Consider the following 55499-nt stretch of genomic DNA (forward strand, 5'->3'; position numbering starts at 1 on the left):
GGCGTGGTCTCGCGGTTGCGTGTGTGGGTTTTGTCCATGCCGGCACGGGTCACGGCCAGGACCTTGGCGCCGGTCTGCAGCCGGGAGGCGATCGCCGGGGTCGCGGCCAGCGGGGCGAGGTAGTTGTCGATGAGTTCCCCACCGTAGGGCAGTGCCGTCAGGCGAGGGGTCTCCCAGCCGGCGGCTTCAAGCAAACGCACGGCGGCGGCGTCGAGGTTGAACCGCCACGGTGAGAACAGCCGGATGTGGCGCCACTGTTCGATGGCGGATCCCGCCGTCGGCCCTGCCTCGAAGATCAGGGGCTCAAGGCCGCGTTCGAGCAGGTGGGCCGCCGTGGCGAGCCCCACGGGGCCTGCGCCGATGATGGCGACGGGAAGCTTCTTCACTGAATCCATGCTGTCCTCTGACTGGTCCGTTGCTGTGGAGCTGCGGGGTGGGTGCCTGCCGGATCCCCTGGGGTCCGGCAGGCGGGAGGGGCTAGCAGCAGTCCGGATCGTCCTCGTCGCAGCAGCCCGTGTCGGTGCAGCAGTCGGTGTCCATCCAGTTCACCCCCTCCCTTATTCGCGTTCAGGCGTGTGTTGTCTCTTCTGCCGGCGCGCTCTTCATGGAGCTGAGTTACTTGGCGGCCGGGATCAGGGACTCGATAAGTCCTTCGATGCGGGTCTTGATCTCGTCGCGGATCGGGCGGACGGCGTTTACGCCCTGCCCGGCCGGGTCCTCCAAAACCCAATCTTCGTAGCGCTTGCCGGGGAAGTACGGGCACTCATCGCCGCACCCCATGGTGATCACCACGTCGGATTCCTTCACGGCCTCGGTGGTGAGGACCTTCGGAATCTCTGCAGACATGTCGATGCCAAGTTCCGCCATCGCCTCAACGGCGGCCGGGTTGACCTTGTCCGCAGGCTGCGAGCCGGCGGACCTGACCTCGATATCACCCTTGGACAGCGTGGTGAGGAACGCCGCAGCCATTTGCGAGCGGCCGGCATTGTGGACGCATACGAACAGGACGGAGGGCTTTTTGGCGGTTTCAGTGCTCACGGTGTTTCTCCTGGAATCAGTTTGGGCGGTGGATCGGTCTGACTAAGATCGGGTGCCCGGACCGCCTGCTGACTAAATATTGATCCTTGTCGATGAATGCAGTATCGGACACTAGATTGATGATTGTCAATATTCATGAAATGCCGGTTAGGCAGCATGCAGACGGGGCGCCAGATCATGGACCCGGTGCGAAAGGTCAGCGAAGGCGCCCTCGAATGCTTCCTCCGTGTTCAGCCGCAGCGGATCCGGCACAGACCAGTGGATGCCCTTGAGGCCGGGCAGTTCCTCATGGGCGTTGTCGCACACCGTCACCACAAAGTCCTCGGCGCGCGCCACCTCGTCCAGCCGGCGCGGGGAAAGGTCTCCAAGATCGACGCCGTGGCGCCAGGCGACGTCGATCGCGCCCTGGGCGATGCGGTCTGCGGGGTGCGTGCCCGCCGAGACGGAGGGGATTTCGCTGGCCTGGTTCCAGAGCGCGACGGCGAGTTGGGACCGCGCGCTGTTGCGCGTGCAGACGAACAGCACACGACGGGTTCCGTGTTCACGCCCGGGCGCCAGCCCATCCAATGCGCCCGCAGCGAGCCGGACATAGCTCCGCCGCCTGTCCGCCTCCGAGCGCTGACGCGTCGCCAGGCCGGCGCCTTCCAGCGTGCTCAGATGGTGCGACAGCAGGTTCGACGGCATCCCGAGTTCGGCCTGCAGTTCCGTGGGGGAAAGGTCACCCAGGGTAAGCAGGTCCACGATGCGCAGCCGGGCAGGATCGGCGAGGGCAGCGTGCTTGGCAACCCGGGCCCGAAACTCGTCAACTGGCTCAGTACTCATTGTCTCAATTTTGACTGAGTTAATTTATTGCGTCAAGCTGTTTGCCATGACTTCCAACCAGCAGCCGCTGTGGCGCCGCGCCGTGGCCGAACTGCTCGGCACCAGTTTGCTCGTGATGATCGTGGTGGGCTCCGGGATCGCCGCCCAGCAACTCTCGCCCCATGACGTCGGCCTGCAACTGCTCCAGAACAGCACCGCCACGGTTCTCGGCCTGACCGTACTGATCCTCGTGCTCGGTCCCGTCAGCGGCGCGCACTTCAACCCTGTCGTTTCCTTGGTGGATTGGATCCTTGGCCGGCGCAGTGGAACCGGACTGACCCTGCCGGAGCTTGGTACGTATGTCGCGGCGCAGACGGTGGGAGCAATCAGCGGGAGCGTCATCGCGAACGCCATGTTTGAGGTGGGCACGTCCATCTCAACCAAGGACAGGGCCACCACCGGACACCTGCTGGGCGAGGTGGTGGCAACGGCCGGACTCGTGCTGCTGATCTTCTCCCTGGCCGCAACCAAGCGGGGCGTTCTTGCTGCTCCGGCCGTGGGCGCCTACATCGGGGCCGCCTACTGGTTCACGTCCTCCACATCGTTCGCGAACCCGGCCGTGACTGTCGGCCGGATCTTCAGTGACACCTTCGCCGGCATCGCACCCGCTTCCGTCCCGGGCTTCGTGGTGGCCCAACTGGTCGGCGCGGCCGCGGGCCTGGGCCTGCTCCTCATCCTGTTTCCGTCCGCCGCGAGCACCGCGGACGACGTCGTGCTTCCGCACTCCGCGGGCAAGGCCAGTTCCTAAAGGCTCGCGGAGCGGCCCCTGTCACGCGACTTATACATTGATGATGGTCAATATCCGGGCATAATGGGTACATGACAGCACTGCCCATCCTCGAACCGGCCACGGACGAGTCCTGCTGCACACCGGCCGGAGCCCCGGCACTCGGCGCGGATGAAGCCAAGCAGAAGGCACTGGTCTTCAAAGCGCTCGCTGATCCGAACCGGCTGCGGCTGCTCTCCATCATCAAGGCCGAATCCTCCGGCGAGTCCTGTGTGTGCGACCTGACAGAGCCGTTGGACCTTGGCCAGCCCACGGTCTCCCACCACCTGAAGATGCTGGTGGAGGCAGGGCTGTTGCACCGCGAAAAGCGCGGCACGTGGGCGTACTACTCCCTCGTACCCGGCGCCCTGGACGACGTCGCAGGCCTCCTGGCCGATCTCTGACTAAAGAAGTCCGCGCCAGGCACTAACGGTCGGTCTTGACCACCGTGAACAGCACCGCCGAGTCCTCTTCCGCTTCAAGGCTGTGCAGCCCGTCCGGGACGATCAGGAGGTCCCCGGCCTTGCCCTGCCAGGACTCGCCGCCCGCCTTCAGCCACACAGATCCCTTGAGCACATAGACCGTGGCCTCGCCGGGGTTCTGGTGTTCGCTGAGCTGCGTGCCGGCACGGAAGGCCATGACCGTCTGCCGCAGTTTCTTTTCGTGTCCGCCGAAGGCTGTGTCGGCAGCCCTCCCGCTGGGTGCCGCCACTGCGGCTGCGATCTGCTGACGGGCCAGGGCATCAAGCGATATCTTCTGCATGAGGCAACCGTACCCACGAATTGCCCGCTTAAGCCGGTCCGGACGCCGCGTTCCTGAGTCAGCCTCCCGAGCTCGCGGACCGCTATAGTCGCGGGGTGACTGCCACGACTTCCACCCTGACCGGCAACGTTCACCTGCGGGTGCTGCGCCCCTCCGACGCCGAGCCGATGCGGGCCGCCTACCACCGCAACCGGGACCACCTGGCTCCCTGGGAACCCGACCGGGCGGAGGAATTCTTCACCGCGGCGGGGCAGGGCAAGGTCATCGCATCCAAGCTGGACCTGCACGCGGTAGGGTCCGAGGTTCCATGGGTCCTGGTGGAGGAGGACCGGATCATCGGCGCAATCACCCTGACCGGCATTGTGCGGGGCCCTTTCCTCAGCGCCCACCTCGGCTACTGGGTGGACCGTGAAGTCAACGGCCGCGGCATCGGCTCGGCTGCCATCGCGTTCGCGGTTGATTTCGCGCGGCAGGAACTGGGACTGCACCGCCTCCAGGCCGCGACCCTGCCACACAACACCGCCTCGCAGAAAATCCTCCAGCGCGCCGGGTTCCACACAATAGGCCTGGCCCCCAGCTACCTGAAGATTGCCGGCACTTGGCAGGACCACGTCCTGTACCAGCACATCCTCTACTGAAGGGTCGGGGGCCCCGCCGCAGCGCTCTTCCTCGGGCCGGGCTCGCCACTTAGCGCGCAGGGCGGGAGCTCTGCGCAGGGAGAAAGTAATCGGTCAGGAAACCGGCCAGGACACTGGCCAGGATCACCGCGAGCCCCGGCAGGAGCGTCACGGGGCCAACGAAGTCGCGAATGTCCACCCTGAAGACAAGCGTCAGGAGGACCACGAGGAGGACGTAGGCGATCGCCAGCACCAGCCCCACCGTGGTGATGAAGGCCCCCCGCGTCCGCCTCTTCTTCTTGGGAAACTGCTTGGCGTACTCTTCGGCGGCGCCAAATTCGGCTTCCGCGGGAGTCCCGGCGGCGGCCTCATGCGCGCGTACTTCGTCGAGCGCTTCGGTGATCTCGGCTTCGGACAATCCACGCAGCCTCAGGTTGAAGGTCAAGTTCCGCTTGTAGCTCATGGCTGTTCCTGTCGGCTTGTTCGGATGTCGGTGAGGGCCTGGCTCATGCGGTGCCAGGCCGCCGTGGAGCGATCCAGTTCGTCGCGGCCTTGCCCGGTGAGGGTGAACTGCTTGCGGCCCGGACCTGCCTGCTCGTGCTGCCAGGTGTGCTCAACAAACCCCTGGTCCTCCAGTCTCTTCAACAGGGGGTACAGCGTTCCGCCCTTGAGGCGGACGAAGCCATGCTGCCGGAGGATCTCGGCGATGGCGTAGCCATGGCTTTCCCCGTGGCTGAGCACCCCGAGCACTGCCTGCTGGAGCGCCGCCCGGGTCAGGTCCGGGTTGAAGTCGATGCCTTCCATATCTAGATAGTGTAACTAACTAGATAGATGCACAATCCTTCCGTCGTCCGGGGCGCGCAGAGATTTCTAAGCAGGCGGGCCTCACACCACCAGCTTCGCCACCAGTTCCCCGCGGCTGCCCACCCCCACCTTGCCGAAGAGCGCCTTCAGGTGGTCGTGGACGGTATGCGGCGAAATGAACAGGTGCCGGCCAATGTCCACGGTGGAATTCCCGGACAGGACCTCCAGGCAGACCTCCCGCTCCCGTGCGGTGGCGCCATAAGCAGCCAGCAGCAGGCTGACCAGGTCATGGGTGGTGGCAGGCTCCACCGTCACCACCATCTGTTCAGGATCGTCGCCGGTGATGAGGCGGCTGGCCTGCAGCACCACCCAGTTGCCTCCGGAGTCGCGCATCCTGGCCCGCGCAGTCCCCGACGCCGCAGCATGTGCCTGCGCCGCCACGGCATACAGCGTCATGGTGAAGCGGCCGGGCGCCGCATCTTCCACTTCAGCGAGCCAAGCCGTCGCCGCCGCGGTGGCTGCACGCAGTTCACCATGCGGGCCGGCGATGACAATCACAGGCCCGACGGCGGGTGGCCGGGACGGGTGCGCAACCCGCACCGCGATGCGGCTCGCCGCCGCCAGCGTCGCCGCTATGGCGCCGAGGAATTCCAGCTCGCGGTCGGTAAAGTCCTGCCCGTGCTCCCGGAAGAGGCTGCCTACTCCCCAGCACGCGTCGTCCACACGGAACGCCGTGCGCAGCTCATGTTCCAGGCCCTGCGGCACCAGCAGGTCGTTGATCCGGACGCTGCGGGCCACGTCCCGGTGCGGGGCATCGGAAATCCTGGCGACGGGGTGCGGACGGCGCAGCAGCTCTGCGAAGGTGTTCGGTTCCTGGCCGGTGTATTCGGATTCCGCGAAACGGATGGCGTATTCCTCGGTCACCTGCCACGGCCGCCAGTTGGTAATTGACGTCATCACCAGCGTGTCAGGGTCCACGCCGGCCCAGCAGGCCTGTTCGAACGGCACTGTCTGCCGCACAACGGCGAGCGCCGAGGCGTAGAGGCCGGCCAAGTCGAGCCCGCTGGTGGCCAGCGCGGCAATCTCCGCCCTGGCATGCTCAGCGCGCTCCTCCCACATACCTCCAGTATCCGGCCAGACAGGCAGGCTGCAATCCCCCAAATCGGGGGTATGGGCAGTGCGCACAAACCCCCGGTGAGGGGATCGCAGGGGCGAGCACCGGCGTCGTACCCTTCCTGCATGAACACGGTCACCCAGCTTTTCGCGGTGCTCGCCGCCCTGATCCACATCGCAGTTTTTCCGCTCGAAAGCTTCTTCCTGCGGCACCCGGGCGCGCAGAAATTCCTCAGCACGCCCGCGGCCAACGTCCCAGCGGTGATGATGTGGGCCATCCCCACCGGTTTCCGAAATCTCATGATCGGGCTCGGCGCCATCGCGGGTGTTCTGGCCGTGAACGCCGGGTACATGGTGGTGGGCTACACCTTGGTGATCTACTGCTGCGTCAACATGGTGCTGACCGGAGCCACCATGGCGCTCGCGGACTGGCTGGGGCACTACCCGCGCCGGGGCGAGAGCATTCCAGGCACCCTGGGCTCCACAGTGCCGCCGCTGATCGCCCTCGCGGCGTTGCTTTTCTGACCGGCCAGCAACTGACCGGCCAGCACACGCCCTACTGTCCGGGAGCCCGGTAGGACGGCGTCTTCTTGGCCGCTTCGTCGATGTCCTCCACCGACATGAGGGGTTTCAGATGCACCTTGACGTTTCCCGTGGAGTTGATCATCAGTGAAAGGGCTGCAGCACTCGCATCGTCCGGGACCTCGAAAACGCCGAGGACGTCGGTGTCCCCGAAAGCGTAGTAGAAGCACTCGAGCGATCCGCCGACCGATTTGAGGGCGTCCGTCAGCGCGTCGCGCCGCTTCGTGCCGCCTTCGCGCATGAGCCCCTTGATTCCCTCGCCCACGTAATTCGCTTCGAACAGATACTTGGTCATCATCTTTCCTGTCCCGTGATGTCCAGGACGCGGGCAACCCAGCGTGTGCCTGGTACCCCGTGAGGGAGGGTCCTGGAGCCGGTCCCCGAGTGGGCCCGTGGGCACAGCCTAGGCCTCCATCCGGCGCGCTGACAACAGCCGCCTGAAAGTCCCGGCACGCGCCGGGCCGGATGCGTTGGCACCCGGCCCGGCAACGGCCTAGCTGAGGTATCCGTTCGGGTTGAGGACGTACTTGGTGGCCGCACCGGCGTCGAACTCGGCATAGCCCTTGGGGGCGTCATCCAGGGTGATCGCCTTCGCATTGACGTTCTTGGCGATGCTCACCTTGTCATGCAGGATGGCCATCATCAGCTGCCGGTTGTACTTCATCACCGGGCACTGTCCGGTGGTGAAGCTGAGCGACTTCGCCCAACCGGTGCCCAGGCTCAGGCTCAGCGCGCCCTTCTTGGCGGCCTCGTCCACGCCGCCGGGATCGCCGGTGACGTAGAGCCCAGGAATGCCCAGCGCACCGCCGGCTGCGGTGATCTCCATCAGCGAATTCAGCACGGTGGCAGGGGCTTCCTTGGCGTCATGGCCGTGGCCGCGGGCCTCGAAACCGACCGCGTCCACGCCGCAGTCCACCTCCGGGACGCCCAGGATCTGCTCGATCTGGTCCGCCGGGCCGCCCTCGCTGAGGTCAATCGTTTCGCACCCGAAGCTGCGCGCCTGCGCGAGGCGGTCCTTGTTCAGGTCCCCAACAATTACGACGGCGGCACCCAGCAGGTGCGCGCTGGTGGCCGCTGCGAGGCCAACAGGTCCGGCGCCGGCCACATACACGGTGGAGCCGACCCCCACCCCGGCGGTGACTGCGCCGTGGAAGCCCGTGGGGAAAATGTCGGACAGCATGGTCAGGTCCATGATTTTTTCCAGGGCCTGGTCCTTGTCCGGGAACTTCAGCAGATTCCAGTCCGCGTACGGGACCAGCACGTAGTTGGCCTGGCCGCCCACCCAGCCGCCCATGTCCACGTAGCCGTAGGCGCTGCCCGGACGGTCCGGATTAACGTTCAGACAGATGCCGGTTTTGCGTTCCTTGCAGTTCCGGCAGCGGCCGCAGGCGATATTGAAGGGCACCGAACAGATGTCCCCCACTTTGATGAACTCGACGCCGGGGCCAACCTCCACCACCTCGCCGGTGATCTCGTGCCCCAGCACCAGGTTGGGCGGTGCCGTGGTGCGTCCGCGGACCATGTGCTGGTCCGAGCCGCAGATGTTAGTGGCGACGGTTTTCAGGATGACCCCGTGCGGTACCGAACGCCCCACATTCGCGGGGTTCACGCCCGGCCCGTCTTTTAGTTCGAAGCTCGGATAGTCAATGTCGATCAGTTCAACCTTGCCCGGTTCCTTGTAGGCAACGGCTTTGTTCCCTGTCATCAGTGCTCTCCTCTGGTCAGCACGGCCCGGTGGGGCCGCCATGATTCATGAGTGTTGTGATGGATCCTCGCGTGCAGGGGCCTGCCCATGTCTTGAGCAGCCGGATGTTATTCCTGGCGTTGGAGGTCCCGCCAGTCTAGGCACGCCATCCGAAGGGGTCCATAGCCGGAACCCCCTATCTGCTCCCCTTCCAGCGGGCCTTCCGCGCTGCGCGCACGACGCAGGGCCCCACCGGTGCCAGATCTCCGTGGGACAGGACCTGGCGAGCAGATTGCAGGCAACGCGATCGAGCTCATCGTGAACCCCGGCAGGGAACCGCAGATCCGTAAATCGATGCCGTCCCTGATTCCCAGGCAGTCCAGCGGACCCCCGCGGCGGCCTGCCAGCTAGCCAGCCTTAGCCGTCACATCACCATTGCGTCCATCGCCGCCGGTGTGAGTGCCACGCCCAGCGCGATCACGGCCAGCGCTACCGAGACGGAGCGGTTGGCCAGCCGTTTCCAGGGCAGCATCTTCTCCGCGGCGATGAAGGCGCCGATCAGCGCCATCCAGCTGAGGCTCATCACGCCCAGCGCAAACAGCGCCGCCATGAGCGCCCAGCAGCACGCCACGCACCAGGCACCGTGTTCCACACCCATGCGAAGCGCACCGCCGTAGCCGGGCCGCATGCGGTGCAGGATGAAGTCCATGGGCGACCGGCACTTCATCAGGCTGACGTTCTTGGCGGGCGTGAATTGGTACACGGCCGCCAGCAGGAGGACGCCGGCCGCCACGTAGCGGCCGCCCTGGTCCGGGGCGAAGACCCCGGGAGCCAGCCACGCGACCCACTGGTACAGCGAGTAGGCCACCAACCCGAATGCCGTCCAGGCGACCAGATAGCCGGCCACGAATACTGCGGTGGATCCTGCCGGCGCGTAGCGCCCCGCCTCACGCCGGTGGCGCTGGATCCGATGGTAGGCAACCACCATGGGTGCCACGGATGGGAACATCATGGCCGCGAGCATCACCACCCAGGTAATAGTGAAGAACCCGAGGGGCCCGGGATCCGTCCAACTGCCCATGTCCATGCCATTGAGCTGCGTTGCCGTGAAGATCCAACTGGCCGCTGCCAGAACCAAAAGGACCGCGATCAGACCGGCCTCCCTCGGATCCACGCGGGAGGCCTGCGCCCCGGTCTGCACGGTCCCTCTCCTGAACAGCTTCCTATGTTCCATGAGGTCCGCCGGGCTAGCCTCTGCCCTTCGGGGCGCCCTCAGCCATTTCACTGGCGAACGTGAAGTCCGACGTTTCGCCGTAAATGCCGTCGAACTCCAGGCCGAACAGTTCCGTATGCCCGGGGCCCTTTCCGATCCGGAACTCCGGGGCAAAGCCATACATCGCGTTCTTCACCGTGGTCACACCGCCATCTGGTCCGGGCAGGGGCTCAAAAGTGAACTGGGCACGACCGGCCACCGAACCGGAAGGCCTGTCGCCGCCAGCAAACGTGACACCGCCGCGCTCGACTCCCAGCCATTCGCCGTACAGCCCGGCAAGGTCCCCGAAGGGCCCGCCGGCCTGCCCGCGAAGAATCGTTTCCAGGGCGCTCACCTGGGCATCGGTTGCGGATTCGTCGACGACGGCCCCCACCTTCCAGCCGCCCGCGGTCAGATGCGTAGGGAACCAGTTAAGGAACGCGAAGTCGACGCCGGACAGGTCAGTGTCATCGAGGTTTCCTTTCGCGATATGGAACACATTCAGTCCGCGGCACTCGCCGTCGGGCCCGGTGGGCATGCCGTCCACAGGGCACGGACAAATTAGTTGGCACGTGCAGTTACCCACGTACGTACCTGACATTTCCCAGGACACAGTTCCCTCCTCGCTGGCGCCGTCGCCAAGCAGAAGCGGCCCGGAACAGGCGCCTAAAATACGTAGGAACGGGGCGGAAGGCCACGTTAAGGCAGACGTTAATCCTGTGGCAATGGGGTGTCAATACACCGCGAGTTTTAGGGGCCAGCCACCCTGCCAAGCACCATGTTCACGGGTTCCTCTCCAGCCTGCAGCAGCCCGATTTGCTTCCGGATCAGCCGTGCCATCCGCGGCAGCATGGCGGTGCTCGCGCCGCCCACATGGGGAGTGATCAGGACGCCGGGCACAGTCCACAGCGGGTGGTCCCGCGGCAACGGTTCCGGGTCCGTCACGTCCAGGGCCGCCCGCAGCCTGCCGGTGGAGGTCTCGCGGAGCAGGGCGTCGGTGTCCGCCACAGGACCGCGCGCCACGTTCACCAGCAGCGCCCCGTCGGGCATTGCGGCAAGGAACTTGCCATCCACGAGGTGCCGGGTCTGCTCGCCCAGCGGCACGCTGACCACCACGATGTCGTGCAACTGCAACTGCTCGTAAAGGTCCTCAATCCCGTAAATCCGGCCCCGTTCATCGTCACGGCCACGGCTGGCCAGCCGGGTCACGTCGGTCTCGAACGGCAGCAGCCGGGCCTCAATCGCTTTCCCCACTCCCCCGTAGCCCACCAGGAGCACGCGCCGGTCCGCGAGGCTGGAGCGCTGCCGGTTATCCCAGGTGCCCGTCGCAGCATTCCGCACGAAGTCTTCGATCCCCCGCTGGCTCGCGATCATCATGCCCAACGCAAGTTCAGCCGTCGAGGTTTCGTGGACTCCCGCAGCGTTGGCAAAACGGCACCCCGCGGGCAGAACCGCCGCGACGCCGTCGTACCCGATCGACTGACTCTGCACCAGCCCCACGTCGAGACCGGCGAGCGCGGTCAGCGCGTCTGGTTTGCCCATGTACGGCGGCACCACCAGATCGAACGCGTCCGACGGCACCTCGCCGGTGAAGTCCCACACGAAGAGCTCGACGCCGGCGGGCGGCTCCACCGCGTCCGCCAGCTCCTGGCTGGGCAGGCTGACCCGTAGTTTCCGTGATGCGGCCAAAGCAGACATGCAGGCTCCCTCTCTTGACTCCCCTGACAGTTAACCAGCATTGGCGCACTGCGGGTAAGTGTGGCTCCCTCCGGCGGTTCTGACGGAGGGTATCCAGCTTCGTTGACACTCCTTGGCGGCGGGCATCTACTTAAATTGGCTTCTCAAGCAGAAGCCGACACCACGAAGCGGCTCACGCTTCCGTGCGGCCGCCTTAGTACAAATGGAGGTCGAAAATGGGACAGGCACGCGAGGTCATGGACCGCGCAACAGATGCCATGAATGCACACGATAAAGACGCGCTGGTGGGGTGCTACGCCGATGACGCCGTGGGCGTCACCCCGGATGAAGGCCAGCTCAGCGGGCGGGACCGGGTCACCAACTACCTTTTCCAGCTCTGGGAAGCATTCCCGGACCTCGCCTACGAGTCTGCCGCTAAGTACGAGGCCGAGAATGTGGCCATCGATGAAGGCATCGTTACCGGGACCAACACCGGGGCACTGAAGACGGCCACCGGTGAAGCACTGCAGCCCACCGGCAAGCAGATCAGGGTCAGAGGATGCGACATCGCGCATGTGGAAGGAGGGCTCATCAAAACCCACCACTTCTACTTTGACCAGCTGGAGTTCCTGGGACAGCTCGGACTACTTCCCGAATCCATGACAAGGCAAATGTCCAGCCATTGAAAGGGCGCTGATGGCGGCTGGCGGGCAACGGCGGCGTTGTCCGCCAGCCGCTACTTCGTCCAGCCGGATTTCTGCAGCCAGTCCGTCAGGACCGGCAGAACCACGGCACTGCGCATCGCACCCATATGGTCCAGGCCCGGCAGAATCCGCACGTCCCAGCCCGCCTCGGCAAGCGCACCCTGATGCCTGGCCAGCGGCTCCCCGATGGCCACGCGCACACCGCCCCACACCGGCTTGTAGTCAATGTGGTCCTCGGCGCCGGCGAACGCGAGGCCCGGCACGGTTGGCGGGAGCCTGACCGCCCCGGGCCGGTCAGCCGAAAGCACGGCGGCGGCGTCGTCAAAGTCCTGCAGTGCCTCGTAAAGGGTGACGAACTGCTGGGTCTGCGCCTCGGTGGTCTGGACCGACACCGAATCCCAATCACCTGGCTCGGGTTCAGGCGCCGGCCCGGCCGGTTCGCCCGCAGATTTCACGGACAGTGCGTGCGCTGCCCGGGTGACCGCCAGCATGCTCCGGTACGGGCCCTCTGCCGGCGGGAAGCCGCCCATGGCGAGCGCCCGGAGGCGGTCGGTGCGGAGCGCGAGCTGGAGGCCGGCCAGTGCGAGCCAGGAGTAGCCGTAATAGGCAAACGTGCCGGCGCCGCCGGCATCGGCAATGGCCAGGAGATCGGCAGCGATGTTCCCGGGAGTCAGCGTGGAGGCTGCAGGGTTGGCCATCCGGTGTGCTTCGTAGTCCGCCGCGATGACGCGGTTGGTCGGTGCCAGCCCGTTGATGAGATTCGGTCCCAGGTCAGGGTCCGCTCCCCACTGGCGCAGCGTCTCCGCCTCCGCCGCGGTGTGGGGCGCCAGGCTGACCGGCAACAGGATGGCAGGCCCGTCACCCTGGATGGTGACGGCGATAATTGAGCCATCGTGGAGGACGGCTTCGTTGTGCTCAGCCATGGGCGTTCCTTCCCTATCCGGCCTTCAGACCCTTCGCATACGCGGCCTGACCCACATGCTGAAGGCAGTCCGCGATGGTGCTGACCAGCCGCACGCCCAGGGTGACGGGCGGGTCCCAGCGCTTGTCAACCACCCGGTCCAGGTCCTGGTCGGTGAGTGTCCTGACAAACTCCACCGTCTGCCGGTGGACGGCGTCGTAGTACTCGAGCAGCAGCACCGCCGGTGCGCGCACCGCATCCACCTGCTCGGACGAATGGCCATACCCTGTGTCACGGGTGCGCAGTGGCAGGTCGAAACGGGCCACAAAGTCCTGCGCGGTCCAAACCTGCTCAAGGTCGGCGGCGGAGGCCACTTGGGCATCCTCCACCCGGCTAAGGTGCCAGACCAGCCACGCAACCGAGTTCCCCGTGCCGGCCGGCCGCCGCACCAGGGACCCGTCGTCGAGCCCTTCAAGCGTGGCCTCCACGGTTTCCCTGATCCGGCCGAACGCATCCAGCAACAGTCCGTTGGATTCCATCGGGTCCCCCTCAAGGTGTCGCCTTTTCGCTGAGCCACCATGCTTGCACGTGCGCCCCACCGGCGGATAGACCGGATCTTGCACACCCCACAGGACAAACTCTTGACGGCCTGCACAACGAAGGCCACCATGTGAATCGCGGCGGCTCCACACGCTCCCCACCGGACTGGCCGGCCTCAAAGGAAACCACCATGAGAAAAGTGACCGTCACCAACAACCTCTCGCTGGACGGTGTGATGCAGGCACCCGGCCGTCCAGATGAGGACACCCGCGGAGGCTTCCAGCGTGGCGGCTGGGCGCTGCCCTACAACGACGAGGTCATGGGCCGCGTCATGGGCGAGGGCATGGCGCAGACAGGTGCCCTTCTGCTTGGCCGGCGCACGTACCAGGACTTCGCAGGCTACTGGCCCCACCAGAAGGACAACCCCTTCACCGAGGTCCTGGACAACGTCCAAAAGTACGTGGCCTCGACCACGCTGACCGAACCGCTTCCCTGGCAGAACTCAACGCTGCTCAAGGGTGATGCGGCCGACGCCGTGGCCCGCCTCAAGGAACAGCCGGGACCGGACATCGCCATCCTGGGCAGCGGTGAGCTGATTCAATCGCTGCGGGCAAGGCACCTCATTGACGAGTACGTGCTCATCATCCACCCGCTCATTCTTGGTTCGGGCCGCCGCCTGTTCCCGGACGGTGCCCCCGCAGCGCTCCGGCTCACCAACAGCGTCACCACAACCACCGGCGTGGTTATCGCTATGTACCAGGCCGCCTGAGCGGCGCTACACACCTGGGCTGGTTTCCGCTCCAGGCACCTCCGAGGCCGTGCCACTATTCGGGAGTGTCGACGGCCAGGCTGAGGCGGTCCACCCCGTGCATGGCATCGGCGGCCCTGACCAGGGTCAGGTGGGAGAAGGCCTGGGGAAAGTTCCCGGCCATCCGGTCCTCGTCCGTTGCGTATTCCTCGCTGAGCAGGCCGAGCTCGTTGGCAAACCCCACGAGCCTGTCCATCAGGATCTTGGCCTCGGCCTGCCGGCCGGTGCGCGCATACTGCTCCACGAGCCAGAAGGAGCAGGCGAGGAATGGATGTTCGCCCGGTTCCAGGCCGTCCACACCGCTCTCTGTCCGGTAGCGCAGCAACAGGCCCTCGCCGGTCAGGAGCTCCTGCTCCAGCCGTCTGACCGTGCCGAGCATGTGCTCATCGTTGTAGGGGAGAAAACCGACCTGGGGCATGACCAGCAGCGCCGCGTCCGTTTGCGTACCGCCATAGGTCTGCGTAAAGGAATCGATGCTCCGGTTGAATCCCTCGCGCATGATCTCCTCCCGCAGCCGGTCACGGAGCTGCTCCCACTTGGCCGCATCTCCCGCCAGTCCGTGGATCCGGACCGCCCGGACCCCGCTGTTGAAGGCGGCCCACATCATCACCCGCGAATGGGTGAAGTACTGTGCCTCACCGCGCATCTCCCACAGGCCAAAGTCCTTGTCATCGAAGTGTTTTTCGACGAATCCCAGGAGTGCCTGCTGCAGGGCCCAGGAGAAATGGTCCTCCTTGCCTCCCGCCATCCGCAGCCGTTCCAAGGCCACCATCACTTCGCCAACAACATCGGCCTGGAACTGGGATACGGCCGCGTTTCCAATCCTGACAGGCTTGGAGTCTTCGTAGCCGGGGAGTTGGGCGAGTTCGCGTTCCGGGAGCTCCCGTTCTCCCCCCACCCCATACATGATCTGCATCTGCTCGGGATCCCCGGCCAGGGCCCGAAGCAGCCAGTTCCGCCACTGCAGTGCCTCCGTCTCATAGCCATGGGTCAGCATCGACTCCAGCGTCAGCGCCGCATCCCGCAACCAGCAGTACCGGTAGTCCCAGTTCCGCGGCCCACCAAAATCCTCGGGGAGGGACGTGGTGGGCGCTGCCACAATGCCGCCCGTATCAAAATGCGTCAGGGCCCGCAGCACCAACAACGAACGCTTCACCGCACCCCCATACGCGCCGTCCTGCCGGCAGTGACTTCCCCAGCGGCTCCAATAATCAGCCGCCTCGTCAAGGGCGGCATCAACGTCCGTCGCCGCGGGCAAGGGCCGGTGCGAGGGAAACCATGCCAGTTCAAAATCCACCTGCTCACCCTCCGCAACCAGGAATACCCCCTCGTGCCCGTGCGCATGGGCCTGCGGAAGATGAGGCCCCCGCAGCGCGAAAGCATCCGGACCGGCCATCGCCAACAGCACCGGCGCCGCCGCCTGCGCATTATCGCGCACCCGGCTCACCCACGGCAGGACCGTTGAATACCCCGGCCGGATTCGAAGCTCCTGGCGCATCTCGACGCTGCCTTCCAACCCGGTAACCCGGCGGACAAGGGATGATCCGCTGTCCCCCAGCGGCATGAAATCCGTCACCAGCACGGACCCGCCACCGGTCCGCCAAACGGTTTGCAGCACAAACGTCGAGTCAACATAGCGCCGATCCGCAACCACAGCGTCCGCCTCACTGGGCGCCAACAGCCAACGGCCATGCTCGTCCGTGCCCAGGATCCGGCTAAACACCGACGGAGAATCGAAACGCGGGAAACAAAGCCAATCCACGCTGCCATCCCGGGAAATAAGAGGCCCGGTCTGAAGATCCGACAGCAACGCATAATCCTCGATGGGAGCAGCCATGCACCCCACTCAACCACAAATTTTCCAACCCGGTTAGGCCCCTTCGTCTGTCCAACCTGACCGTCACGGAACCAACAAACCGACAGCTTCCTATCAAAAAGGGTGGGTTAAACCATCCCGAATCAGCGTTACCCCTACCCGCGAATGACAGGACGATAGAAGCCAAGCCCACCCCATCGGCGGCTACCAGTCCCAGCAGTCCACTACCTAGCGAGAAAGACCGATCGACATGACACGAGAAGAAGCCTACGCAGGGTGCCCCTCGGATTCGTACGTGGAATTCTATGGCGGCCAGTGGCTCGTAGTCCCATTTGCTCCCGTCCAGCAGCCTGCCTTTTTCACGTGTCTGCCAGGCGACGGCCGTGTCACTCGCCATTGAGCGCTGGGCGACCAGCCGCGACATGTACTGAGCGTTCACGGCCCGTACCGGCCTTCTCTTTCCGCCCATTCTTTTGACGCCTGCGAACCCTTAGAGTTTCGACAGGCTCAACCTCCGGAATGGCAGGAAAACTCGCCACCGGAACGGCGAGGAAGGAACGGTGTTGTGGAGAAAGCAATCCCCCTGGAACGCATGGTGTTCTTCAGCGATGCAGTCTTCGCCATCGCCTTGACGCTTTTGGCGCTCGACCTCAAACTCCCCCTCGGAATTCCACCAGACCGCCTGAATGCCGAGCTCATTGACGGCCTTCCGGAATTATTTGCCTTCGCCTTGTCGTTCGTCATCATCGCCCGCGTATGGATGTCCCACCACACTGACTTCTTCCGCATCCGGGACTTCAGCCCCGGGCTCGCCTGGCTGAACATGCTGCTGTTGTTTTTCATTGTGATGCTGCCCGCCACTACGTCGGTGCTCAGCGATTACGGCGGCAATCCGAGCCCATGGCCAAGCGTCCTTTACGCCGCGACCATTTCCGGCGTCTACCTTTCGCTCGCCGGCATGTGGAGCTACGCCTGGCGCAAAGGACTGACGGATGACAGCGTGGACGCACAGGAACACCGGCGGATCTTCCGGGGCAGGATGACTGCCCCTGCGGTCTTTCTCGTGAGCATCCCGGCCGCATTCATCCTGGGCAGCAACACCCCATATGTATGGTTCCTTATCCTGCCCGCCGCCCTCATCTCCCGACGGTTGTCCGGCCGCAAGGCAGGCGTACGCTGAAGGCTGCCGGGCCCTGAGGCCCGGCAGCCAATGCCTGTCAGCAAAAACCTCTCAGTAGGAGCGGGGCAGGCCCAGGACCTTGGTGGCCACGAAGCTCTTGATCATGTTGTTGTTGACCGGGGCGACCTGGAACATACGGGTTTCGCGGAACTTGCGTTCGACGTCGTACTCATCCACGAAGCCGTACCCGCCGTGGGTGTCGAGGCAGGCGTTGGCGGCGGCCCAGCTGGCTTCGGAGGCGAGGTGCTTGGCCATGTTGGCCTCTGCGCCGCAGGGCTCGCCGGCGTCGAAGAGCCGGGCGGCTTCGTAGCGCATCATGTCCGCGGCGCGGACCTTCATGTACGCGTCGGTGATGGGGAACTGCACGCCCTGGTTGGTGCTGATTTTGCGGCCGAACACTTCGCGGCTGTTGGCGTAGTCCACGCCGCGCTTGGTGAACCAGTAGCCGTCGCCGATTGCCTCGGAGGCGAGCAGGATGCGTTCGGCGTTCCAGCCGTCGATGACGTAGCGGAAGCCGTTGCCCACCTCGCCTATGACGGCTGATGCCGGGACGCGCATGCCGTGGTAGTGGATCTGGTTGGTGGCGTAGTTGAACATGGTGCGGACCTTGACCACTTCGAGGGTGTCCGGCTGTTCGGCCCGGACCTGGCGCAGGTCTACAAGGAAAAGGGTCAGGCCGTGGGTCTTGTCGGTGCCTTTGCCTGCGGGCTTTTCGGAGGTGCGGGCGAGGACGAAGAGGAGGTCGGATTCGTCGATGCGGCTGGTCCAGCTCTTGTGGCCGGTGATGACGAAATCGTCGCCGTCGCGCACGGCCGCGGTTTCGATGCTGGTGGTGTCTGAGCCTGCCTTGTCTTCGGTGATGGAGAAGGCCTGCAGCCGCAGCGTGCCGGCGGCGATCTGCGGCAGGTACTCGTTCTTCTGGGCCGCGTTGCCGTGCCGGAGCAAGGCACCCATGGTGTACATCTGCGCGTGGCATGCCGCCGAGTGGCCGCCGGACTTGTTGATTTCCTCCATGATGACACTGGCCTCGGTCAGGCCCAGACCCAGGCCGCCGTACTCAGCGGGGATGAGGGCGGAGAGCAGGCCCGCCTCGGTGAGCGTGTCCACGAACTCCTGCGGGTAGCGCCGGTTGCGGTCCGTCTCGCGCCAGTACTCGTCCGGGAAGCCTTCGCAGAGAATGCGGGTCTGCTCACGCAGCTGGTCCAGTCCGGCGGTGAGGGTTTGCATCGGTGCTCCTTCGAAACGTTGCTGGCGACCTTCCGTCACCTCTGGAACATGACGATACGCCAATATATTAGGAATTGGCAAGAGTCGCTTTATGCCTTGGTCTGCATGCAGAATCCTTGACAATGCGAGGTATCCGACGGGAGACTTGGCAGGGAGAAGTAATATATTGAAGCAAGGAGAGATCAATAATGACCGACGAAGCAACCCAGTCTGCAACAACCGAAGACCGCGTAGTGGAGGGCTGGACAGGCCGCCTGTTTGAAGACTTCGCCCCCGGCGACATCTACTACCACCCCTTCGGCAAGACGGTGACGGAGGCGGACAACCAGTCCTTCACGCTCATGACGCAGAACGTGGCCAAGACCCACGTGGACCGCAATTTTGCCAAGGCCACCGAGTTCGGATTGCCGCTGGTCAACTCCACCTTCACGCTGGCGCTGGTCACCGGCCAGTCCACCATCGACCTCTCCATGAACGTTTTCGCGAACATGGGCTGGGACGAGGTGCGCATGCCGAACCCCGTCTATGAAGGCGACACCATCTACTCGCGCTCCAAGGTCCTCTCCGTTCGGGAATCGAAGTCCCGCCCCTACCTCGGCCTGGTCACCGTCGCCACCGAGGGCTTCAACCAGGACAGCAAGATCGTGATCAGCTACCGCCGCACGTTCATGGTGTACCGGCAGGGCCACCTCCCGGGCGTCGAATCCGCCCGCCCGGATGAGTCCTCGCTGCCCTCGATCGGGGACTTCCAGTGACGGCGCCCGCAGGCCTCACGGCAGCCGGCCTCACCGCCACGGAAACTGTCGCCGCAGCCGTCACCGCCTTGTTCGTCCCCGGTGACCGCCCCGAACGGTTCGCCAAGGCAGCCGCCACGGGCGCCGGCGTCGTGATCATCGATCTCGAGGACGCCGTCGCCGCGGAGGCGAAGTCCGCTGCGCTGGCCGCTGCGGTGGAGGCTGTGGCACCATCCGACGGCGGCGCAGGAGTGCGTGCGCTGGTGCGGGTGAACCCGCAGGGTTCCGGGCATTACGACGCCGACATCACGTTGCTGCTCTCCGCCGCCCAGGCGCCGGGGTCGGGTCTGCTGGGCATCGTGGTGCCGAAGGCCGAAGATCCCGGCGCCCTGCGGCAGCTGCGCGCGGACATGCCAAAACACCTTGCCCTCGTCCCCCTGGTCGAATCCGCGCTCGGCGTGGTGAACGCAGTGGAGCTGGCCCGGGTGCCGGGCGTGACCCGGCTGGCGTTCGGCGCCATCGACTTCGCCCTGGACATCGACGCCGACGGCGGGGACCGGTTCCTGGACCATGCCCGGGCCCAGCTGGTCCTGGCCTCCCGCGCTGCCGGCATCGCCGCGCCGCTGGATTCACCCTCCACCGATATCAAGGACACCACCCGCGTGGCGGAGTCAGCCCGGCTGGCCCGGAACTTCGGCTTCGGCGGCAAGCTCTGCATCCACCCCGCCCAGCTGGCCACCGTGCACGGGGCGTTCGCGCCCACGGAGGCAGACGTAAAGTGGGCGCTGTCCGTGATCGGCGCCGAAGGCGGCGCCGCCCAGGTCGATGGCCAGATGATCGACCGCCCCGTAACCGAGCGGGCCAAACGGATCCTGCAGCGCGCAGGGAAGGAACAGTAAATGGGACGCCTACCCCTGGCGGGCATCACCGTCATCTCCCTGGAACAGGCCGTCGCGGCCCCGTTCGCCACCCGGCAACTCGCCGACCTGGGCGCCCGGGTCATCAAGGTGGAACGCGACACCGGGGACTTCGCCCGCGGATACGACACCAAGGTCCACGGCATGGCCAGCTACTTCGTGTGGCTGAACAGGTCCAAGGAGAGCATCGTCCTGGACCTCAAATCCGACGAAGGCATGGCCGTGCTGCGCAAGCTCATCTCCACCGCTGACGTGCTGGTCCAAAACCTCGCACCCGGCGCCATCGAACGCCTGGGCCTGGGCCCGGACGAGGCCTTGGCCCTGAACCCGCGGCTGATCCACGCCTCGATCTCGGGCTACGGCCGCGGCGGGTCCTACGAGCAGAAGAAGGCCTACGATCTGCTGGTCCAGTGTGAAGCAGGCCTGCTCAGCGTCACCGGCACCCCGGACTCGCCCGCCAAGGTGGGCGTGTCTATCGCCGACGTCTCCGCCGGCATGTACGCCTACTCGGGCATCCTGACCTCACTGCTGCAGCGGGCCACCACCGGCCGCGGCGACGTCCTGGAGGTCTCCATGCTCGAAGCACTGGGCGAATGGATGGCCCAGCCGTACTTCTACGCCCAATACGGCGGGGCCCCGCCCGCCCGCGCCGGCGCCCAGCACGCCAGCATCGCACCCTACGGACCGTTCGGCGCCGCCGACGGCACCGTGTTCTTCGGCATCCAGAACGAGCGCGAATGGGCCAAGTTCTGCGCCGACGTGCTGCAGCAGCCCGGCCTGGCAAGCGATGCACGCTTCGCCGGCAACGCGCTGCGCGTGGACAACCGCCCGGCGCTGCATGAGGCCATCAACGCGGTCCTCGGCACGCTGCCGGCGGCCGAGGTCCTGGCAAGGCTCGACGCCGCAGGAATTGCCAACGCCCAACTGCGGGACATGCACGAGTTCTCCGCGCACCCCCAGCTGGCCGAGCGCAACCGCTGGCGGGACGTTGACTCCCCCGTGGGACCGCTGCGCAGCCTGCTCCCACCGGTCACGTCCCGGGAAGTGGACGTCAGGATGGATCCGGTGCCGGAGATCGGCGAGCACACCGGGAAAATCCTGGCCGAACTGGGACTCGGCGCGCCCGGCCTGGCTGCGCTCGAAACCCCCAACTGAATCTCTCCTGGTTGCGCATCAGCCACGGCAGGCCTGTCCCCCAGGCCGGCCGGGGCTGATGCCGTATGTTAGGTGGGGAAATTGATCAGAAAGAGTCCGCAGCCCATGACCAGCCGCAGCCCCCGCAGCAGCGCCCGCCCGCAACTGAGCGAGAAGGCCACCGCCCATATCCGGGGCCTCATCATGTCCGGTGAACTGCGGCCCGGGACGCTGGTCCGGCCCGAAACCATCGGCGAGGACCTGGGCATTTCCTCCACGCCGGCCCGGGAGGCGCTGCAGGCCCTGCGGGTGGAAGGCTTCCTGGAACTCGTGCCACGGCACGGATTTGTGGTGGCACCGCTGACCGGACAGGACATCCGTGACCTTTTCCAGGTCCAGGCCCTCATCGGCGGCGAACTGGCCGCCCGGGCCGCCGCCAACGCCAGCGCGCAGGATGTAGCCGAACTCGAAGCACTGCATCACGAGCTGAGCGCTGCCGCCGCCCGGAACAACCACGAACTCCTGGAAGAGAAGAACCACGCCTTCCACCGCGAGATCAACCTGATGGCCAATTCCCGGAAAACCGTCTGGGTCCTGGGCCTGGTCACCCGCTACGTCCCCCGGCAGTTCTACTCCTCCATCCCCGGCTGGCCCCAGGCCACCATGAATGACCACGCCGAGCTCCTCAAAGGCATCCAGGCCCATGACCCGGAGGCGACCCGGGCTGCCATGCAGCAGCACATCGTTCACTCAGGCGAGCTCCTGGCCTCCCACTTCGACGCGCGCATGGCCGCCGCCGAGGACACCGAAGACACCACCGATAAAACCGCCGCAGAGGCCGCCGCAGCCGGGTGACGCCGTCGTCCCCTGCACCACCCTCAGCCTCTTTCTTAAGGCACGGTTAAGTTTCCCCGTTCCGCCTCCCCAATTCCTGTGAGCTGACCCACATTGGTATCAGCACTAGACACGGCCCCACCCCGGGGCGCAGGAAACAAGGGAGTTTCAATGGCACGGAACAAGGCAGCGGCGCCGCAGAAATCGCGGGTCGTCAGCAACGTCATCAAGGGTTGCCTGGGCAACTTCATTGAATGGTTCGACTGGTTCATCTACGCCTCATTCAGCATCTACTTCGCAGCATCGTTCTTCCCGGCGGGGAACCTCACCGCCCAGCTGCTGTCCACCGGCGTTGTGTTCGCCGTCGGCTTCCTGATGCGGCCGCTCGGCGGCTGGATCCTGGGCATGTACGCCGACCGCTACGGACGCCGGAACGCGCTGGCGCTCTCGGTCCTCCTCATGAGCGGCGGCTCCCTGGTCATCGCCCTGACGCCGTCCTTCGCCACCATCGGCATCCTGGCCCCCATCCTCCTCGTGCTGGCCCGGCTCCTCCAGGGCCTCAGCGTCGGCGGGGAATTCGGCTCCAGCGCCACGTACCTGTCAGAGATCGCGACGCCGGGCAAGCGCGGCTTCTACTCCAGCTTCCAGTACGTGTCGATCATCCTGGGCCAGCTGGCCGCCCTCCTGGTCATGATCGTGCTGCAGCAGCTGCTCTCCCCTGAGCAGATGAGCGAATGGGGTTGGCGCGTGCCGTTTATCGTCGGCGCCGTCGCAGGCCTGGGCGTCATGATCCTGCGGCGCGGCATGGACGAGTCCGAGCACTACCTGATTGAAAAAGCCGGCCGCGAGTCCAGCACCGCCAAGCCCACCGGTTCGCTCCGCGCCCTGATGCAGTACCCGCGCCAGCTCCTCGCCGTGTTCGGGCTGGCCCTCGGCGGCACCGTGGCGTTCTACGTTTACACCACGTACATGCAGAAATACATGGTCAACACCTCAGGGATCGCCAAGGAAGACGCCTCGATCATCAGCTTTGTGGCGCTCCTGATCTTCGTCTGCCTGCAGCCTATTGCGGGTGCACTCTCGGACCGCTACGGCCGCCGTAAGGTGATGCTCTTCTTCTCCGTCGGCGGCACTGTGGCCACCGTCCCCATCCTGACGCTGCTCTCGACCACAACGAACGTCTTCGCAGCCTTCGGCCTGATGATGCTGGGCCTGGTCTTCGTCACCGGTTACACCGCTCTGAGCGCCATCGTGAAGGCGGAAATGTTCCCCACCAAGGTGCGTGCGTTGGGCGTCGGCCTCCCTCACGCCATCGTTGCGGCGGTCTTTGGCGGAACCGCCGAGCCCATCGCCTTGGCACTGAAGCAGGCCGGCAACGAGTCCGTCTTCTTCTGGTACGTCACCGGCTGCATCGCCCTGACCCTGGTGGCGGCCATCATGGTCAAGGACCCCGCCAAGTCCTCGCAGCTGGAAGCGGACCTGCAGAAGCCCGAGTCCGCCCCGGATCCGCGGGTGTCGGTAAACGCCTAGGTCCGCCTACCCTTAGGTGGAATGCACGTCGGCGGCGCAGCCCAGGCTGCGCCGCCGACTTCTATGAGCAGGAGATGCCTTGATACACGTAGGGATCGTCGAAGACGACGACGGGGTGGCCGGCGCACTGGTGGACGGCCTCGCCATGCACCAGATCGGGGCTTCCCGGATGAGCCACGGCATGGACATCCTGACCCGGCATCCCGAATTCGACGTTGTCCTGCTGGACCTCGGCCTGCCGGACCTGGACGGCATCGACGTGCTGCGGCGCCTGCGGCAGGTGAGCCTGGTACCGGTCCTGATCCTGACGGCCAGGGCCGATGAACGCTCGGTGGTCCGCGGCCTGCGCAGCGGGGCGGATGACTACCTGGTCAAGCCCGTCCGGATGGCTGAACTGCTGGCACGGATCGAGGCGATTGGCCGGCGCGCCTCCAAAAGGACCGTGCCGGAACAGCGCGAGCATCTGCGGACCTTCGGCGACATTGAGGTGGACCTGGCCTCGCGGACCGTGGCTGTTGGCGGGCGCCAGATCCCGCTGACCGCCAAGGAGTTCGACCTGTTGGCCCTCCTGGTGGAGAATCCGGGCAGTGCCGTGAGCCGGCAGTTCCTCATGGACCGGATCTGGGGTGACGCGTTTGTGTCCGTCTCGCGCTCCCTGGACGTCCATATGAACGCCCTGCGGGCCAAGCTGGAACGCGACGGACTGATCGAGACCATGCGCGGTTTCGGCTACCGTTGGACGGCCTGACCCGTGCGGAACCGGCTGTTGTGGGTGCTGGCCGCACTGACCGCGCTCGCAGTCACCGGCTTCGGGTTTCCCTTGGCCTCGTCCATCGCCGACGCCCGGACACAGCAGTTTGTGCTCAGCCGTGACTCCGACCTCCAGCGGTTCGTGGGGCTGGCGTCCGGCTATGTGACCACGGGAAGCTCTGGCTCTTTGTTCGATGAAATGCGGATCTACCACCAGCTGTACGGTGACAAGCTGGCCGTGGTCTCCACCAAGGGAATGCCATCCCACGGCGAAGGAATCAGCCCGGATGCGCCCGCCCTCTCGGAGTCTGTGTCCCGGGCTCTGCGCAACCAGGCCGCCGCCGACCTCGGCGCACTGACCCCGTGGGGTCCGGATGAGGTGGTGTTCGCCAAACCCGTGGGCACGGACGGCCAGCTGGACGGGGCCGTCCTGATCGTTTCCTCCACCCGCGCCGCGAAGGCCGACATCGGCCAGCAGTGGCTGTACATATTCCTCGGCATGATCGCTGCCCTGCTGGCGTTCGGCGTCCTGGCAGTTGCGGTCAGCCGCTGGGTCCTGCGCCCGCTGGAACTGCTCAGCCGCCGGCTGCGGCGCCTGACCGCCAGCCTGCCGTTTGGCGTTCCTGCAAAGGAGCCCCACCCCGCGCCGGATACTGAACTTGCCCGGCAGGGGCCGCCGGAACTCCGCGCCCTGGCACAGTCCTTCGAACAGATGGCTGCCGCCGTCGAGCGTTCCAGCCTCTCGCAGCGGCGCCTGGTGGCGGACGCCGCGCACCAGCTCCGGAACCCGCTCGCGGCCCTGCAGCTGCGCCTGGACTTTCTCGAACCGCATGTCTCGTCGGCCGGCCACACCAACTACGAGCGGGCGACGGCTGAGTCGCTGCGGTTCACCGCCATTCTTGATGACCTGCTCGCCCTGGCAACGGCCGAGGCACCACTGGAGGGTGGCGAAAAACAGGGGGCCCGGTGCGTGCCGTTCAGCGTGGCGGCGGACCGGACAGGGTTTTGGCAGGGTCCGGCGGCCGTGCGCGGTGTGCAGTTAACGTTCGACGGCGGCGCCTCCTACGCGGAGTCCGCGCCCAGCGGCCCGGCAACAGCCGCCGCGATAACGGAAGCCGCGCTCGGCCAGGTCCTGGACGTTTTGATCGACAACGCATGCAAATACGCAGGGGCCGGTGCCCACGTCCGGGTGTCATGTGCCAGCGCGCCGGCGTCTGACGGCATGATGGCCATCTCCGTGGCGGACAACGGTCCCGGCGTCAGCGCCGACCAGCGCGCACGGCTCACCGAGCGCTTCTACCGCGGGGCATCATCGGCCGACCGCACAGGTTCCGGGCGGCCGGGAACCGGCCTCGGCCTGGCCATCGCGGACGCCCTGCTGGCATCGTTCGGCGGCAGCCTCGAGTTCTCGGCCACCCCCGGTGGCGGCGGGCTGACCGCCGTCGTCCGCCTGCCCGCGGCACCCCGGCGCGACGCACAGCACCACCCGGCGGAATCCGGGCCCGGGGATGGTGCCCCATGAATCGTTTAGTGGACCGCCGCCTGTTTCTCGGCGCCGGAGCCGCCGCCGTCGGACTCTTGATGACCGCCTGCACGGACACGAAGCGTCCCGAATATTCTTTGGGAGCCGGGGAGCCAGGAGGCTTCTTCAGCGAATTCACCGCGCTGCTCGCCCATACCGTGGACACCGCAGGCGCCGATTTCCGCCTTAGCCCGCGGCCTTCGGCAGGGACCGCGGAGAACCTGGATCTGCTGCGGAGTGGAGCGGTGGACCTGGCCCTCGCGCTGGGCGATGCCGCAGTGGTTGCGCCGGAAGGCGTGCAGTCCATCGGCCGGCTTTACCAGAACTACTTTCAACTGGCCGTCCCGGCAGAATCGCCCATCCGCAGCATGGCAGAGCTGAAAGGCAAAGTGGTGAGCCTCGGCCCGGACAACTCAGGCACGCAGTTCACCGGGCTGCGCATCCTCGAAGCGAGCGGACTGACCACCGGCAATATCACCATGCGCCCCGTGGCTCTCACCGATGTGACCTCCGCGATGGCGCGCGGCGAGATTCAGGCCGCACTGTTCGCCGGCGGGATACCCGTCCTGGCGGTGGATCCGCAGGCGAGTGCGCAGGGATCCACGGCGATCCGGTTGATCGACCTTTCGGCAGAACAGCGAGTGCTGAGTGAGCGCTTTGGCGGAGTCTATGCTGCGGCCGACATACCCGCGGGTATCTACGGCTCAAGCGCCGGCGTGGGAACCATTGGCGTGGCCAGCCTGCTGCTCGCCCGGCCGGACATCCCCGCGGCAGTAGCCGGCAGGATCGTCGAGATCCTGGTGACGCGGGCAGCGGACCTCATCCCTGCCGGGGCCCTTGGTGCCCAGTACCTTGACGCCCGCTCCCTGATCTCAACATCGGGCATTCCGCTGCACCCGGGGGCGGCCGAGGCCTACCGGCGTTTGCACGGCTAGACCTCTCGGACTGATTGTCACCGGGCCGCCGTCTTGGGATACTGCCAGCATGTCTCCCTTCATCAAGGACTGAAGCCATGGACTACGTCAAAGACGCCCGGGTTGACCACTACATCGAAGCCCTCCCGGACTGGCAGCAAGCCATCTGCCAGCAGGTCCGCGACCTGGTGCATGCGGCCGATCCGGACGTCCAGGAAACCATCAAACGCACCGTCCAGCCCTACTTTGTGCTGTCAGGCAACGTCTGCGCCCTCCTCGCGGCGAAGAACCACGTCAACGTATTCCTGTACGACGGCGGCATCGTCCCGGATCCGCAGAACATCATCACGGCCGGCCACAACAACAAGACCGGCCGCACGGTGGCGTTCCACCGAGACGACCCTGTGAACGACGAGGCGCTGGTGGAGATCTTCCGGGCCATCATTGCCAACAACCGTGCCGGCGGCTGGCGGAAAATCAAGGACAGCCAGTAGCCCGCAGCGTAGGCCGCGCTTGCCCTGGCGGCAAGTGCGGCCTGTTGCGGCATGCCGTCAGGTGGCTGGTCAGGTCCGCTGGGAGATGTTGAGAATGTTCCCCTCGCTGTCGAGGAACCAGGCCGCCTTCCCCCAGTCGTTCGTGGCCACGCCGTTCTCCGTCTTCAGCCCGGGAAAATCGTAGTCCTCAAACACAACGCCGCGGCCCTTCAGTTCCTCCATCTCACTTTCAAGATTGTCCGTTTCCCAGCCCATCTGGGTGTTTTTGGCCGACCCGGCATTCTCTGTCTGGTAGATCAGGAACGACGTTCCGTTACCCCCGGTGTAAATCAGGCTGTCCTCCTCCATGGAATCGGACGGTTCAAGTCCCAGCTTGTCGCGATAGAAATCCTTCGCCCTGTTGATGTCCTTCGCGGCGAGGACAGCCATGACGGTTCGATCCTTGAGCATGATGATTTCCTTCGTGCCTTTTCGTGATGGTGGCGGTGCTCTCCCCCGGGGTTCAGTCCCGGAACACCTTTGTCCGGGGCCGCGTGGCCGTCCGCTGCGCCAACTGCCGGGGCGGCCACCTGGGACTCTGCAACGCCCCGCCAGCCATCATCGGCGCGAGGGTCCCCGAAGCTTATGTGGCCATTATGGAACCGAATTGGTGCCCGCGGATATAGGGGATTTCAACTGCTTTTACCCGCCGCCCGGGTCGCCCTTGGCTGGGGAGAATGGGTGTGGCGTTCGGCGCCGCATTTGTCGGCGACACTTAGCAGGTGCGTACTTTCGGTGTTGAAGAAGAATTCCTGATCGTTGATCCCTCCACCGGCAGTCCCCTGCCTTTGGCCGCGGACCTGCTGCGCCTCCACGACCCCGGTGATCCGGCCGCCGCTGGCGCGCACTCGATGCTCGCCGTTGAACTGCATCAGGAACAGCTCGAAGTGATCACCCGCCCGCACAGCAGCCTGGGCGAACTCGCCGCCGAGATCATGGCTGGACGCGCCTACGCAGACTCGCTCGCCCGGAAATCGGGCGCCAGGATCGCGGCCCTGGCCACATCTCCGCTGGCTGTCACACCCCATGCCACCAGCAACAGCCGCTACGACGCTCTGCTGGACAAGTTTGCCGTGACAGCGCGCGAGCAACTGACCTGCGGATGCCATATTCACGTCTCTGTCGGCTCCGACGAGGAGGGCGTCGCGATCCTGGACCGCATCAGGTCCTGGCTGCCGCCTCTGATGGCGTTAAGCTCAAACTCCCCGTTCTGGAGCGGGGCGGACACCGGTTACGCCAGCTTCCGCACCCAGGCCTGGAACCGGTGGTCCTCGGCCGGGCCCACCGAAGTCTTCGGCTCGGCTCAGGCTTACCACCAGCGCGTGGCCGACTTGTCTGCCACCGGTGTGGTCAACAACCCGGACTTTGCTGCCCGCCTCTCCGCCCGCCACCCTACCGTGGAAATCCGCGTCTCCGATGTCTGCCTTGATCCCCGCGACACTGTCCTGCTCGCCGCCTTGGTGCGCGGCCTGGTGGAGACGGCTGGCCGGGAATGGAAGGCCGGGCAGGAAGCGGACATGGTTCCCGCCGTCATTCTGCGCCAGGCTGACTGGCTGGCGAGCCGGTGGGGCATGGAGGGCCAGCTGCTCCACCCTCTGACGCACAAGCCGGACACCGCACGCAACGTCATCGCCGCTCTCCATGCCCATGTCCGCGATGCCCTCGACGACGCGGGGGACGCAGCGTACGTTGAGGAGTCCCTGCACCGGATCTTCAGCGACGGAACCGGTGCCAGGCTGCAGCGTCAGGCATACTCGCGGCACGGCCGGCTGGCTGATGTGGTGAGCGACGCCGTCGTACTTACCCACCAGGAACCCGATTTGTACCAGCAGTCAGTGTCCCCGAGCCGGACTCAGGCGCCGCTCGTTCCGGCGGTGACGTAGCCGCCGTCGTGCCCTGGAGCGTAACCTCTTCCGCCTCCTCCACGCAGCCTCACGGGCGAAGACCCCGGGTCCTCCTGGAACCCTGAACCGGTCATCGAAACAGTGCCTGCCACGTCTTCCTGATGAGCAGATCTGGTGGGACTATTCCTGTAGGGAACGGCAACCTCGCGGGCCAACAAAGTTGATCGGCCGCAAAGATAGCACGGGGTTGCCTTTTTAGAACCGCAAGCACACGGCAATGAGGATGGGGCAGATGGCCTTCAGAACCGGAAACACCAAGGACGCGGCCGACCAGAAAGCAGCGGTGACAGCTGGCCTCGCAGAGCAACTCAGCGACCTTGCCAGGGATCTTCAGGAGGAAGACGATACTGATGCCCTCCTGGCTGACATAGTGCACGCTGCCTTGGACCTGATACCGCACGTTGCCGCGGCCTCCATCAGCCTTGTAATGGGCAGGAGGACCGTCCTTTCTCAGGCAGCCTCCGGCGAGGTCCCCCGGCTGGTGGATGCATTGCAGAGTGCTACGGGCCAGGGACCGTGTATTGATGCGGCTTACGAGGAACGGATTGTCAGGGTCCCGGATATGGGCCATGAGGAACGCTGGCCGGACTTTGCGGCGGCAGCCTACGATGCCGGCGCACGGAGCATGCTGTCCTTCCAGCTCTTCGTCAAAGGGGACAATTTGGGGGCCCTCAACCTGTACGGCGACGACGCAAACGTTTTCGACGAGGAATCAGAACAGGTGGGTCTCCTGGTCGCGTCCCACGCAGCGGTCGCCTTCTCCGATGCGCAGGAGATCAGCCAACTGAACCAGGCCCTGGACACGCGTGACGTCATCGGCCAGGCGAAAGGGATACTGATGGAAAGGTTCAAGATCACTGCCCAGCAGGCCTTCCAGGTATTGATCAGGGCCAGCTCGGAAACAAACACCAAACTCAGGGACGTCGCCGAGCATCTCACCGGCAGCGGAGAGATCCCCACTCGTAACCGCACGGGAGCGTGAATCTGCCTCGGCCGACCTGACCGGGGTGGCGCGGCGGGATAATGGAGTTATGACCAATCCCGAAGCGGACCCCTGGGAGGAGTTCGACAGGCTCAGGCCGGCGGCCCCCGACCGGGTGCCCGGCTACCCCGGCGGCGAACCGGTGGGCTTCGGCTTCCGGACGGGCGTGCGCAGCGCGAAGGTGGCCCTCGGATTCGCTTTGTACGCGCTGGGCCTCGGCACCACGCTTGTTGTCACCGGGGCGGTCGTTTTCATCGCCCAGGGCCAGTGGCTGTTGCTGGGCCTGTTGCTGCTGATCGAGGCCGTTTTCGTCTACGCCTTCATCCGGCTGGCAAGGCAAGCCCGGAACCGGCGGGCTTAGCGCCGAGGCGGCGGTCCTGGCGCGGACGGATTCCTCAGCGGCGGGACGTGTTGCTCAAGGGTTGTTGCAACGCAGTTTCGCGTAACAGCTGCAGGCGCAGGGTGCGGGCTGTTTCCATGTGCTGCCGGGAAATCTTCCCCGCTTCATCGCTGTCCTGCTGCTCGATGGCGTGTATCAATGCCTCGTGCTCGTCCAGCGCCGCCGTCCAGCGGTTAGCCGTGGAGAGCGTGGAACGCGGTGCGTGGATGAGGTGCGTTGACAACCTGTCCAGCAGATCCTGGAGGACAGGGTTGTGGGCGCAGTTCCACACGGCGGCGTGGAACTCCAGGTTGGTGATGATCCTGGTGTGGTCATCCGGTTCCTGAAGTTCCCGGTCCCGCTGCAGCAACGCCTCAAGCCGCATCAGGTCGGGGAACTGCCTGGCGCGGGCTGCCTGGCGCGCGGCCTCCTCCTCGAGGAGAATCCGCATGTCATAGATCTGGATGACCTGCTGGGGGTCCACTTGGGGGACCTGCAGGCCCCTGGCCACACGCTCGAGAAGCCGTTCCTGCTGCAGACGCGAGAGCGCCTCCCGGACAGGAGTCCGGGAGACGCCGAAGCGGGTGGCAAGCGATGTTTCGCGAATCGCGGCGCCAGGCTGATGCACTCCGGACAGGATCTCGCTGCGCAGGGTCTGGAAGATGCTTTCTCCATCAATACGTGGAGTTGCTGGGTCCGTCACGTGGCAGGTCCTTGAGGCGTTGGAGTGGGAATTGCTGTTCGCTTCTTCGAAAGGAACTTTACGCCAGAACGCCGGCCCTCCGGCCAAAGACGCAGCCTGCAGCAAGTCCGGTGCCGCCCGGGTAGTTGGTGCTGAAGAGACCACCGAGCATTTCGCCGGCCACGAAGAGGCCTTCGATGTGCTGGCCGTCTGCGTCCAGGACGCGGCCGTGCGTGTCTGACTTGATGCCGCCGAACGTGAACGTAATCCCGCAGGTGACGCCGTAGGCGTAGAAGGGGCCGGTTTCGATGGGGGCGGCCCAGTTGCTCTTGACCGGTTCCGTCGCAGCCTTCCGGCCGTCCTTGATCGTGGGATCGAACGGGACGGAGCGGTCGATCGAATTGTTGAAGTCCGTCACGGTCTTGGCCAGGCTCTCCGGGTCCAGGCCGATTTTGGCGGCCAGGTCCTCGATGGTGTCCGCGACCTCCACCGAGATGCCGGGCATGTCGTATTCCTCGCTGCGCAGCATCGGCCGCAGGGTGGCGTCGAAGATCTGGTAAGCCACGGATCCGGGCTGCTTGAGGATTTCCTTGCCGTATTTGGCATAGGTGTAGTTCCGGAAGTCCGCGCCCTCGTCCAGGAAACGCTTGCCGTCGGTGTTCACGATGATGCCAAACGGGTAGCTCTGCCGGGTCAGCCGGTTGGTGAGTTCGCGGTTGCTCTCGTTGGTGGCCGTGAAGGCATCCCACTGGACGCTGTGGCAGGTGCTCCAGTCCCCGCCCTTGGTCGCACCGATCGCCAAGGCTGCGGCGATCATGTCACCGGTGTTGTACGGAGTACCCCGTACCTTGGCGTTCTGCCAGCCCTCGCCCAGGTGCTCCCGCCGCCACTGGGGGTCGGACTCAAATCCGCCGGCGGTGAGGATCACGGATTCGGCCATGAGGCGCTGCTCCCCTTCAGCGGTTTTGACTACGACGCCGGCAACGCGGCCGTTCTCGACGATGAGGCTTTGCGCCGCGTGGCCATAGCGGACATCGATGCCGAGCTCGGCAGCTACCCGCGTGTGGTCCTCGATCAGGCCCTCGCCGCCTCCCACGTTACCCACATGCAGGCCACCCCAGAAGAGGTAGGAACCGTCTGGGCGCTCATAGGCCTGGCGCTCGTACATCAGCCGGTACTTCAGGCCAAGCCCGTTGAGCCACCGAAGGGTGGACTGGCTTTCCGCGATGAGAACCTCCGTCAGTGCGGGGTCGTTCCGGCCCTCGGTGACCTTTTCCAGGTCCGACGCGTATTCCTCAGCACTGTAGGGGGGAACAACGGTGCGGCCGTGCCGCTCATCCGGTTCCACCAGGCCCTGCAAATCATCGAGCCCGTTATGCACTATCCGGGTGGCGCCGGCGGTGTAGAAGCTGTTGCCGCCGGCCATGTCTTTCTCGCCTTTTTCAAGCAGTACAACGCGCCGTCCGCGCTCCGCTGCAGCGTGCGCCGCCGTAAAACCGGCGTTTCCGCCGCCCACCACAATCACGTCAACGCTGTCCGCAGTCCGCGGTCCGGCTCCATTACCGATCGACATTGGCTGTCCTTTCACTGGGTTGATGGATTCCACTGTATACAATTGTATGCAATTGCCGCAAGATGGATTTGAGCAGTTCTAAGTTGCCGGTGATGGCCATCACATGTATAACTGTATTTCATTGTGTACAGCAGTATCCGAACAGATCCTTGTACTTTCGCACCGCCCAACAACGTCGTTACGGAACGAGAACCATGAAAAAACCCCTACTCAATGCCGTGTTCGGCCTGGTTGTGGCCCTGGTGGCCGTGCTGGCGTTCGTGAATGCCGGCACCGCGGGTGGAACCAGCACCGCCCGGAACAAACTGACGCTCATTGCCCCGGCCGCCCCGGGCGGCGGCTGGGACGGATTTGCCCGTGAGGGCCAGCAGGCGCTCAAGAGCGGTGGCGTGGTGAACAACGCGCAGGTGGTCAACGTGCCGGGAGCCGGCGGGACCATCGGCCTGAGCCAATTCGTCCAGATGCCGGGGCGCGAAGACGCCCTTCTGGCGACCGGGGGCGTGATGGTGGGGGCCATCGAACTCGGAGACAACCCGGAGTCCATGGCGGACGTTGTTCCCATTGCCCGGCTGGCCGATGACTACGCAGCCCTCGTGGTTCCTGCCGATTCTGAGTTCAAGACCCTCGACGATTTCCTGGCAGCCTGGAAGCAAAATCCCGGCGGAACGTCCATCGGCGGCGGTTCCTTGGGCTCAATCGACCATCTTCTGAGCGCACGGGTTGCCAAGACGGTCGGCATCGATCCCCGGGACGTCAACTACATCGCCTACTCCGGTGGCGGTGAGGCACTAACTTCACTGCTGTCCCACACCACGTCCGCCGGCATGTCCGGCTACAACGAAGTCAGTGACCAGATCGAAGCGGGCACGCTGCGCGCCCTGGCCATCTCGTCGGCGGAGAGGCTGGAGGGAGTGGACGTTCCCACCTTCAAGGAGCAGGGCGTGGACGCTGCGATGTCCAACTGGCGGGGATTTGTGGCGGCGCCCGGCATCACGGACGAGACGGAGGCGGAATTGATCCGGATCGTCACCGAGATGCACAGCAGTGACCACTGGCAGGAAGCCTTGAAGCGCAACAACTGGACGGACACCTTCACCACCGGCGAAGAATTCGAACAGTTCATCAACAACGAAGTTGCAACGGCCCAAGAAATCGTAAAGGACCTCGGCCTATGAGCCTCACCCAGAACCAGCCAGAAGCAGTTCCCGCGGTAGAGCCGCAGGCCAAGGCCAAGCCCGGCTTTGGAACAGGCCGCAGCGAATTCGTTGTCGTCGCCGTGCTCTACGCAGTGGCCATTTTCCTCACCATCGGCACAGCGACCATGCACGTGCAGGGCAAATCATCCCCCGGACCGCAGTTCTTCCCCATCATCGTGTGCATCGTCCTCTACCTCGTGGCTACCCTCCTGGCCATCCAGGTCCTTCGCTCACCGAAGGTCCCGGACAACTCCATCCACCCCGGACGCGGGCAGTTCTCCGCGGACATGCTGCATGACCTCGGCCACCTGGGCAAGGAAGAAGACGAGGTCGGCGACGATGAAGCGGCCCAAGCGCCGGCCAAGACTTGGAAGACCTACTCAGACTGGCGCACCGTGGGCATGCTGTTGGCCGGCGTCGTGGCCTTCGTCGCGCTGCTGGAACCGCTGGGCTGGATCATTAGCGCGACGATGCTGTTCTGGATCGTCGCCTACGCCCTCGGCAGCCGCCGACGATTCTTCGACATCGGCGTGGGTCTGCTCTTTTCTTCAATTATTCAACTGGCCTTCGGCGCGGGGCTGGGCCTCAGCCTGCCCTCCGGCCTCATAGGAGGGATCCTCTAATGGAACAACTCGAACTCCTCATGGGCGGCTTCGCCAGCGCCCTGACCCCCGTCAACCTCCTCTGGGTGCTGATCGGCGCCCTGCTGGGCACCGCCGTCGGCGTTCTTCCGGGGCTTGGCTCCGCCATGGCGGTGGCGCTCCTGCTGCCCGTGACCTTTTCACTCGAACCGACGGCGGCATTCATCATGTTCGCCGGTATCTACTTCGGCGGCCTCTTCGGCGACTCCACGTCAGGAATCCTGCTCAACACCCCGGGCCACTCATCGGCCATCGCGTCCACGTTCGAAGGACACCGGATGGCCAAGAGCGGACAGGCGGCCAAAGCGCTTGCCACCTGCGCCATCGGAGCCTTCATCGGCGGCCTGCTCGCCACCACCCTGGTGGTCTTCTTTGCCCCCACGCTGGTTAAAATGGCCACGATTTTCGGCCCGGCCGAGTACTTCGCCCTGGCGGTGTTCGCCTTCCTGGCCATTTCCGCCGTCGTCTCCGAATCCGTGATCCGCGGCATCGCGGCACTTGGCATCGGACTCGCTTTGGCCCTCGTCGGCATTGATGGCCCCAGCGGCACCGCCAGGTTCACCCTGGGCATGCCCCAGCTCTTCGACGGAATCTCGGTCATCGTCATCACCGTCGGCCTCCTGGCACTCGGCGAGGTCTTCCATATTGCTTCCCGCATCCATCGCGACCCGATCGCCACCCGGATCGAAACGAAGGGCCGGGCGCGACTGAACCTCGCAGACTTCAAGAAGGCCCTGCCCGCTTGGCTGCGCGGCACCGCCTTTGGCGCACCCTTCGGGCTGATCCCCGCCGGCGGCGCGGAGGTGCCCACCTTCCTGGCCTACGGAACCGAGAAGCAACTGGCTAAGAGGCGAAACGATCCGGACTTCGGCACCACCGGCTCAATCCGCGGCCTCGCTGCTCCAGAAGCCGCAGCCAACGCCACCGCCGGCACCGCTATGGGTGCGCTGCTCGCGCTGGGGCTGCCGACGTCGGCCACGGCAGCAATCATGCTTGCAGCGTTTCAGCAGTACGGCATGCAGCCGGGCCCTCTGCTCTTCGAGCGAAGCGGTGACATGGTCTGGGCGCTGCTGGCGTCGCTGTTTATCGGCCTGGTCATCCTGGTGATGATCAACATCCCGTTCGCCTCGGTCTGGGCAAAGCTGCTCAGCATCCCCAAGCACTACCTCTATGCCGGTATCACGGTCTTCTCCATGCTCGGCGTCTACGCGGTGAGCTCCGCAGTGCTTGACCTGTGGCTGCTGATCGCCATCGGGCTCGTTGGATTCCTGATGCGCCGCTACAACATCCCGCTTGCACCCGTTCTGATCGCAGTGATCCTAGGGCCGATGGCCGAGACTGAACTGCGCCGTGCGCTGGCGGTTTCCGAGGGCAACCTGGGCATTTTGGTGGACAGCCCCATCACCGTGACGCTTTACTTGGTCCTGGCCGCGGCTCTTGCCGTCAGCGGCATCCAGCACCTCCGTCACCGCGCCAGCAGGAAGGTTTAAGTCAGGACCTCGCGGCGCGGATGGCACCTCGCACGGCGGCGCCGATCACGGCGATCACCGGGACGAGGCACACCAGGGTGACAACGGTGTTGGGACGGAACTCCGCGCGGCCGCCGGAGCTTCCGTACACACCCAACGGCAGCACCATGCCACCCCCGCCACCGCCGGAGGCGCCCTCGCCGCCTTCTCCGCCGCCACCGAACCCGAACGTCACCAGGGCAACGGGCACGATCTCCTCATCACCTACCTTGACCGGCGGGCCGTACGCCTTGGCGACGCCAACGTTCTTGGCCAACGTTCTTGAAGGTTTCCACAAAGGACGCAAAAGTATCAGCCATGGCTCCACGATAGGCGCGCGGCACACCGATCACCATGGGTGAGAGCGCCCGACGCCGGTACCTGCCAGCGAGCGTGCGCTCACCCTGGTGCGGCTCAGGTCAGGAGTGGTCAGGCTTTTTTCGCCGTCGCGGCGGTGGACAGTGCGGCCAGGCCGCGTTCGAAGTCGGCCCCGATGAACTTGTCCATGTTCATGAACAGACCGAAGACCTTCGCGAGGCCTTTGTTCTCACCGGTCATCCGCCACGTGACCAGTGTGCCGCCGTCGGACGGTGCGAACGTGAACGACGTGGGGTTCACGGCCTTGAACGGTTTGGTGAATTCGAGGCGCACGTTGATGCTCTTGGGGTAGTCGGACTCGACGATTTCCATGTTGCCACTGCCGGCCTTGCGGTTGCCGCTCCAGGCGTAGCGTGCGCCGACGCCGGCATCGTTCCCGGAGTACGAACGGTCCAGTTCCGGATCAACGTTCTCCCACGGCGACCATTTGGTCCACTCAAGAAAGCTGTCGACGAGTGGAAAAACCTCTTCCGGCGAGGCAGGGATGAGGGCGCTGCGAGTGACTTCGTAAGGTGACATGCCGCCATCATAAGCGGGCGGGCACGGCATTCCGCCAGACCTCGGCCAGTCAACTCATGTTGTGTTCACCACCTGTTCACACAGCCCACCATCTGGCCTGAATCCTTGCAGTTGCTAGTCTTGCCGCTCCCGCCAGAGCAGCGTCACGCCGAAGGCCACCGCGCTGAGGATCAGCATGGTGATGGTCATCAGCCCCCAGCTCTCTTGGTTTACGCCGTCGGCGGCGAATACGCCGATCAGCACGGTCGCCGTGATGGCACCCACATAACGGCACGTCTGGAAAATTCCGGCCGCGACCCCGCGTTCCTGTGGCCGCGTGGAGACGAACATGCCCTGGTTCGACGCGATGCTCACCGCCCCAAACGGAACACCCATGAGGGCCGTTAACGCCAGGACCAGTGGTATAGCCAGCGAGCCGGTCAGGAGCCACATGAGGGCGGCCACCGCTCCGAGAAGTACGACGCCGGCAATCATCACCCGCCGCACGCCGAACTTTCCCATCGCCCGGACTGCCCACGGTGTGGCCAGCACGGAGGTTGCGGCCAGCGGCAGCATCAGCAGCCCCACGAGGCCGGGCTCGTAGCCGCCCGTCTCCTGCAGCAGTTGGGGCAGGCCGAAGAAGGCAAAGTAGTAAATGCTGTTGAACACCGCGAAGCCCACGTACACCAGCATCAGCGGACGGTTCCTGCCCAGGAGCCGCAGGTCCAGGAACGGCGGGCTGAAGCGCAGCTCGCGCCAGGCAAACAGCGCCGCGATCAGGGTTCCAGCCACGAGAAGCCACCAGCGGTAGCCTGGCACCGCATCAAGCAGCGCCATCATCACCAGCAGAAGCGAACCGACGAAACCTAGGATGCCCGGGATATCCGAGTCGCGCACCAACGCGGCAAAGCTTCCACGTTCCCTCGCCGCATCCGCCGGGGCCGCCTGCCGCACAATCAGCAGCGCCGCCAACGCCAACGGAACGTTGATGAGGAACAGCGCCTCCCAGCCCACAAATCCCACCAGCAGGCCGCCGATGACCGGACCGACGGCCGCCGCCGATGTGTTGGCCATCTGGATGTGTCCCAGCGGACGGGACGATCTGATGTTGCTCCGCTGCCCAGTGTGGGACTGCTGGACGATGGCACCCACCATCACCACCGCACTCGGGTAGGCCGCGGCCGTGCCCAGCGCCATCACGGCGCGGGCCACACAGAGCAGGGCGAAGTTCGGCGAGAAGGGCGCGAGCGCACACGTCACTGCCACCAGTCCCATGCCGAGCATAAACATCCGGCGCGGCCCGAACCTGTCCGCGAGCTTGCCCATCAGCGGCTGGCCCGCAGCGGAGCTGAGGTAGAAGGAGGTAATCACCCACGTGACCGTTGCGACGTCCAGCCCGAAGTCCGCGCGCAGCACCACCAGGGCCACGGCGATCATGGACGAGTTCAGCGGGTTCAGGGCCGTGCCCAGGCTGAGGCCGGCGACCACAAGTCCGGTCCGGGGTTTGTTGCTCACGGAAACAGTCTGGGGCACGCGCTCCCGGATCGGCGAGTTCATGAATCCCCGTGCAGACCCCGCAGCCCACGGGCCCTGCCGCTTAAGCCTGCCGAAACAGACGAATATTGCCCGGGATCAGGCCCGGGCTGCCAGGGCCGTGTTGAGGAATTCCAGGTGGGCGGGGGTGATCGGCACGGTGGCCGCGGCATACTTCGGATGTTTGCCAATGTACTTCTTGATATACGGGCAGACCGGGACGATGGCCAGGCCCGCTTCCACCGTTTCGGTGAGCGCTACCTTGGCGAGCTTGCCCGCGAGCCCCTGGCCGCCGTATTCCTCGTTGATGACCGTGTGATAGAAGATCCGCTGCGGTGCGCTGCCGCCGTCGTACTCCTTGTACACGGCTTTACCAATGACGTTCCCGCTGGTGATGACTTCGAAGCGGTGCCGCTCCGGGTTGTGGCGGATGGTCACATCATTCACGAAGATCTCCTCGATTCGGTTTCTGTAAAGCCTAACCGCGGAACGCCTGCCTCTATTTCGCCTCGCTTAACATGCCATGTTGAGCGCTTCCACCGCCGCTTTGGACATCTCCAGGGACTGCGGGTCATCGAAGCCAACGAGGTCCTCGGAGGGAGCGCGGGCCACCGCCATGGCCACCTGGCGGGACCCGTCCACGCTGATCAGCGCCAGCGCTGCGTACCCGCGCACCACGCCGATATGGCCAAAGTAGGCATTGTTGGAGCATTCGTCATAGCGTCTGACCACCCCCAGGCCGAATTCCTCGTACTTTGGATGATGCATATCCTCCACGCTCTGGCGCGTCAGCAGGGCCCCTTTTTGCAGGGCGGCGAAGTAGGTGTTGAGTTCGGGGACCGTGGAAATCATCCCGGTATCAGGGGAACCCGCGTGGAAAGGAGCCAGCGTGTTATCCAACACCTCGCCGTTTTCCTCGGTATAGCCGTGGACCATGCGCTGCGGAGGGTTCCCACCCGACATAAGCGTGTCCTTCAACCCCAACGGCTCCACGTTGTCAGCGTGGATGACTGCACCGATGTCCTTGCCGCGCAGCTTTTCGACGAGGAGGGCAAGCGCTGAATAGTTGGTGTTCGAGTAGTTGTACCGTGGGATCTGCCGCTGGCGCCATCGCATGGCCCCGGCGAAGCGCAGCCGTTCCTCATGGCTAAAGCGCCTGTTGCCGATGTCGATCGGGGTGTCCCAGTAGTGCGGCATGCCGGACCGGTGGCTGAGCAGGCTGCGGATGGAGACGTTTCCGGGCGGCGGCTTGATGAGGCTCTCGAAGTTCGGCAGGTACTCCGTGATGGGGTCGTCCAGCTCGATCTTCCCTTCCTCCACGAGCTTCATGACCGAAACCGCCACCATGGTCATGGTGATGTCGCCGATATGGGTCTGGTCCGTAAGCTGTACAGGCTCTTTGCCCTCCAGGCTGCGGACGCCTTCGGCCGAGGACCACTCCCCTACTCTCGACTTCATCTGGATAATGACGGCAGTGGCTCCCCCGGCCAGCTGGTCCGCGCTGTATCTTTTCAGCACGGCCACGAACGCCGGAGCTGGCCGGGCTGTGGAGGTGGACTGAACAGTGGGTGGCTGCTGGTCAGTGGGATCCGGCGCGCTGGTGCAGCCGCCGAGCGAGGGCATCAGCGCAACCGCGGCCATCGCGGCCGCAACACGGGAGGAGATGAGCCCACGAAAAACCGCCCGCATCCCAACTCCCTTCAGGGCGCCGGTCAGCAGCTGAACTTCACGAAGACTGCCAGTTGCACCGGCACTTTCGATGTTCCTCAGGGCGGGAAGGAGTGTCAAGGACGCGGAGCACCAGTCGGCTTACCCGCCAGTTCCTGTTTCTTTAGGAAAGCTGTAGCTTATGAGCGTTGGCGGCGCTTGTTGTCCTGCCTGGCACGCCTCTTCCTCTCGCGGGCGCGCGAAGCCCCCTGTTTACGGGCTCTTTCCCCGGCGGTTGGCCGACCCTGCCGCCGGGTCTCGGGCACCGGCTTGGCCGCTCCGCTGGTTTTGGGCAGCTGCAAGGGAATCCAGGCGGCGAGGACGCACAGCCCCACCAGGGGCAGGAAGCCCACACCCCACCAGATCGCCGTGGCAACGGCAGCGGCGCCCAGCACGCCGGTCAGCCAGTGGCCCAGAACCCCATGGTGAAAGTCAGTGATCCAGCCGGTCTCGACGCCGATCGCATAGAACCACGCCACGGACGCCGCCAGGAGGGTATAGGCAGCAATCTCCCAGGCGTTCTCGCCGGTCAGGGCGTAGGCGCAGATGGCACCGAATCCGCAGGCAGCCAACAGTGCGGCCGGAACGCCCTTCCAGCCGGCGATGATCGCCGCCCCTGCCACTGCCGAAATCAGGATCGCCAGGAAGAACAACGCCGCGAACGCGCCGACAAACCAGTCCCCGGCCCTGTCCCAGCTCCCGGGCAGAAAGTCTTCGAACGGGGCCAGCCCCGCCATGCACGCGGCCAGGCCCACCAGGCCAAATGCCAGCGAGATACTCATCCGGTAGGCAAACTCTGTCCCGGCAGGACGGAACCAGTCCCCCTTCCCGTCAAGCCAGTACCTGCCGGCACGGGCAAACATGTACAGCGAGAACGGAATCAGCAGCCCGGGCGCCACGATGTACAGGATGGAGGCGGCCCAGGGATTTCCCGGAGCGAAGCCGCGCGTTGGAATGGTGAGCAGGCACGCAATCGTGGCCAGCACCGCCACCCCCGCAATAATCCACGCGGCCGTGAACACGCCCCCGAGCATGGATGTTCCGCGCCCGACGATGGTCGTTTGGCTGGTCGTTGGGCTGCCTGCTTGGCTGCTCATAGTGCGGTCAGTGCGACCATCGCCACGATTCCGTTGTTGACGGCGTGGAGCACCACAGGTGCCCAAAGATTCCGGTGGAACCTGCGGAGGAGGGCCAGCGCGATGCCAAGGGAGAAGAGATACGGAAAGGTAAGCAAAGCCAGGTGCACTGAGGCAAAGACAGCAGCGGACAGCACGATCGCCAAGAAGGGCCCGAAACGCAGCAGGAAGCCGCTCAGGAGAGCACCTCTGAACAGCACTTCCTCCCACAGGGGTGTCAGCACAACAGCCAGAACGATGGCAAGCAGCATGTACGGCGCGGGCATGCCGGCCACCGCTGCCAAAGGGCTGTTGGAGGCGCCAGCCTCGGACGTATCCATGCCGAACTGTCCAAAAGCAGCAAGTGCCAGTCCCTGAACGCAGGCCGAAGCGATGATGGCGACGGGAACCTGCCAGAGCAGATGGAACATCCTGGGCGAGAGGCGCCGGAAGCCCACATCCCGGAAGCTGAGCCCATACTTTCGGATCAGGTGGACGTACAGTGCCAGGATGGCTGCTGTGGTGGCGCCGACAAGCACCGCCAGGATCAATGAAGTCGCTGTGAAGTCAACAAGGCGCAGGAGCCCCACAGCCAGGAGTCCGCCGCCGAGGACCGCGAAGTACAGTCCAAGGAACACCAGTGCCCTGAAGCCTTGCTTGAGCGTGATGTCCTTGGCGTGCGGGCCGGCCGCCACAGGTGCGTGGTCCGGCCCAGCCTCGACGCCCCGGTCCGTGTCCTGGCCCATGCCCCGGTCGGTGTGGTCAATGGTGTTCATGCGGTTTCCCCCGTTGCGCACTGATGTACAGGGACAGTTGCCCCGTTCTTTGAGCCTATAGGCGCACGCCCTCGCCTCCCAAAGACATGGCACATAGGCTGATGGTCTCTACAGGATCGACCACCAGCGACAAAGGAGAACCCCATGCCCGTTGACGAGAACGAAGCGCAGGTCCTGGACCAGTGGACCCACCGGCTGGCCCAGGCACTGCAGATCCTGGACCTGGAGGTGGACCAGGACGTCCTCCTCGATCTGGCCAGGAAATCGGCCGACTCCGTGATCCACGCGGCCGCGCCGGTCACCACGTTCCTGGTTGGCTACGCCGCCGGCCTCGAGGCCGGGGCGGGTGGCGATGGCTCCAAGGCAACGTCTGCGGAGGCAATCGCCAGGGCAGCCGACGTCGCGTCCCGGCTGTGCGAGGACGGTCACGACGGCGGCCCGGCGGCCAAGGGGTGGGCGGACACGGGGCAGTAAGGTTTCGACGAGCTCAACCACCGGACGCGGGCTCAACCACCGGACGCGGGCTCAACCACCGGACGCGGGCTCAACCGGCTGCGGCCGGTTCCAGCCTTACGATTACGGCCTTGGACGCGGGCGTCTGGCTGCCCTCCGCCACACTGTCCAGCGGAACCAGCACGTTGGCCTCGGGATAGTAGGCCGCCGCACAGCCGCGGGCGGTGGGGTACGAAACCAGGCGGAAATTCCGCAGCACCCGCTCCACCTTGTCCTGGTACACGCCGTGGACGTCCACGTGCTGCCCGTCGCTCAGTCCCAGCTCGGCAAGGTCTTCCGGGCTGACAAACACCACTTCGCGGCCCTTCTTGATGCCCCTGTAGCGGTCGTTGTTGCCGTAGATGGTGGTGTTGAACTGGTCGTGCGAGCGCATGCTCTGCAGGATCAGCGTCCCGGACGGCCGCTCCACCGGCTCCAGTTCGTTGACCGTCAGCATGGCCTTGCCCGTGGGGGTGCTGAATGTCCGCGAGTCCCGTGGCCCGTTGGGCAGCACAAAGCCGCCGTCCTGCCGGATCTTCCGGTTGTAGTCCTCGCAGCCGCTGACCACGCGGGAGATGTGGTCGCGGATGAGGTCGTAGTTTTTCTCGAATCCCGCCCAGTCCGCCTGTACTGAATCGCCCAGCACTTCCCGGGCCAGCCTGCTGACGATCGCCACTTCGGAGAGCAGTCCCGGCGCCACGGGCTTCACCGTGCCGTGCGAAGCATGCACCGCGCAGACAGTGTCCTCCACGGACACAAACTGCGGACCGGATTCCTGCATGTCTATCTCGGTGCGGCCCATAGTGGGCAGAATCAGGGCAGCGTCGCCGGTGACAGTGTGCGAGCGGTTGAGCTTGGTGGAAATCTGCACCGATAGCTCGGTGTTCTCCATCGCGGCGAACGCCGCGTGGGTGTCCGAAATGGCGCCCACGAAGTTACCGCCCATGGCCACAAAAACCTTGATCCCGCCGTCGCGCATTTGCCGGACGGTTTCCACGGCGTCAATGCCGTGGTCACGCGGTGGATCGAAGTTGAACTCCTTGCCCAGGGCGTCCATAAACGCTGGCGGCATCTGTTCCCAGATGCCCATGGTCCGGTCACCCTGGACGTTGCTGTGCCCGCGGATGGGCGAGGCGCCGGCGCCGGGCTTGCCGATGTTGCCGCGGAGCAGCAGGAGATTAATGATCTCCTTGATGGTGGCCACGCCCTTTTTGTGCTGCGTGATGCCCATGGCCCAGGTGATGATCACCTTCTCCGCGCGCAGGTAGCGATCCGCGAGCTCATCGATCTCCGCGGCGCCCAAACCCGTGGCCTCCAGGACGGCGGCTTCATCCAGGCCGGCCAGGTGCGCCTTCAGTTCCTCGAGCCCCTCGCAGTGCTCCGCAAGGAACTGGTGGTCCAGTACGGTCCCCGGGTTGGCGGCCTCGGCGTCGAGGACGCGTTTGGAGATGGCCTGCAGCAGTGCCATGTCGCCGCCGATCCGCACCTGCATGAACTGGTCCGCCAGGTCGGTTCCCCGGCCCACGATCCCCTTGACTTTCTGCGGGTTCTTGTACCGCATCAGCCCGGCCTCCGGCAACGGGTTCACGGCGACGATACTCGCGCCGGCCTCCTTGGCCTCCTCCAGCGCCGTGAGCATCCGCGGGTGGTTGGTGCCCGGGTTCTGGCCCATGATGATGATCAGGTCCGCCTTGGCGAAATCATCGTAGGAGATGGTGGCCTTGCCAATGCCGATGGTCTGGCCCATCGCCCAGCCCGACGATTCGTGGCACATGTTGGAGCAGTCGGGCAGGTTGTTAGTGCCGTATGCCCGGACGAACAGCTGGTACAGGAAGGCAGCCTCATTCGAGGTCCGGCCACTGGTGTAGAACGTGGCCTGGTCCGGGCTGGCGAGTCCCTTGAGCTTGTCCGCGACGAGGGTGAACGCCTGCTCCCAGCTGACCGGGCGGTAGTGGTTCTCTCCTGCCGGCTTGTAGACCGGCTCGGTCAGGCGGCCCTGCATGCCCAGCCAGTACTCCGACCGTTGCCGCAGTTCACTGACCGGATGCTCGGCCCAGAACTCGGAGCCGATCACCACCGGGGTGGCTTCCCACGTGACAGCCTTCGCGCCGTTCTCGCAGAACTCAAACGTCTTGCGGTGGCCGGGATCCGGCCAGGCGCAGCTCATGCAGTCGAAGCCGTCCTTCTGGTTCAGTGCCAGCAGCGTCTTCGCGGCCCTGCCCACCCCCATGTGCGTCAGGGCCGGTTCCATCGAGTGGTAGACGCCCGGGACGCCGGCCACCCACGTTTTCGGATGGCCGCTGACCTCGATGTCAGCCTCGTTGACCTCTTCCACGCGCGGGTTCTTGCGTGCCACGTTGCACTCTCCTTGAGTCAAGACTGTGCCTGTCACACCGGTTTCGCAGCGGCGGAACGGTCTCATCCCACACTTGTTCAGGGGACTCCGGAAGTCAAGGAAGAGGCCTTGCACCGTGCGCTGATGAGGGCTGCTGTCATGACGCGTACGACGCCGGACGCCACCTCGCGTAGGCTGGTCACCACGGCTGAAGCAGGCGGCCGCAGGACCCACCCTCCGGAGCCGTCTTCATGCCCGAGAATCCTGCGCTGAGCGCGCTTGCCTCCTCCGCTTTCTCCCTCCCGACGCTCCGCGCTGGCCAACTCGCGGGCATGGCTGCCCTGGTCACCGGCCGCGACGTCCTGGCCGTGATGCCCACCGGCTACGGCAAGTCCGCCATCTACCAGGTGGCCGCCGTCCACCTTCACCGGCAGACGGGACACCCCGCCGTCGTGGTTTCACCCCTGATCGCCCTCCAGGAGGACCAGATCGCTGGGCTCACAGAGGCACTCGGCGAGGGTGCCGCCGTCGCCATCAATTCCGCGCACACCGATGCTGAAGTGGAAGACGCTTGGCAGAAAGTCGAGTCAGGCCGGGCCGCTTTCCTATTCCTGGCGCCCGAGCAATTGGCCAAGACGGAAACCGTGGCGCGGATCGCAGCTGTGGGCCCGGCACTCTTCGTGGTGGACGAGGCACACTGCGTCTCCTCGTGGGGACACGACTTCCGTCCCGACTACCTGACTCTGGGCACGGTCCGGGAGCAGCTCGGCAACCCGCCCGTCGCCGCGTTGACGGCCACGGCTTCCCCTCCAGTACGGGAAGAAATTGCGGAACGGCTGGGCATGAAGAATCCGCTGGTCCTTGTCCACGGCTTCGACCGGCCCAACATCATGCTTGACGTGGTCAGGCACCACGAGGAAAAGGAAAAACGCCGCGCCGTCCTGGAGCAGGTGGTTGCCCTCATCCACGGAAACAGCACAACCACCGGCAGCCGGCAGCAGGGCCTGCTTTACGCTGCAACGCGCAAGGACACGGAAAAGTACGCCGCCAAGCTTGCCGAGAAGGGACTCCGTGCCGAGGCCTACCACGCAGGCCGCGCCGCCGCCGACCGCGAGCGGATCCTCGAGCTGTTTATGGACGACCAACTGGACGTGGTGGTGGCCACCACGGCGTTCGGAATGGGGATCGATAAACCCAATGTCCGTTTTGTGGTCCACGCCGACATTCCCGAATCATTGGATGCCTACTACCAGGAATTGGGACGGTCCGGGCGGGACGGAGCGCCGGCGACGGCAGTCCTCCACTACCGGGCCGAGGACCTGGGCCTCCGGAAGTTCTTCGGCACCCACAATCCGGACCCGGAAGCCCTGCTGGCGGTGCTCAAGGCGCTCCGGACGGCGGACGGGCCGGTCTTCGCGTCCTCACTGGCCGAGCTCACCGGCTTCAAGCCTCGCCGCGTGACGGGCTTCCTGAACCAGCTGCAGGAGGCCGGTGCAGTGACCTCCGGCAAGCGCGGCGCCCGGCTCACGTCCAAAGCCAAGCCGGCCGCTCTGGTGCAACGCGCCGTCGAACTGGCCGAGGCACGGCAGCGCGTGGACCAGTCCCGGCTCCAGATGATGCGCGGCTACGCGGAGACGGACGGCTGCCGGCGCCAGTTCCTGCTGGGATACTTCGGCGAGGACCTTCCGGAACCGTGCGGCAACTGCGATTCCTGCAACGGTCGCACTCGGAAGGGCGCCCCGCAGTCAGAGGCTGGAAACCTCGACGGCGGCGCTGCCCGCGATGCCGCTGATCTTCCGTTCCCCGTCCAATCGCCGGTCACGCACAAGAAGTGGGGAGTCGGGCTGGTGATGCGTTATGAGGATGATGTGATCACTGTCCTGTTTGAGCGGGAAGGCTACAAGACGCTCTCCCGGGAGGCCGTCATGAAACGAAAACTCCTGAAGCCCGCTTAGGTACGCTGGAGGAAGACTCCAACGAAAGGCCCCCCAACGTGGAAGTTTCCCCCCTTGTCTGGACCCTGACTATCGCGGGAATTGTTGGCCTCCTGGCCTTCGATTTCTTTTTCCATGTCCGGAAGGCCCACACACCGTCGCTGAAGGAGTCGGCCGTCTGGTCCTCCATCTACGTGGGCATCGCCATCCTCTTTGGCCTGGGCGTGCTCATGTTCGGCGGGACCACCATGGGCACAGAGTATTTCGCCGGCTACGTCACGGAGAAGGCCCTGTCCGTGGACAACCTCTTCGTGTTCCTGATCATCATGGCCAGTTTCAAGGTCCCCCGGGCGGACCAACAAAAGGTGCTGCTGTTCGGCATTGTCTTTTCACTGATCGCCCGCACCGCCTTCATCTTCCTCGGCGCCGCCCTGATCAACAGCTTCGCCTGGGTGTTCTACATCTTCGGCCTGATCCTGCTGGTCACCGCCGGGAACCTGCTCAAACCGGATGGCCACGACGAAGACGAGGACGGCCTGGTGGTCCGGCTCGCGAAAAAGTACCTCCCGGCGTCGGCACACTACGACGGTGACAAACTCTTCACCATGGAAAACGGCAAGCGGGTGCTCACGCCGATGCTCCTGGTCATGGTGGCCATCGGCGGCACCGACATCCTCTTTGCCCTCGACTCCATCCCGGCTATCTTTGGCCTGACGCAGAACGTGTTCATCGTCTTCACCGCCACCGCGTTTTCGCTGATGGGCCTGCGCCAACTGTTCTTCCTGATCGACGGACTGCTGGACCGGCTGATCTTCCTGTCCTACGGCCTCGCAGCCATCCTGGGCTTCATCGGCGTGAAACTCATCCTGCACGCCCTGCACGAGAACACGCTGGCGTTCATCAACAACGGCGAGCACGTGAACGTGGTGGAAGTCAGCACCGGAGTCTCCCTGACGGTGATTCTCGGCGTCCTGACCGTCACCGTCCTGGCCTCGATCTTCAGCCCCAAGGGCAAGGCCAAGAATGCCGTCTCCGGTGCCCGGCGCCACGCCACTGAATACCTGGACCTCAACTACGAAACGGACATGGCGGAGCGCGACAAAATCTTCGCCCGCATGGTCCGCGAGGAGGACCAGATCAGAGCCCTGCCGGAGAAGTACAAGCGCCTCGTCCGCAATGAAACCGAGTTCATGGACCTCCTGCGCAGCGCCCACGCCGAGCACGACAAAGCCCAGGTACGGGCAGCAGAGAGCTAGCCCACAGCCCGCGACCAGAGCAACGCGGGGTCACATAGTGCCCCTCCGGAGGCCTCGGATGGGCATCGTGTGACCCCGCGTTGTCAGAGCCTCTTGGTAGGTTCGAAGTAGCGCCAGGGAAATCATCTTCTGGCCAGGGAAATCAATGGGGAGGCCCCGTGTTTCTGCTTGATCCTGCTGCCGAACCCGGCACTGTGGCTCCAGGTTCCGGCGCGCCGCAGGACCTGGTGTTTTCCGCCAGCGATCTTGTGGCCGCCAGCGAGTGTGAGTACCGCACGCTCCGCATCCTGGACGAGAAACTGGGCCGCTCCCCCAAAGCCGAATTTCCCGACGACGAGATGCAGCGCCGTGCCGGGACGCTCGGCGACCAGCACGAGGCAAAGGTCCTGGCCGGCCTGATCGCCGATTATGGCCACTGGGATGCGGACCGCGGCGCCGGCGTGTATTCCCTTGAGCGTGGGGCGCACACCCGCGGCGACCTTCTGGCCAAGCAGGCCGAAACCGAGCTTGCGCTCCGTGCCGGGGCCGACGTCGTGTTCCAGGCCACCTTCTTCGACGGCGAGTTCCTCGGCTACGCGGACTTCATCGTCAACGAGGGCGCCGGCACCGGAACCCCGGGCCGGTACGAGGTGTGGGACACCAAGCTGGCCCGGCACGCCAAGGTAGGGGCTCTCCTGCAGCTCGCTGCCTACGGCGACCAGCTCATCGGCATGGGCCTGGACCCGTCTCCCCGGGTCACCCTGGTGCTGGGCACCGTGGTGGACGGCGAGTACGTGCGCAGCCACCACTCGCTGCCGGACCTGCTTCCGGTCTTCCGCGAGCGCCGCGACCGCTTCCGGGACCTGACCACCGCCCACCGGGAGCGCGGTTCGGTGGTGCAGTGGGAGCAGCCCGGCGTCACCTACTGCGGCCGCTGCAACTACTGCGCCGAACAGGTCCAGGCCCACCGCGATCTCCTCATGGTGGGCGGCATGACCACCCTGCGGCGCAAAAAGCTCATCGCCGAGGGCGTCACCACCATTGACGCGCTGGCCGATCTCCCCCCGGGCAGGGCTGCCGGCTCCGTGGTCAGGCTCCGCGACCAGGCCCGGATGCAGCTGGGCCTGGACACCCCCGACGGTTCCCGCACGTTCACCAAGGACGGCGAGGACCACACGGTCACGTTCAAGGTGCTGCCGGAGAATGCCTTGGGCAGCATTCCGGCGCCCAGCCCCGGCGACATCTTCTTCGACTTCGAGGGCGATCCCCTCTGGCAGGATCCGGCCACCAGCCAGTGGGGGCTGGAATACCTGTTCGGCGTCATCGAAGCTCCCGCCGGCACCACCGCTGACAGAACGGCGGAAACCGCCGGCAAGCCCGTGTTCCGTCCTTTCTGGGCGCACTCCCGCAACGAAGAGCGGCAGGCCTTCCTGGACTTCCTGGCCTACGTGGAAGAACGCCGCGTACGCTATCCGGACCTGCACGTTTACCACTACGCCGCCTATGAAAAGTCGGCGCTGCGGAACCTTTCCGTTCGCCATCTGGCGGGCGAGGACATCGTGGACAACTGGCTCCGCGAAGGTGTGCTTGTGGATCTATACGCCACGGCCAGGCACTCGCTCCGGATCTCTGAGCCGTCCTACTCCATCAAGAAGCTCGAGCCGCTGTACATGGGCGATAACCTGCGCTCGGGCGAGGTGAAGGACGCCGGCGCCTCGGTGGTGGCCTACGCCGCCTACTGCGCGGCCAGGGATGGCGGCGACCCCGCTGAAGCTGCCAAGATCCTCGCTTCGATTTCGGACTATAACGAGTACGACTGCCTCTCCACCCTCCGCCTCCGCGACTGGCTGCTTGGACTGCGGGGCCCCATTTCCTCTCCGCACCGCCCTGATGCCACCAGCACCGCTGCCTCGGCCGCGGGGTCAACGGAAACGCACGACGACGGCGCCATGGCTCCGCTTCGACCTGAAGTGGTTGAAGCGGAACCCACGCCGGAGGAGCTCCGGCTCCAGCAGTACCTGGCGAGCCTCCCGGACACGCGGCCCTGGACGAACGATGAACGGGCCATCGCGATGGTGGCTGCGGCCACCGGATTCCACCGGCGCGAGCGGAAGCAATTCTGGTGGGAACACTTCGACCGCACCGAGTCTGAGATCGACCACTGGCGGGACCACCGCAACGTGTTTGTGGTGGACACCGCCGAGGTGGTGTCGGATTGGGCACTGGCCAAGCCCACGGTGCGGATGCGCACGCGCACGCTCCGGCTGACGGGAACCATGAGCGAGGGCTCGGACTTCAAACCCGGCAGCACGTGGTGCCGGCTTTATGATTCACCGGTTCCGGACGGCCTGGAGGACTCGTCCGGCAGCCCTACCGGCCGCGGCTTTACCTTTGGCACGCTGGTGGCGGCGGTGGAGGACCACCCTCGGATCCCCGGCCAGAGCATCATCACCATCGAAGAGAAGGAAACCGGCAAGGTCCCCGCGTACCCGCACATTCCGATAGCCCTCACCGAGGACCAGCCGGTCCGTACCGCGAGCATCGAAGCTGCGCTGGCGGAACTGGCCCAGAGGGTGGGTGCCTCCTTGCCAGTCCTTCCGGAACATCCCGGCGTCGACATCCTGCGCAAGGCTTCGCCGCGCTTCCGGACATTGCCCGCCCCTGCCGCCGTCGAAAAGGACCGCGCGGGGGCGGTTGATTACGTCACGGCCATCACCGCCTCGCTGCTGGACCTCGATCATTCCTACCTGGCCGTGCAGGGTCCTCCCGGGACCGGCAAAACCTACGTCGGATCCCATGTCATTGCGCGGCTGGTGGCCCGGGGCTGGAAGATCGGCGTGGTGGGGCAATCCCATGCGGTGGTGGAAAACATGCTGTGCACCGCCATCGAATCGGCAGGAGTGGATCCCCTCCGCGTGGCCAAGAAGATCGTCACCGACCACGAAGTGCCGTGGCACCAGACCAAGGACGACGACGTCGCTTCCCTCCTCGCCTCCCGGGGCGGCGCCCTGGTGGGCGGCACCGCCTGGACCATGACGGGCAAGTCCGTCCCCGCTGGGTCGCTGGACCTGCTGGTCATTGACGAGGCCGGGCAGTTCTCGCTGGCCAACACCCTGGCCGTGGCCCGCTCAGCGAAGCGCCTCCTGCTCCTGGGCGACCCGCAGCAGCTGCCGCAGGTGACCCAGGGCTCGCATCCGGAACCTGTGGACGAGTCTGCCCTGGGCTGGCTCGCGGCCGGCCATGCCACGCTGCCGGAAAACCTCGGCTACTTCCTGGCCGACAGCTGGCGCATGCATCCCGAACTGTGCCGCGCCGTGTCCGTCCTCAGCTATGACGGCAAGCTCGAATCGGCGCCGGCCGCAGCCCTGCGCAGCCTGGCCGAGCTGCCGCCCGGCGTCGAAACCGTGTTCGTGACGCACAGCGGGAACACCACGTCCTCCCCGGAGGAAGCGGCCGAAGTGGTCAGTCAGGCGCAGCGCCACATTGGGCTGAAGTGGATTCCCGGTGGCGACAAGCCCGCCCGCCCGCTGACCGCGGAGGACATCCTGGTGGTGGCCGCGTACAACGCCCAGGTCCAGCTGATCCGGCAGGCCCTGCAGCGGGCGGGCCTGGCGGGAGTCCGGGTAGGCACGGTGGACAAGTTCCAAGGCCAGGAAGCGCCGGTTGTGGTGGTGTCCATGGCGTGCTCCGCGGTGGCCGAAGCACCCCGCGGCGCGGAGTTCCTGCTAAACCGGAACAGGATCAACGTGGCGGTTTCCCGCGGCCAATGGCGTGCCGTGATTGTCCGTTCCCCGGAGCTCACCAACTACATGCCTTCCAAACCCGCGGTGCTGGAGGAGCTCGGCGCTTTCATCGGCCTCAGCCCGGCCAGCCGGGCAGGACGCCGCGTTCTCAGCAACGAAACAAGGTAAGTTCGGGGGGTGACATCCCAGAGCAACAGGCTGCCTGTCGGCGCCCTGATCGTCCTTGCCGCCATCGGCTTTACCGCCATCACCACCGAACTTCTGCCGTCCGGTTTGCTGCCCCAAATCAGCGCGGACTTTAACGTGTCTGAAGCGACGGCGGGCTACCTGACTGCAGGCTACGCGGCCATCATCGTTCTCACGGTCATCCCGTTGTCCATGGCGCTGTCCCGGATCCCACGGCACTTCCTGCTCATCGGACTGATCCTGACCTTCGCGGCCAGCAACGCGCTGGTGGCGATTGTCTCCGATTTCGGCGCCGCCATGGGTTCGCGCGTAGTGGGCGGCATCGCGCACGGTTTGCTGTGGTCTGCGATGGCCCCCTTTGTGGCCCGGATTGTCCCGGCCCACAAGGTGGGCAAGGCACTGGCGATTGTCTTCAGCGGCAACAGCCTGGGCCTGGCCATTGGCGCCCCCGTGGGTACTGCACTGGGCAACCTCCTCGGCTGGCGCTCGGCTTTCCTGGTCCTGGCCGCCTCCGGTGTGCTGCTGGCCCTCCTCGCCGTGTGGCTGCTTCCCCCGGTGCGGCGCATCCCCGACACTCCGCACCCGTCTCTTCGCAAGGCGATCAGCCAGCCCGGCGTTAAGACCGTCGCCGTCGGCTGGCCCCTGATGCTTATGGCCCACTTCGCCCTGTTCACCTACATTGCACCGTTCCTGCGCGAGGTCCGCCTCCCTGACTTCACCATCCCGCTCTCCATCAGCGTCCTCGGCGTCGCGGGCCTGGTGGGCATCTGGATCGCCGGCATCACCGTGGACTCCAGGCCGCGACGGTGGCACCTCATCACCGTCGGGGGCGTGGTAGTTTCCCTGCTGCTCCTTCCGCTGGTGGGAACCGCGCTACCCGGCATGGCGCTCGGAAGGCTGTCCGGCGGAGACGTCGTTCTGCCGGCGGTCATGGTCCTGATGTTCGTGTGGGGCACCGGCATCGGCGCCATGGGCATCTACAACCAGTCCGCCATCCTTCGTGCCGGCGGTGAGTACAGGGACGCCGCAAACGGCCTGACGGTCCTGACCATCCAGATAGGCATCACCATCGGCGCGATGTTCGGCGCCGCTGCGCTGACGTTCGCCGGGCCCGCACTGATCCCGGCCGCCGCGGCAATACCCGCCGTCATCGCACTTGGGCTCATTCTGGCCGGCCGGCGGCACTCCTACCCGCCGGGCAGGGATGAGCGCCAGCCCCCAAGCTGGCCGGGCCAAGGGCCCGGCTCGGCATCATCGGGGCCCGGTGCAGGGCGGGAAACCGGGCCTGTCAGCGGGCCCTGAAATCCCGGAAGGAACCCTCGGCCTCGCTGATGGCATCCTCAACCCGTTCCACGCGCCCAGGGGCGTTGTCCGACCTCAGCCAGTCCAAAAGCTGCTGCACCTTATCCTTCGGACCCTCGGCAACGATGGAAACCGAGCCGTCGTCGAGGTTTTTCACTACGCCCTTGAGCGCGAGCTCGTCCGCCTTGCCCATGGTCCAGAAACGGAAGCCGACCCCCTGCACCACCCCGAAGACGCGGGCAGAGAGCCGGATATCGCCCCGCGGGGGGCTTCCATCGGTCATGGCCCTCAGGCCTGCTTGACCAGCGCAGCTTCGACGTTGATCTTGACCTTGTCGCTGACCAGCAGGCCGCCGGCTTCCAGCGCCGCGTTCCAAGTCAGGCCGAATTCCTTGCGGCTGATCTCGCACTCTGCTGAGAAGCCTGCGCGGGTGGCGCCGAACGGGTCCACGGCTACACCGGTGAATTCAACTTCCAGCTCCACCGGCTTGGTGATGCCCCGGATGGTGAGGTCGCCCGTGAGCGTGTAATCCTCGCCGTCGCCCTCTACCCCGGTGGCACGGAACGTCATCTCCGGGAACTCCTCGACGTCGAAGAAATCCGGGCCCTTCACGTGCCCGTCGCGGTTGGCGTCTCCGGATTCGAAGCTCGCCGTTTTCACGGTGGCGTGCAGGGAGGCATCTGCCAGGGACTGGCCAACGCGGGCCTCGGCCGTAGCGTCCGTAAAGCGGCCGCGGACCTTGCTGATGCCTGCGTGGCGGACCGTGAAGCCGATCTCGCTGTGGGACATGTCCAGGAGCCAAATGCCTGGTGTCAGGCCTGAGGGAAGGGTCACTTTTGCATCTCCTTGTGCTCGGAAACAGGTGTGGGAACCAGCCAGTACGGCCGGTTCCCACACTGCTTCACTCCGGCGACTTTGTCCAGAGATGCATCTGTCAGTTGATGGTGATGTCCCGCGTGCGGTGGTCATAGCGGATGGTGACCGTGCCGCCGTCGTGGTGCAGTTCGTGGTTGGGGCCATCGAACGTGCCAAATGCGCCGTAGTTCTCGCTCCACGAACGGTTCAGCGCAATCTTGAAGGTGTAGTAGCCAGCCGGCAGTTCGCTGCTCTTCGTCCATAGCTGGGAGCTGAAGTCGAACTCCATCTGCGACTCGTCGTACTGCGGCGCCCAGTTCTCCGGGGCACCGAGGAACGTGTTGAAGTCGCCGGCCACGGCCACAGCCTCTGGCTGCGGGAAGGTTTCCTCGTCCGGTCCTTCCAGCGGCTCCGACACAACGGCTTCCGCCTTGGCCTTCGGTGCGGCAGCCTTGCGCGAACGGACGGCCTTGACTACGGGCTCCACGGCGTCTTCGATCAGCTTGGCGGCCTTTTCCACTGCCTCGGCAGCCTTCTTGGCCGGGGCCTTCTTAGCGGGCGCCTTCTTCACGGGAGCCTCGGCGGACTCAGCGGCAGCCGTCTTTGTGCCCGTAGCCTTGCTGGCCGCAGCCACCTTGGCGGGGGCCTTCTTCACGGCGGGAGCCGCCGGAATCGGGATATCGGCTGGGACAGGAGTCCCGGCGTCGAGCGCTGCCGCGAAGGACTCCGCGTCCGGGAAGGCGACCGTGGCGCGCATGCCGTCCTCGGTGATGGTCCAGCCCGAACGGCCCTTGACCAGCCAGCCGGCCTTGACCAGCTTGGCCGTGGCGGAGGTGAGGGTTTTGTGACCCCGGGGAATGCCGCCGCTGAGCAGCGTGGCCTCGTGGTCGCTGAACGGCACGCGGGCTGTGGCTTCCGCCAGGACCTCGCCGGCGTTGCGGGCATCACCCGTCCACGTGCCCTCCGTCAGGACATTCAGCACGGTCTTGAGTCGAAGGTAGGTGTTATCTGCGGTGGACGTGGCCATCATTCCCCTTATTAAAGCGATCTGTCTCTAGGCATTTTGCCAACACCCTGTTAAATCGCACGACTTGAAATGGTTAACTCTGCGTGTCGTGACCGACTATGACGCGAATTACAGCGGAACTGAGGCAAGAGTCTCGGGTAAGTGGCTGTTTACTCAACCCTCAAGCGCATATTCGGCGTGCCGACAGACACTTCCCGGACACGCTTCGGCCCCAGTGTAGCGAGCACTGCCGCCCTGAGCTACCCGCCGTTCAACTCGTCCAGGAGCTCGGCCTTCCGCTCCTCGGAGGCGAACGACGAGTGGATGGAGTTCGCGGCG

Annotated in this window: 58 protein-coding genes (2 of these 58 running past the window's edge); 27 read left to right on the forward strand and 31 right to left on the reverse strand. The window is 65.3% G+C overall.

Features of this window, described 5'->3' with window-relative positions:
- The 3 genes from J2808_RS11950 to J2808_RS11960 all read right to left on the reverse strand — a co-directional run.
- A protein-coding gene (locus J2808_RS11950) for an FAD-dependent oxidoreductase (protein ID WP_309816474.1) crosses the window boundary here: on the reverse strand, positions 1–395 show its 5' end (the start). The gene continues 991 nt to the left of window position 1, outside the view; the window shows 395 of its 1386 coding nt (coding positions 1–395); its start codon is at positions 393–395; its stop codon lies beyond the left edge, outside the window.
- Positions 396–615: 220 nt separating this feature from the next.
- The gene (locus J2808_RS11955; RefSeq protein WP_309816477.1) at positions 616–1038 is read right to left on the reverse strand and encodes an arsenate reductase ArsC; all 423 of its coding nucleotides are present in this window, start codon (positions 1036–1038) and stop codon (positions 616–618) included.
- Between the two features lie 147 nt (positions 1039–1185).
- On the reverse strand, positions 1186–1860 hold the full coding sequence (locus J2808_RS11960; RefSeq protein WP_309816479.1) for an arsenate reductase/protein-tyrosine-phosphatase family protein: 675 nt from the start codon (positions 1858–1860) through the stop codon (positions 1186–1188).
- Positions 1861–1906: 46 nt separating this feature from the next.
- On the opposite strand from J2808_RS11960, the gene J2808_RS11965 reads away from it, so the two are divergent.
- Both J2808_RS11965 and J2808_RS11970 read left to right on the forward strand, forming a co-directional pair.
- Entirely contained in the window at positions 1907–2647 is a 741-nt protein-coding gene (locus J2808_RS11965) for an aquaporin (RefSeq protein WP_309816480.1), read from the forward strand.
- A 71-nt stretch (positions 2648–2718) separates the two neighbouring features.
- Positions 2719–3069, forward strand: coding sequence for an ArsR/SmtB family transcription factor (locus J2808_RS11970; protein ID WP_309816483.1), 351 nt, complete (start codon positions 2719–2721; stop codon positions 3067–3069).
- 22 nt (positions 3070–3091) lie between these two features.
- On the opposite strand, the gene J2808_RS11975 is transcribed toward J2808_RS11970, so the two are convergent.
- A complete protein-coding gene (locus tag J2808_RS11975; RefSeq protein ID WP_309816487.1) occupies positions 3092–3427 on the reverse strand; it encodes a cupin domain-containing protein in 336 nt (111 codons plus the stop codon).
- Positions 3428–3594: 167 nt separating this feature from the next.
- Here J2808_RS11975 and J2808_RS11980 point away from each other — a divergent pair, with 167 nt between their 5' ends.
- On the forward strand, positions 3595–4065 hold the full coding sequence (locus J2808_RS11980; protein WP_309816728.1) for a GNAT family N-acetyltransferase: 471 nt from the start codon (positions 3595–3597) through the stop codon (positions 4063–4065).
- Positions 4066–4114: 49 nt separating this feature from the next.
- On the opposite strand, the gene J2808_RS11985 is transcribed toward J2808_RS11980, so the two are convergent.
- From J2808_RS11985 to J2808_RS11995, 3 genes are all read right to left on the reverse strand, one after another.
- Positions 4115–4507 carry a hypothetical protein gene (locus J2808_RS11985; protein WP_309816489.1) on the reverse strand — a complete coding sequence of 131 codons (393 nt, stop codon included), beginning with the start codon at positions 4505–4507 and terminating at the stop codon, positions 4115–4117.
- Positions 4504–4848, reverse strand: coding sequence for a PadR family transcriptional regulator (locus J2808_RS11990; protein WP_309816493.1), 345 nt, complete (start codon positions 4846–4848; stop codon positions 4504–4506). Before J2808_RS11990 ends, J2808_RS11985 begins: the two co-directional genes overlap by 4 nt.
- An 81-nt stretch (positions 4849–4929) precedes the next feature.
- Complete coding sequence (locus J2808_RS11995; protein ID WP_309816496.1) at positions 4930–5967, reverse strand: helix-turn-helix transcriptional regulator; 1038 nt, start codon at positions 5965–5967, stop codon at positions 4930–4932.
- Positions 5968–6087: 120 nt separating this feature from the next.
- On the opposite strand from J2808_RS11995, the gene J2808_RS12000 reads away from it, so the two are divergent.
- A complete protein-coding gene (locus tag J2808_RS12000) occupies positions 6088–6486 on the forward strand; it encodes a DUF1304 domain-containing protein (protein ID WP_309816499.1) in 399 nt (132 codons plus the stop codon).
- 31 nt (positions 6487–6517) lie between these two features.
- On the opposite strand, the gene J2808_RS12005 is transcribed toward J2808_RS12000, so the two are convergent.
- From J2808_RS12005 to J2808_RS12025, 5 genes are all read right to left on the reverse strand, one after another.
- A complete protein-coding gene (locus J2808_RS12005) occupies positions 6518–6838 on the reverse strand; it encodes a GYD domain-containing protein (RefSeq protein WP_309816503.1) in 321 nt (106 codons plus the stop codon).
- Between the two features lie 198 nt (positions 6839–7036).
- A complete protein-coding gene (gene fdhA / locus J2808_RS12010; protein ID WP_309816505.1) occupies positions 7037–8248 on the reverse strand; it encodes a formaldehyde dehydrogenase, glutathione-independent in 1212 nt (403 codons plus the stop codon).
- Between the two features lie 403 nt (positions 8249–8651).
- Positions 8652–9428 (reverse strand): DUF2182 domain-containing protein, encoded by a 777-nt coding sequence (locus J2808_RS12015; protein WP_309816508.1) that lies wholly within the window; start codon positions 9426–9428, stop codon positions 8652–8654.
- A 46-nt stretch (positions 9429–9474) separates the two neighbouring features.
- Complete coding sequence (locus J2808_RS12020) at positions 9475–10080, reverse strand: DUF1326 domain-containing protein (protein WP_309816730.1); 606 nt, start codon at positions 10078–10080, stop codon at positions 9475–9477.
- 149 nt (positions 10081–10229) lie between these two features.
- The gene (locus tag J2808_RS12025; RefSeq protein ID WP_309816512.1) at positions 10230–11177 is read right to left on the reverse strand and encodes a 2-hydroxyacid dehydrogenase; all 948 of its coding nucleotides are present in this window, start codon (positions 11175–11177) and stop codon (positions 10230–10232) included.
- A 215-nt stretch (positions 11178–11392) separates the two neighbouring features.
- Between J2808_RS12025 and J2808_RS12030 the strand changes: the two genes are divergently transcribed.
- A complete protein-coding gene (locus J2808_RS12030; protein WP_309816514.1) occupies positions 11393–11842 on the forward strand; it encodes an ester cyclase in 450 nt (149 codons plus the stop codon).
- 50 nt (positions 11843–11892) lie between these two features.
- On the opposite strand, the gene J2808_RS12035 is transcribed toward J2808_RS12030, so the two are convergent.
- Both J2808_RS12035 and J2808_RS12040 read right to left on the reverse strand, forming a co-directional pair.
- Complete coding sequence (locus tag J2808_RS12035) at positions 11893–12783, reverse strand: alpha/beta hydrolase (RefSeq protein WP_309816516.1); 891 nt, start codon at positions 12781–12783, stop codon at positions 11893–11895.
- A 13-nt stretch (positions 12784–12796) separates the two neighbouring features.
- A complete protein-coding gene (locus J2808_RS12040; RefSeq protein ID WP_309816519.1) occupies positions 12797–13300 on the reverse strand; it encodes a mycothiol transferase in 504 nt (167 codons plus the stop codon).
- Positions 13301–13491: 191 nt separating this feature from the next.
- On the opposite strand from J2808_RS12040, the gene J2808_RS12045 reads away from it, so the two are divergent.
- A complete protein-coding gene (locus J2808_RS12045) occupies positions 13492–14070 on the forward strand; it encodes a dihydrofolate reductase family protein (RefSeq protein WP_309816521.1) in 579 nt (192 codons plus the stop codon).
- Positions 14071–14125: 55 nt separating this feature from the next.
- On the opposite strand, the gene J2808_RS12050 is transcribed toward J2808_RS12045, so the two are convergent.
- Positions 14126–15946 (reverse strand): glycoside hydrolase family 15 protein, encoded by a 1821-nt coding sequence (locus J2808_RS12050; RefSeq protein ID WP_309816524.1) that lies wholly within the window; start codon positions 15944–15946, stop codon positions 14126–14128.
- A 544-nt stretch (positions 15947–16490) separates the two neighbouring features.
- Here J2808_RS12050 and J2808_RS12055 point away from each other — a divergent pair.
- Positions 16491–17105 carry a TMEM175 family protein gene (locus tag J2808_RS12055; RefSeq protein WP_309816526.1) on the forward strand — a complete coding sequence of 205 codons (615 nt, stop codon included), beginning with the start codon at positions 16491–16493 and terminating at the stop codon, positions 17103–17105.
- A 51-nt stretch (positions 17106–17156) separates the two neighbouring features.
- On the opposite strand, the gene J2808_RS12060 is transcribed toward J2808_RS12055, so the two are convergent.
- Positions 17157–18332: an acyl-CoA dehydrogenase family protein gene (locus tag J2808_RS12060; protein WP_309816532.1), complete on the reverse strand. Its 1176-nt coding sequence runs from the start codon at positions 18330–18332 to the stop codon at positions 17157–17159.
- Positions 18333–18520: 188 nt separating this feature from the next.
- Between J2808_RS12060 and J2808_RS12065 the strand changes: the two genes are divergently transcribed.
- The 9 genes from J2808_RS12065 (at position 18521) to J2808_RS12105 (ending at position 27161) form a co-directional block, all read left to right on the forward strand.
- On the forward strand, positions 18521–19087 hold the full coding sequence (locus J2808_RS12065; protein ID WP_309816535.1) for a MaoC family dehydratase: 567 nt from the start codon (positions 18521–18523) through the stop codon (positions 19085–19087).
- On the forward strand, positions 19084–19965 hold the full coding sequence (locus J2808_RS12070; protein ID WP_309816537.1) for an HpcH/HpaI aldolase/citrate lyase family protein: 882 nt from the start codon (positions 19084–19086) through the stop codon (positions 19963–19965). Before J2808_RS12065 ends, J2808_RS12070 begins: the two co-directional genes overlap by 4 nt.
- Entirely contained in the window at positions 19966–21138 is a 1173-nt protein-coding gene (locus J2808_RS12075) for a CaiB/BaiF CoA transferase family protein (protein WP_309816540.1), read from the forward strand.
- A gap of 105 nt (positions 21139–21243) precedes the next feature.
- A complete protein-coding gene (locus tag J2808_RS12080; protein WP_309816543.1) occupies positions 21244–21972 on the forward strand; it encodes a GntR family transcriptional regulator in 729 nt (242 codons plus the stop codon).
- Between the two features lie 150 nt (positions 21973–22122).
- Positions 22123–23481 (forward strand): MFS transporter, encoded by a 1359-nt coding sequence (locus J2808_RS12085; RefSeq protein ID WP_309816545.1) that lies wholly within the window; start codon positions 22123–22125, stop codon positions 23479–23481.
- A gap of 82 nt (positions 23482–23563) precedes the next feature.
- Positions 23564–24229: a response regulator transcription factor gene (locus tag J2808_RS12090; RefSeq protein ID WP_309816732.1), complete on the forward strand. Its 666-nt coding sequence runs from the start codon at positions 23564–23566 to the stop codon at positions 24227–24229.
- Positions 24230–24232: 3 nt separating this feature from the next.
- Entirely contained in the window at positions 24233–25753 is a 1521-nt protein-coding gene (locus tag J2808_RS12095) for a sensor histidine kinase (protein ID WP_309816547.1), read from the forward strand.
- Positions 25750–26688: a TAXI family TRAP transporter solute-binding subunit gene (locus tag J2808_RS12100; RefSeq protein WP_309816550.1), complete on the forward strand. Its 939-nt coding sequence runs from the start codon at positions 25750–25752 to the stop codon at positions 26686–26688. Before J2808_RS12095 ends, J2808_RS12100 begins: the two co-directional genes overlap by 4 nt.
- A gap of 77 nt (positions 26689–26765) precedes the next feature.
- Complete coding sequence (locus J2808_RS12105; RefSeq protein WP_309816553.1) at positions 26766–27161, forward strand: DUF1801 domain-containing protein; 396 nt, start codon at positions 26766–26768, stop codon at positions 27159–27161.
- A gap of 69 nt (positions 27162–27230) precedes the next feature.
- On the opposite strand, the gene J2808_RS12110 is transcribed toward J2808_RS12105, so the two are convergent.
- Positions 27231–27611 (reverse strand): VOC family protein, encoded by a 381-nt coding sequence (locus tag J2808_RS12110; RefSeq protein WP_309816556.1) that lies wholly within the window; start codon positions 27609–27611, stop codon positions 27231–27233.
- 311 nt (positions 27612–27922) lie between these two features.
- On the opposite strand from J2808_RS12110, the gene J2808_RS12115 reads away from it, so the two are divergent.
- From J2808_RS12115 to J2808_RS12125, 3 genes are all read left to right on the forward strand, one after another.
- Positions 27923–29083, forward strand: a complete 1161-nt coding sequence (locus J2808_RS12115; RefSeq protein WP_309816557.1) for a glutamate--cysteine ligase — start codon at positions 27923–27925, stop codon at positions 29081–29083.
- 253 nt (positions 29084–29336) lie between these two features.
- A complete protein-coding gene (locus J2808_RS12120; protein WP_309816560.1) occupies positions 29337–30086 on the forward strand; it encodes a GAF and ANTAR domain-containing protein in 750 nt (249 codons plus the stop codon).
- A gap of 49 nt (positions 30087–30135) precedes the next feature.
- Positions 30136–30447, forward strand: coding sequence for a hypothetical protein (locus J2808_RS12125; RefSeq protein WP_309816562.1), 312 nt, complete (start codon positions 30136–30138; stop codon positions 30445–30447).
- Positions 30448–30481: 34 nt separating this feature from the next.
- Here the strand turns inward: J2808_RS12125 and J2808_RS12130 are convergent, their stop codons facing one another.
- Together J2808_RS12130 and tcuA are read right to left on the reverse strand one after the other, a co-directional pair.
- Positions 30482–31168 carry a GntR family transcriptional regulator gene (locus J2808_RS12130; protein ID WP_309816566.1) on the reverse strand — a complete coding sequence of 229 codons (687 nt, stop codon included), beginning with the start codon at positions 31166–31168 and terminating at the stop codon, positions 30482–30484.
- A 58-nt stretch (positions 31169–31226) separates the two neighbouring features.
- Positions 31227–32720 (reverse strand): FAD-dependent tricarballylate dehydrogenase TcuA, encoded by a 1494-nt coding sequence (gene tcuA, locus J2808_RS12135; RefSeq protein WP_309816568.1) that lies wholly within the window; start codon positions 32718–32720, stop codon positions 31227–31229.
- A 194-nt stretch (positions 32721–32914) separates the two neighbouring features.
- On the opposite strand from tcuA, the gene J2808_RS12140 reads away from it, so the two are divergent.
- The 3 genes from J2808_RS12140 to J2808_RS12150 are packed head-to-tail and all read left to right on the forward strand — an operon-like array spanning position 32915 to position 36047.
- Entirely contained in the window at positions 32915–33895 is a 981-nt protein-coding gene (locus tag J2808_RS12140; protein ID WP_309816571.1) for a Bug family tripartite tricarboxylate transporter substrate binding protein, read from the forward strand.
- On the forward strand, positions 33892–34539 hold the full coding sequence (locus tag J2808_RS12145; protein ID WP_309816573.1) for a tripartite tricarboxylate transporter TctB family protein: 648 nt from the start codon (positions 33892–33894) through the stop codon (positions 34537–34539). Before J2808_RS12140 ends, J2808_RS12145 begins: the two co-directional genes overlap by 4 nt.
- On the forward strand, positions 34539–36047 hold the full coding sequence (locus J2808_RS12150; protein ID WP_309816576.1) for a tripartite tricarboxylate transporter permease: 1509 nt from the start codon (positions 34539–34541) through the stop codon (positions 36045–36047). Before J2808_RS12145 ends, J2808_RS12150 begins: the two co-directional genes overlap by 1 nt.
- A gap of 1 nt (position 36048) precedes the next feature.
- On the opposite strand, the gene J2808_RS12155 is transcribed toward J2808_RS12150, so the two are convergent.
- The 7 genes from J2808_RS12155 to J2808_RS12185 form a co-directional block, all read right to left on the reverse strand.
- Positions 36049–36342 (reverse strand): hypothetical protein, encoded by a 294-nt coding sequence (locus tag J2808_RS12155; RefSeq protein WP_309816578.1) that lies wholly within the window; start codon positions 36340–36342, stop codon positions 36049–36051.
- Positions 36343–36494: 152 nt separating this feature from the next.
- Positions 36495–36962 carry an SRPBCC family protein gene (locus tag J2808_RS12160; protein WP_309816581.1) on the reverse strand — a complete coding sequence of 156 codons (468 nt, stop codon included), beginning with the start codon at positions 36960–36962 and terminating at the stop codon, positions 36495–36497.
- Between the two features lie 114 nt (positions 36963–37076).
- Complete coding sequence (locus J2808_RS12165) at positions 37077–38456, reverse strand: MFS transporter (protein WP_309816583.1); 1380 nt, start codon at positions 38454–38456, stop codon at positions 37077–37079.
- Positions 38457–38573: 117 nt separating this feature from the next.
- The gene (locus J2808_RS12170) at positions 38574–38921 is read right to left on the reverse strand and encodes a GNAT family N-acetyltransferase (RefSeq protein ID WP_309816585.1); all 348 of its coding nucleotides are present in this window, start codon (positions 38919–38921) and stop codon (positions 38574–38576) included.
- A 66-nt stretch (positions 38922–38987) separates the two neighbouring features.
- Positions 38988–40163, reverse strand: coding sequence for a serine hydrolase domain-containing protein (locus J2808_RS12175; protein ID WP_309816587.1), 1176 nt, complete (start codon positions 40161–40163; stop codon positions 38988–38990).
- A 158-nt stretch (positions 40164–40321) separates the two neighbouring features.
- Positions 40322–41278, reverse strand: coding sequence for a hypothetical protein (locus tag J2808_RS12180; protein WP_309816589.1), 957 nt, complete (start codon positions 41276–41278; stop codon positions 40322–40324).
- Positions 41275–42072: a CPBP family intramembrane glutamic endopeptidase gene (locus J2808_RS12185; RefSeq protein ID WP_309816591.1), complete on the reverse strand. Its 798-nt coding sequence runs from the start codon at positions 42070–42072 to the stop codon at positions 41275–41277. The genes J2808_RS12180 and J2808_RS12185 overlap by 4 nt, the downstream gene beginning before the upstream one ends.
- 144 nt (positions 42073–42216) lie before the next feature.
- Here J2808_RS12185 and J2808_RS12190 point away from each other — a divergent pair, with 144 nt between their 5' ends.
- Entirely contained in the window at positions 42217–42546 is a 330-nt protein-coding gene (locus tag J2808_RS12190) for a DUF6457 domain-containing protein (RefSeq protein ID WP_309816593.1), read from the forward strand.
- Between the two features lie 70 nt (positions 42547–42616).
- On the opposite strand, the gene J2808_RS12195 is transcribed toward J2808_RS12190, so the two are convergent.
- Positions 42617–44920, reverse strand: coding sequence for an FdhF/YdeP family oxidoreductase (locus J2808_RS12195; protein ID WP_309816595.1), 2304 nt, complete (start codon positions 44918–44920; stop codon positions 42617–42619).
- A 230-nt stretch (positions 44921–45150) separates the two neighbouring features.
- Between J2808_RS12195 and J2808_RS12200 the strand changes: the two genes are divergently transcribed.
- The 4 genes from J2808_RS12200 (at position 45151) to J2808_RS12215 (ending at position 53299) form a co-directional block, all read left to right on the forward strand.
- Positions 45151–46854 (forward strand): RecQ family ATP-dependent DNA helicase, encoded by a 1704-nt coding sequence (locus J2808_RS12200; protein WP_309816597.1) that lies wholly within the window; start codon positions 45151–45153, stop codon positions 46852–46854.
- A gap of 38 nt (positions 46855–46892) precedes the next feature.
- A complete protein-coding gene (locus J2808_RS12205; RefSeq protein ID WP_309816599.1) occupies positions 46893–48089 on the forward strand; it encodes a TerC family protein in 1197 nt (398 codons plus the stop codon).
- A gap of 158 nt (positions 48090–48247) precedes the next feature.
- Positions 48248–51979 (forward strand): TM0106 family RecB-like putative nuclease, encoded by a 3732-nt coding sequence (locus J2808_RS12210; protein ID WP_397428045.1) that lies wholly within the window; start codon positions 48248–48250, stop codon positions 51977–51979.
- A gap of 9 nt (positions 51980–51988) precedes the next feature.
- Positions 51989–53299: an MFS transporter gene (locus tag J2808_RS12215; RefSeq protein ID WP_309816601.1), complete on the forward strand. Its 1311-nt coding sequence runs from the start codon at positions 51989–51991 to the stop codon at positions 53297–53299.
- Here the strand turns inward: J2808_RS12215 and J2808_RS12220 are convergent.
- From J2808_RS12220 to J2808_RS12235, 4 genes are all read right to left on the reverse strand, one after another.
- Positions 53286–53582, reverse strand: a complete 297-nt coding sequence (locus tag J2808_RS12220; protein WP_309816604.1) for an acylphosphatase — start codon at positions 53580–53582, stop codon at positions 53286–53288. The genes J2808_RS12215 and J2808_RS12220 overlap by 14 nt on opposite strands.
- Positions 53583–53587: 5 nt before the next feature.
- Positions 53588–54133, reverse strand: coding sequence for a YceI family protein (locus J2808_RS12225; protein ID WP_309816605.1), 546 nt, complete (start codon positions 54131–54133; stop codon positions 53588–53590).
- A 100-nt stretch (positions 54134–54233) separates the two neighbouring features.
- Positions 54234–55181, reverse strand: coding sequence for a pullulanase X25 domain-containing protein (locus J2808_RS12230; RefSeq protein WP_309816738.1), 948 nt, complete (start codon positions 55179–55181; stop codon positions 54234–54236).
- Between the two features lie 239 nt (positions 55182–55420).
- Positions 55421–55499: the final stretch of an adenosine deaminase gene (locus J2808_RS12235; RefSeq protein WP_309816608.1), read on the reverse strand. It continues 974 nt past the right edge of the window; the window shows 79 of its 1053 coding nt (coding positions 975–1053); its start codon lies off the right edge, out of view; the stop codon is at positions 55421–55423.

It is taken from the genome of Pseudarthrobacter sulfonivorans (genome assembly GCF_031454915.1).
Taxonomy (GTDB): domain Bacteria; phylum Actinomycetota; class Actinomycetes; order Actinomycetales; family Micrococcaceae; genus Arthrobacter; species Arthrobacter sulfonivorans_C.

Excerpts from the sequence above, each read along its gene's own strand:
- J2808_RS12160 (WP_309816581.1), bottom strand. The coding sequence starts at position 36,962 with ATGTCACCTTACGAAGTCACTCGCAGCGCCCTCATCCCTGCCTCGCCG.
- J2808_RS12085 (WP_309816545.1), top strand. The coding sequence starts at position 22,123 with ATGGCACGGAACAAGGCAGCGGCGCCGCAGAAATCGCGGGTCGTCAGC.
- J2808_RS12030 (WP_309816514.1), top strand. The coding sequence starts at position 11,393 with ATGGGACAGGCACGCGAGGTCATGGACCGCGCAACAGATGCCATGAAT.
- J2808_RS12125 (WP_309816562.1), top strand. The coding sequence starts at position 30,136 with ATGACCAATCCCGAAGCGGACCCCTGGGAGGAGTTCGACAGGCTCAGG.
- J2808_RS11975 (WP_309816487.1), bottom strand. The coding sequence starts at position 3,427 with ATGCAGAAGATATCGCTTGATGCCCTGGCCCGTCAGCAGATCGCAGCC.
- tcuA (WP_309816568.1), bottom strand. The coding sequence starts at position 32,720 with ATGTCGATCGGTAATGGAGCCGGACCGCGGACTGCGGACAGCGTTGAC.
- J2808_RS12000 (WP_309816499.1), top strand. The coding sequence starts at position 6,088 with ATGAACACGGTCACCCAGCTTTTCGCGGTGCTCGCCGCCCTGATCCAC.
- J2808_RS12220 (WP_309816604.1), bottom strand. The coding sequence starts at position 53,582 with ATGACCGATGGAAGCCCCCCGCGGGGCGATATCCGGCTCTCTGCCCGC.
- J2808_RS11970 (WP_309816483.1), top strand. The coding sequence starts at position 2,719 with ATGACAGCACTGCCCATCCTCGAACCGGCCACGGACGAGTCCTGCTGC.
- J2808_RS12060 (WP_309816532.1), bottom strand. The coding sequence starts at position 18,332 with ATGCAAACCCTCACCGCCGGACTGGACCAGCTGCGTGAGCAGACCCGC.
- J2808_RS11980 (WP_309816728.1), top strand. The coding sequence starts at position 3,595 with ATGCGGGCCGCCTACCACCGCAACCGGGACCACCTGGCTCCCTGGGAA.
- J2808_RS12065 (WP_309816535.1), top strand. The coding sequence starts at position 18,521 with ATGACCGACGAAGCAACCCAGTCTGCAACAACCGAAGACCGCGTAGTG.
- J2808_RS12185 (WP_309816591.1), bottom strand. The coding sequence starts at position 42,072 with ATGAACACCATTGACCACACCGACCGGGGCATGGGCCAGGACACGGAC.
- J2808_RS12145 (WP_309816573.1), top strand. The coding sequence starts at position 33,892 with ATGAGCCTCACCCAGAACCAGCCAGAAGCAGTTCCCGCGGTAGAGCCG.
- J2808_RS12140 (WP_309816571.1), top strand. The coding sequence starts at position 32,915 with ATGAAAAAACCCCTACTCAATGCCGTGTTCGGCCTGGTTGTGGCCCTG.
- J2808_RS12150 (WP_309816576.1), top strand. The coding sequence starts at position 34,539 with ATGGAACAACTCGAACTCCTCATGGGCGGCTTCGCCAGCGCCCTGACC.
- J2808_RS11965 (WP_309816480.1), top strand. The coding sequence starts at position 1,907 with ATGACTTCCAACCAGCAGCCGCTGTGGCGCCGCGCCGTGGCCGAACTG.
- J2808_RS11985 (WP_309816489.1), bottom strand. The coding sequence starts at position 4,507 with ATGAGCTACAAGCGGAACTTGACCTTCAACCTGAGGCTGCGTGGATTG.
- J2808_RS11995 (WP_309816496.1), bottom strand. The coding sequence starts at position 5,967 with ATGTGGGAGGAGCGCGCTGAGCATGCCAGGGCGGAGATTGCCGCGCTG.
- J2808_RS12075 (WP_309816540.1), top strand. The coding sequence starts at position 19,966 with ATGGGACGCCTACCCCTGGCGGGCATCACCGTCATCTCCCTGGAACAG.
- J2808_RS12120 (WP_309816560.1), top strand. The coding sequence starts at position 29,337 with ATGGCCTTCAGAACCGGAAACACCAAGGACGCGGCCGACCAGAAAGCA.
- J2808_RS11960 (WP_309816479.1), bottom strand. The coding sequence starts at position 1,860 with ATGAGTACTGAGCCAGTTGACGAGTTTCGGGCCCGGGTTGCCAAGCAC.
- J2808_RS12100 (WP_309816550.1), top strand. The coding sequence starts at position 25,750 with ATGAATCGTTTAGTGGACCGCCGCCTGTTTCTCGGCGCCGGAGCCGCC.
- J2808_RS12180 (WP_309816589.1), bottom strand. The coding sequence starts at position 41,278 with ATGAGCAGCCAAGCAGGCAGCCCAACGACCAGCCAAACGACCATCGTC.
- J2808_RS12230 (WP_309816738.1), bottom strand. The coding sequence starts at position 55,181 with ATGGCCACGTCCACCGCAGATAACACCTACCTTCGACTCAAGACCGTG.
- J2808_RS12035 (WP_309816516.1), bottom strand. The coding sequence starts at position 12,783 with ATGGCTGAGCACAACGAAGCCGTCCTCCACGATGGCTCAATTATCGCC.
- fdhA (WP_309816505.1), bottom strand. The coding sequence starts at position 8,248 with ATGACAGGGAACAAAGCCGTTGCCTACAAGGAACCGGGCAAGGTTGAA.
- J2808_RS12025 (WP_309816512.1), bottom strand. The coding sequence starts at position 11,177 with ATGTCTGCTTTGGCCGCATCACGGAAACTACGGGTCAGCCTGCCCAGC.
- J2808_RS12110 (WP_309816556.1), bottom strand. The coding sequence starts at position 27,611 with ATGCTCAAGGATCGAACCGTCATGGCTGTCCTCGCCGCGAAGGACATC.
- J2808_RS12175 (WP_309816587.1), bottom strand. The coding sequence starts at position 40,163 with ATGCGGGCGGTTTTTCGTGGGCTCATCTCCTCCCGTGTTGCGGCCGCG.
- J2808_RS12190 (WP_309816593.1), top strand. The coding sequence starts at position 42,217 with ATGCCCGTTGACGAGAACGAAGCGCAGGTCCTGGACCAGTGGACCCAC.
- J2808_RS12005 (WP_309816503.1), bottom strand. The coding sequence starts at position 6,838 with ATGACCAAGTATCTGTTCGAAGCGAATTACGTGGGCGAGGGAATCAAG.
- J2808_RS12045 (WP_309816521.1), top strand. The coding sequence starts at position 13,492 with ATGAGAAAAGTGACCGTCACCAACAACCTCTCGCTGGACGGTGTGATG.
- J2808_RS12020 (WP_309816730.1), bottom strand. The coding sequence starts at position 10,080 with ATGTCAGGTACGTACGTGGGTAACTGCACGTGCCAACTAATTTGTCCG.
- J2808_RS12080 (WP_309816543.1), top strand. The coding sequence starts at position 21,244 with ATGACCAGCCGCAGCCCCCGCAGCAGCGCCCGCCCGCAACTGAGCGAG.
- J2808_RS12105 (WP_309816553.1), top strand. The coding sequence starts at position 26,766 with ATGGACTACGTCAAAGACGCCCGGGTTGACCACTACATCGAAGCCCTC.
- J2808_RS12200 (WP_309816597.1), top strand. The coding sequence starts at position 45,151 with ATGCCCGAGAATCCTGCGCTGAGCGCGCTTGCCTCCTCCGCTTTCTCC.
- J2808_RS12050 (WP_309816524.1), bottom strand. The coding sequence starts at position 15,946 with ATGGCTGCTCCCATCGAGGATTATGCGTTGCTGTCGGATCTTCAGACC.
- J2808_RS11990 (WP_309816493.1), bottom strand. The coding sequence starts at position 4,848 with ATGGAAGGCATCGACTTCAACCCGGACCTGACCCGGGCGGCGCTCCAG.
- J2808_RS12040 (WP_309816519.1), bottom strand. The coding sequence starts at position 13,300 with ATGGAATCCAACGGACTGTTGCTGGATGCGTTCGGCCGGATCAGGGAA.